The organism is Microtetraspora fusca (genome assembly GCF_001570365.1).
In the GTDB taxonomy this organism is placed as follows: domain Bacteria; phylum Actinomycetota; class Actinomycetes; order Streptosporangiales; family Streptosporangiaceae; genus Microtetraspora; species Microtetraspora fusca.
The window spans coordinates 55,727-97,139 of record NZ_BBYK01000071.1 but is presented as its reverse complement, the minus strand read 5'-3'; the positions used below and the strand labels follow the sequence as shown (position 1 = coordinate 97,139).

Sequence of the window (41,413 nt, the reverse complement as noted above, 5' to 3'; positions counted from 1 at the left end):
GGCCCGGCTTCGGCGCGGCGCCACCCGGACGGGGGCCGGACGCGGCCGGACGCGGGGCCTCGGGCCGAGGAGCGTCGGGCCGCGGAGCCTGCGGGCGCTGCGGCGCCGGACGCGCCGCCTCGGGCGCGGGCTGCGTCGGATGAGGCATCGGAACCGGACGGGGCGCGGGCCGCGGGCCCGGCTTGGGGACCGGCCTGACACCGGCGTCCGGAGACTGGGAAACAGGCGCCGTCGCGCCACCGGCCTGGCCCTCGGCCGGCCTCGGCGCGGGCCGCGGAGGCTGCGCCGGACGGGGAGACGACTTGCCGCCCCTTGAGGAGTCGCCCTTACCGAACGCCTCCGTAAGCTTGCGGACGACCGGTGCCTCTATCGTCGAGGACGCCGATCGCACGAACTCGCCCATCTCGGTGAGCTTGGCCATCACGACCTTGCTCTCTACTCCGAACTCCTTGGCGAGCTCGTATACCCGGACCTTCGCCACTGCACTCCCTACTCGGCCCGGGAGGCTGGCTGGCCGCCGGACCGTCGCTACCTAGACGTACTCATCGCCGCGTGCTCATCAGGCGCTCATAGCAATCTGACTCCGCCCATCAACTCGGCGTCCCTTACATGACAGTTCGTCCGACCCCATGCCTACCGTGGGATCGGCAATTGGTAACCATTCACCCGGTCAGCGCCGGGCGTCAAGCCCCGCGAGGTAGTCACGCAGACGCGTCACATCGAGCGTTCTCCCGGTGCGGAAGGCACGAGAGAACGCCCGGCGACGCATCGCGAGCTCCAGACAACTCGGCGCGGGATGCAGCGACGCACCTCGCCCAGGAAGCCGTCCTCGCACGTCGGGGACGATGACGTCCTCGACCACGACCAGGCGGAGCAGCTCGGACTTGACCGTGCGAACCCGGCAGCCCACGCATGTTCTCAGCGGGGCCGCCTGGCCACCATGCTCCAGCTTACCTTGCCGACGCATCAGCGGGATCGGCCGGTGCCTCCTGGGTGTCCGGCCGGATGTCGATGCGCCACCCGGTGAGCCGGTTGGCGAGGCGGGCGTTCTGCCCCTCCTTGCCGATCGCCAGCGAGAGCTGGTAGTCGGGCACGATCACCCGGGCGACGCGCGCCTCCGCGTCGACCACCTCGACACGGGAAACACGCGCGGGCGACAGGGCATTCCCCACGAACTCCGCCGGGTCCTCCGACCAGTCGATGATGTCGATCTTCTCGCCGTGCAGCTCGGTCATCACGTTGCGCACGCGCGAACCCATCGGGCCGATGCAGGCGCCCTTGGCGTTCACGCCGCCCTTGCGGGAGCGTACGGCGATCTTCGTGCGGTGGCCGGCCTCGCGGGCGATGGCGGCGATGTCCACCGTGCCGTCGGCGATCTCGGGCACCTCAAGGGCGAAGAGCTTCTTCACCAGGTTGGGGTGCGTCCGCGACAGCGTCACCGACGGCCCCTTCGGCCCCTTCTTCACCTGCACCACGTAGCAGCGGATCCGCTCGCCGTGGGTGTACTCCTCGCCGGGGACCTGCTCGGCGTGGGGCAGGATCGCCTCGATCTTCCCCAGGTCGACCAGGACGACCCGCGGATCCTTGCCCTGCTGGATGATCCCGGCGACGAGCTCGCCCTCACGGCTGGCGAACTCACCGAAGTTGATCTCGTCCTCAGCGTCGCGCAGCTGCTGCAGGATCACCTGCTTGGCCGTGGTCGCGGCGATGCGGCTGAAGTTGCCGGGGGTGTCGTCGTACTCCCTCAGCACCTCACCGCCCTCGCCCAGCTCCGCCGCCCAGATGGTCACGTGACCGGTGGCGCGGTCAAGCTCGGCCCTGGCCTTCTGCGCCGCGCCCTCGGTGCGGAAGTAGGCGATCAGAAGCGCGTCCTCGATCGCCTTGACGACGAGGTCGAAGGAGATGTCCTTTTCCCGCTCCAGGCTGCGCAGGACGCTCATGTCAATGTCCACAAGGCTCCCCCTTAGCCCTCGTCCTCGATGTCGCCATCGAGATCTTCACCGTGGTCGTCGTCCGCCCGGTTGAACTCCACCTGGACCCGCCCCTTGGCCAGGTCCACAAGATCGATGCGGCGCGTGCCGTCCAGCTCCACGCCGGACTCGTCGACGCCGGTCACCCGTCCCTCGACGGAGGAGCCGTCTCGCAGGTCGGCCTTGACCAGCCGACCGCGGGCCCGCCGCCAGTGGCGCGGCTCCGTGAGCGGCCGGTCGACTCCCGGCGAGGTGACCTCCAGCACGTACGGGCTGCCGCCCAGCACGTCGGTCTCGTCAAGCTCCTTGGAGACGGCCTGGCTGACCTCCGCCACGTCGTCGAGGCTCACGCCGCCGTCGCGATCCACCACCACGCGGACCAGCCGCCGCTTGCCCGCCGGAGTGATCGTCACGTCCTCCAGATCGAGCCCCTCGGCGGTGATCAACGGGCCGAGCAGCTCCAAAAGGCGGCCGCGTCGAGCATCCTCGCCCATGCCGACCTCCCTGATTCAAATGGCGTACCTCGCCGAATGTGCCAACAGCCTATCGACACCACGGGGCGGAAAGAGCGCGACGCCTGGCCCCGACTACGGTGCCTCCCCCCTTACGATGCTGTGTCGTGGATGGAGGATCGACGCTGACGAGGCGCTCACTGCTAGGCGCCGCGGCGGCCGGGATGCTCGTCTCGGGCTGCTCGTCGTCCCCCGCCGTGAAACCCCGCGTGCCGGGGCCTCCCGATCCCGAGACGCTGCTGCTCAGGTCGCTGATCGCGGACAAGGAGGAGACCGTCGCCCTGTACCGCAGGGCCGCGCTCTCCCTGACGAAGCTGGCCGCCGAGCTGCAGCCGTTCGAGCAGCGCCATCTGGCCCATCTGGCCGCGTTGCGCCGCATGCTCCCGCAGGGCGCGGAGGCGTCCGCCCCCGCGTCCGCGGATCCGTCCGGTGCGGCACCGTCCGGGTCGCCGTCACCGTCGGCGTCCGCCGTCTCGCTGGCCGGCCTGCGCGGCGCGGAACGACGCGCGGCGGCCGCGCGACCCGGGCAGATGGAGGCGGCCTCCCCTGTCCTGTCCCAGCTCATCGCCAGCATCGGCGCCTGCGAGGCCGTGCACGTGGTCGCCCTCGGGAGGCTGCGATGACCGACCGGCTCGACAAGGTGCTCTCCGCCGAGCACGCCGCCGTGTACGCCTATGGAGTGATCGGCGGCAAGACCGGCGGAGCGCTGCGCACGAAGGCGACGGCCGGGTTCGACGCCCACCGGGCGCGCCGCGACCGGCTGCGCGCGTTGATCCTGCGGCGGGGCGGCACGCCGCCGGAGGCGGACCCCGCCTACCCGCTCCCGTTCGACGTGAAGGACAAGGACGACGCCGTACGGCTCGCGGTGCTGATCGAGGAGCGGGTCGTCGCCGCCTATCTGGAGCTCGCCGCCGACGGGGACGCCTCGCTGCGCCGGCTCGCCGCCCAGGCGATGCAGGAGGGCGCCACCCGCGCGTACGACTGGCAGCCCGCGGTGGTCGCGTTCCCCGGGATGCCGGCGGAGCGCACCACCGGGTCGCCGCCGGTCAAGACCGAGCCGACACCGGTGCCCGCGGCCTCCCCATGAGTACGCCCGGTCCGGCCGTGCCGGACCGGGCGATGCCTCGGGTACGTCAGGCCCGGCAGGCCGCGAGCACGCGCTCCACGGCCTCGGCGAGCGGGATCTCCTCCTTGGCGCCGGTGGCGCGGTCGCGCAGCTCCACGACGCCCTGAGCCAGGCCACGGCCCACGATCAGCACGGTCGGCATGCCGAGCAGCTCGGAGTCCTTGAACTTCACGCCGGGTGAGACGCCGGGGCGGTCGTCCACCAGGACGCGCAGGCCGCGCGCTTCGAGCTCCTCGGCGATCTGGGTCGCCACCTCGATCTGGTTCTCCTTGCCGGTGCCGACGATGTGGACGTCGGCGGGCGCGATCTCGCGCGGCCACGCCACGCCGAGGGCGTCGTGCCGCTGCTCGACCAGCACGGCGACGGCGCGCGAGACGCCCACGCCGTACGAGCCCATGGTGACGCGGATCGGCTTGCCGTCGGGGCCGAGGGCGTCGAGCCCGACGGCGTCGGCGTACTTGCGGCCGAGCTGGAAGATGTGGCCGATCTCGATGCCGCGGTCGATGGACAGCGGGTGCGCGCAGCGGGGGCAGGAGTCGCCGGCCCGGACCTCCGCCGCCTCGATGGTGCCGTCCGCCTGGAAGTCGCGGCCGGCGACGACGTGGGCGGCGTGCTTGCCGGGCTCGTTCGCGCCGGTGACCCAGGCGGAGCCGGCGACGACGCGCGGATCGACGAGGTAGGTGATGCCCAGCGACGCGAGCACCTGCGGGCCGATGTAGCCGCGGACGAGCCCGGGGTGCCGGGCGAAGTCCTCGGCCTCGAAGATCTCGGGGACGCCGGGGGCGAGGGCCGCCTCCAGACGCTTGAAGTCGACCTCGCGGTCGCCGGGCACGCCGACGATGAGGACCTCGGCTTTGTCGGAGCCGGGGGTGCGGACCTTCACCACGATGTTCTTGAGGGTGTCCGCGGCGGTGATCCCGAGCCCGTGGTGCTCGTTGACGTACTCGACCAGCGACTCGATGGTCGGGGTGTCGGGCGTGTCGAGGACGCGGAGGGCGGGCTGCTCGGCCGTCACGGCGGGCGGCGCGGGCGTGGTGACCGCCTCGGCGTTCGCGGCGTATCCGCAGTTGTGGCAGGCGACGAAGGTGTCCTCGCCGGTGGGGCAGGGCGCGAGGAACTCCTCGGAGGCCGAGCCGCCCATGGCGCCGGACATGGCGAAGCAGATGCGGTAGTCGATGCCGAGCCGGTCGAAGATGCGGATGTAGGCCTCGCGGTGCTGCTCGTACGAGTGCTTGAGGCCGTCGTCGTCGAGGTCGAAGGAGTAGGAGTCCTTCATGACGAACTCGCGTCCGCGCAGGATGCCCGCCCTGGGCCGGGCCTCGTCGCGGTACTTCGTCTGGATCTGGTAGAGGGTGACCGGATAGTCCTTATAGGAGGAGTACTCCCCCTTCACCATGTCGGTGAACATCTCCTCGTGGGTGGGACCCAGGAGGTAGTCGGAGCCCTTGCGGTCCTTCAGGCGGAAGAGCGTGTCGCCGTACTCGGTCCAGCGGCCGGTCGCCTCGTAGTAGTCGCGGGGCAGCAGCGCGGGGAAGAGCACCTCCTGCGCGCCGATCCGGTTCATCTCCTCGCGCACCACGCGGGTGACGTTCTCCAGGACGATCTTGCCGAGCGGCAGCCAGGAGTAGATGCCGGGGGCCACCCGCCGGACGTAGCCGGCGCGGACGAGCAGCTTGTGGCTCGGCACTTCCGCGTCCGCCGGATCCTCACGCAGGGTGCGCAGGAACAGGGTCGACATACGCAGCAGCACGGCTACTCCTCGCTCGGTGATGGGAGATCTCATGAGAGAGACGATGTGCTAAGGCTATCGACTCCCAGCCGCGAAGCGCCCGCCGTTATCCCCAGGCTCCGCCGTGATCTCCACCGTCGATCTTCGTCCGGATCCGGAACATGGCTAGAACGCGGCGGTCAGCGTGTAGACCACGACGAGCCCGAAGGCGACCCCAGAGGCGCGCAGCCGGCTCGGCAGGGTGGGGCGCAGGCACAGGGCGCAGGCCAGGCCGAGCACGAGCGCCGCGCCCGCGGCCCACTGCCACACCGGGAGCACCGCGCCCTTCAGCAGGTTCAGGTAGCCGTCCACGTCGTCGACCAGGAAGAGCACGGCGAGGCCGCCGGCGGCGACGTCGCCCCACATGTCGCTCAGCCGGGTGAGGGAGGCGAGCACGCCGCTCAGGACCATGAGGAACAGCAGGCGGTTGAGGGAGTCGGCCACGCCGCCGTCGAGAGGGGACTGCCCGCCGATGACGGCCACGCAGACGATGCGCGAGATCAGCGCGCCGAACGCGGTGAGGGTGCAGTTGACCAGCGCCCAGCCGAACCCGAGCGACAGGCGTCCGGCCAGGATCACGACGGCGACCACGAGGTAGGGGTCCGCGGCGGCCGACACCTGCGCGGGGGCGAACCTGACGGAGACCGCGGCGAGCGCCCCGGCGACCACGCCCATGGCGAGTCCGAGCAGCATGTCGCGCTGGATGCGGTGCTCCCACCGCTCCAGATCAGCGAAGTCACCCGGCAGGTCGCCCGCCGCGCGACGCCGGAACTCGTCCAAGGCCACAGCCACTCGATCCCCCGAAAACCATACGAAAGTGGCAACAAGCAGTATATATATCCCTCAAAACGGGACAAAATCCCCATAGGGAAGGTAATGGGTGGCAAGCAAACGCTTGTTATGCTGCCCGCGTGACCTCTTCTGATGAACTGCGCGAGCTGCGAGCCGCCGTACGATCCTTCCTCGACGCCCACCCCGGCGCGGCGGACCAGACCACGTGGCGCCGCTTCGCCGGAGAACTCGGGGTCGCCGGGCTGGCCGTCCCCGAGGAGTACGGCGGCGCCGGCTGCGGACTCGCCGAGGCGGCCGTCGTCTGCGAGGAGATCGGCCGGGCGCTGTCGCCGCTCCCCTATCTCTCCACCGCCGTTTTGGCCGTCGCCGCGATCGGCGAGTCGGGAGACGACGACGCCAAGGAGCGCCTGCTACCCGGCATCGCCGACGGGAGCGTGACCGCAACCGTCATCTTCCCCGACGAGGCGGAACTGTCCGTGGAGGGGGGACTCCTGAGCGGCGTCGCGCCGTACGCGCTGGACGGCGAGGTGGTGCTGGCCTACGTCGGCGACGCCCTGGTCGAGGCGGCGCCCTCCGCGCGCCGGCCGCTCGTCACCATGGACCAGAGCCGGCCGCTGGCCGAGCTGACCTTCGACGGCGTTCCGGTCCGGCGGATCGGGGACGCGGGCGCCCGCGACCGGGTGCGCGACATGGGCGTCGCGGCGCTCGCGGCCGAGCAGGTCGGCGGCGCGGCCCACTGCCTGGAGTCGGCCGTGGAGTACGCCAAGCAGCGGCACCAGTTCGGCCGCCCGATCGGCTCGTTCCAGGCGATCAAGCACAAGCTGGCCGACGTGCTGCTCCAGGTGGAGTCGGCCCGCTCGGCGGCCTACCAGGCCTGCGCGGCTCCCGCCGACGAACTGGCCGTCTACGCCGCGATCGCCGGGTCGTACTGCACCGAGGCGTACCTCTCGGCGGCCGGTGAGAGCATCCAGGTCCACGGCGGCATCGGCGTCACCTGGGAGCACGACGCACATCGCTACTTCAAGCGCGCGACCTCCGACGCCCAGCTCTTCGGGCCGCCACAGGCACACCGGGCGCGGCTGGCCCGGTCCGTCCTCTGATCACGCTCTGATCGGCGGGGTCCGTGGCGGTCAGCCGCCGAGCAGTTCCTCCCAGTGCCTGCGGGAGCCGCCGCGCCCTGCCGGCTCCCCGTCGTCGACGGCGCTGATCGAGGCGGCCATCCGCCACAGGCCCGGGGTGGTGCGCAGGCGTTCCAGCCCGAGCGGATCGACCGCGTGCAGCAGGAAGCCGATGCCCATGACGTCGATGTTCGCCTCCGTGCGCGTGCCCGGGCCGGACGGCGCGGCCAGGCCCGCGTCAGGCACCGCCTCTCGGAGCCGCCCGACGACCAGGTCGGCCACCTCCGAGGCGTACGGACCGTCGCCCCACTCGATGTGCCAGCTCTCGTCCGCCGCCTGCCACCAGGTCAGGTCGCGGCAGGCGTCGCGCATCTCCGCGTCTCCGGACAGCGCGGCGAGCACCCGGCCGAGCGCCTCGTAGCGCCGCGCTTCCGACAGCGGCCCGTCCTCCGGACGCGCGTCGGGCAGCCTCCTACGGAATCCCCTCATGTCTGGGAGCGTGCCATCCGACCGCTGGTGCGTCCCGGGGTTTCTCCGCCTTTTGCCCACGAGGATCAACTTTGATCGTCACAGCAACCCCACGCAACCCCTCATTCACGACATATCCCCGTAGTGCGCGGCGGTGCCGTACGGCGAGGCGAGGCGGGGGAAAGACATACCCTGGCGGTGGCGCGGCCCACCTGGCCCTACGGGGCCCGCGTGGTAAAGAATCACGTAAAGGACGCCTGCCCTGGAGGCCATGGTGACGTTGCGCGTGGCGATCGTGGGATCGGGTCCGGCCGGGATCTACACCGCCGAGGCCCTGTCCAAGCAGTCCGGCGAGCCCATCGAGATCGACGTGCTCGAACGGCTGCCCACCCCCTACGGACTCGTCCGGTACGGCGTGGCCCCCGACCACACGTCCATCAAGTCGATCGCGGGCTACCTGCGACGGGTCCTCGAAACGCCCGGCATCCGCTTCCTCGGCGGCCTCGAGTTGGGCGCGGACGTCTCCGCCGACGACCTGCTGGCCTGCTACGACGCGGTCGTCTACTGCACGGGGGCGATGGTGGACCGGCACCTCGGCGTCCCGGGCGAGGACCTGCCGGGCAGCGTGGCGGCCACCGACTTCGTCAACTGGTACTGCGGCCACCCGGACGTCCCCTCCGACGCGTTCACGCTCGACGCCGAGGAGATCGCGGTGATCGGCGTCGGCAACGTCGCCGTGGACGTGGTCCGCATCCTCGCCAAGACCGCCGACGAGCTGCGCGGCACCGACGTGCCCGAGGAGGTGCTCGACCGGCTCGCCGCCTCCCGCGTCCGCAGGATCCACATGATCGGCCGCCGGGGCCCCGAGCATGCCAAGTTCACCCTGAAGGAACTGCGCGAGCTGGGCGAGCTGGCCAACGCCGACATCCGCACTCTCCCGCACGAGGTCGAGGCCGCCGACGTCGAGGGGCTCTCCCGGCAGATCAGGGGGAACGTCGAGGTGCTGCGGTCCTGGTCGACGCGGATCCCGGCGGGCCGGCCGCGCGCGCTGGACGTGCGCTTCTGGCTGCGCCCTGTCGAGATCCTCGGCACCGCCCGGGTCGAGGGCCTCCGGCTGGAGCGGACCCGCCTGGTGGAGGGCCGGGTCACCGGCACCGGCGAGTTCGAGACCATCCCGGCGGACATGGTGCTCCGGTCGGTGGGCTACCGCAGCGTGGCGCTGCCCGGCGTGCCGTTCGACGCCGGGACCATGACCGTGCCCAACGTCGCGGGCAAGGTCACGGGAACCGATCGCCAGTACGTCTCCGGATGGCTCAAGCGGGGCCCGACCGGCGTGATCGGCACCAACAAGTCCGACGCCGCCGAGACCGCGCGCACCCTGCTCGCGGAAGCCGTCCCCGGCGCCGCGATCGCCAAGCTGGATGACCTGCTGAGCGCGCGCGGGATCACACCGGTGACGTACGACGACTGGCTCGCGATCGAGACGGCCGAGACCGAGCTGGCCCGCACGCTGGGCCGGGGCGAGCGGGTCAAGCTGGTCGGCCGCCCCGCCATGCTGGCCGCCTGCGGCCGCGTTCCCCGGGACACGGCGGGCGCCTCCTCCTGACCTCGCCCCATGCGCTTTGCGAGGATCGATGTATGAAGACGACCCTGCCCGAACCGGCCGGCCTCATCGAGGGCTTCGAGGAGACCTACCGCGAGCAGTCGGCCCGGTTCTCGGGGGCGGGACCGGCCTGGCAGCCGGTGCACACGGTGTATGTCCCCGCCGACCAGGTCACCGCGACCACCGTGGACGAATGGGGACGCGCGGCCACCGAGCTGCTCCACGAGCATCTCTTCTCCCCCGGGGAGCTGCCGGCGCTGTGCGGTCTCGACCCTGACCTGGCCGCGCCCGTACACGATCGGGTCCGCAGGAAGCTGCGGAGCGAGCCGGTCGAGGACCTGCGGATCGACTTCGAGGACGGGTACGGCCGGCGCCCCGACGCCGAGGAGGACCGGCACGTCGAAAGCGCCGCCGAGGCCGTGGCGGTGATGGCGCGGGCGGGCACGCTGCCGCGCCGGTGGGGCCTGCGGGTGAAGTCGTTCGCCGACGGCGACCCCGTACGCAGTGTCAGGACGCTCGACGGCTTCGTCACGGAGGTGCTCAGGCGGGCGGGCGCGCTGCCGCCGGGGTTCACGGTCACGTTCCCGAAAGTGCTGATGGAGGGCTACCTCGGGCAGTTCGCGCACTGCCTGGAGGCGCTGGAGGGCGCGGCGGGCCTCCCGGAGTGCGCCCTACGGTTCGAGATCCAGGTCGAGGCCCCGCAGACCGTGGCCTTCCTGCTGCGCTCCGCCGACCTGGTGCCGTCGCTCGGGGGACGGCTGGCCGCCGCGCATTTCGGGGTGTTCGACTACACCGCGGCCTGCGGGCTGCCGCCGCACGAGCAGCGGCTCGACCATCCCGTGTGCGACCACGCCAGGGAGATCATGCGTATCGCGTTCGCGGGGACCGAGGTGGAGCTGGCCGACGGCTCGCTGGCCGCCTCCCCCGCGTCGAACTCGGCGAAGGACGTCCACGCCCTGTGGGCGCGGCACGCCCGGTTGGTGGCGCACTCGCTGTCGAACGGCTTCTACCAGGGCTGGGACATGCACCCCTCGCATCTGGTCAGCCGCTACGCCACCGTGTACGCGTTCCATCTCGCGCACTACGAGGAGTACAGCGCGCGGGTGGATGCCTGGGAGCAGCGGCGTGAGGCGGGCGGCGGCGTCATGGACGAGCCCGCCACGATCAGGACGATGACGGCGGCCCTGGCACGCGCCGACCACGCCCTGTCGGATCCCGCCCAGGCTAGGGGTGCCCCTTGAGGCGATGACCTCCGGGCGTAGCTCGGGACTCGTCCCTCGCGATCAAGCGTGATCGAGGATGTGGCGCCAGGCGCGTACGCGGGAGGGGTCCACGGGGTGGGCCCACGACTCGCGCGCGGGACTGCCGACGTGGAAGGCGCGCACACCCCACTGGCGCAGCACGGGGACGTGCTCCTCCTTGAGCCCGCCCCCGGCCATGACGATCTCGCCGTCCCCGGCGTCGGTGCGCTCGCGCAGCACCGGGAGCCCCTCGCCGACCCCCTTCGGGGAGCCGGACGTGAGGACGGTGGCCAGGTTCGGCAGCAGCCGTACGGCACGCCAGGCGGCCCGGACGTCGGCGGCGTTGTCGACGGCACGGTGGAAGGTCCACGGGAGCGGTGCCACCGCGTGGATGAGCGCCTCGGTCGCCTCCAGATCGACCGTGCCCTCCTCGGTGAGGAATCCGAAGACGAAGCCGCCCGCGCCCGCCTTGGCCAGCTCGCGGGCCTCCTCGCGAAGGCCGTCGAGCTCCTCGGCGGTGGCCGTGAAGCCCGCGTTGCCGCGGAGCATCACCATCTGGGGCAGCGAGCACGCCTCGGCGATGGCGGCGACCACGTCCGCCGAGGGGGTGAGCCCACCGGAGGCCATGTCGGACACGACCTCCAGCCGGTCGGCTCCTCCCTCCTCGGCGGCCACGGCGTCACGCACGTCCAGCGCGATCACTTCCAGCAGCGGTGCGGTCATGTACCGAACAGTAGCCGGTCCGTTTGACACGCTGTACGGCATCCGCCCCGTTCAGCTGAGATCGCTACCTTGTGCGGGCGGATGTCACAGTGGCTCCCGCCGGGCGCTCGAAGAGCGCGCCCGACGCCCGATGGGCCAGGTCCACCGTCCTGACGTGCCGGAACCCCAGCTCGGCGTAGTAGCGCTGCAGCCGGAGGTTGTCCTTGGAGCAGTCCAGCCGCAGCCAGCGTCTCCCGTCGGCCGCCGCGCGCAGCCCGGCCCAGTCGAGGAGCGCCTCGCCCAGCCCCTTTCCGGCGTACGCGCGGCTCACCGCGAGCTTGTGGACGTAGCGTGCGGTGTCGGGACGGTCGTCGCGCCCCCAGAACTCGGGGTCGGCGTGGCCGTCGAGCGCGACGGTCGCGGCCGTGCCCCTGCCGTCGTCGAGGACGAACATCGCGCCGACCTCGATGAGCGGTTCGATCCGGGAGGCGGGGAAGCCGTCGGCCGGCCACTGCCGCACGCCCTGGGAGTCGAGCCAGCGCGCGGCGTCGGCGAGCAGGGACAGCACGGCGGGCAGGTCGTCGGGGACGGCCCGGCGGAGGGTGAACTTCCCGGGGAGGAGGATGCGGGACGACATGATCGATTCCTTTCTGTGGTGCTGCAAACACGGAAAGTCACCGATGGAGGGCGTGCGCCTCCGCGCCGCCTCGGCGGGCGTCTAGGGGGAGCGGCCTTCCAGCGGCGTTCGCCCGCCGGATGGCGGCCTTCTCCAGCTCATGGAGGGGGCAGGCCGTGACTGATGCGACGGCGAGCGGGCCCCGCGGTCGCCCGCGGGGAGGAACATGGGGGAACGCCCCGTCAGGCGACGGGGGATCCGTGGCGCGTCATCGGGCTTCCAGCTCGTATCTGATGAGGTGCTTGTCAGCGGGAAGCACCGAAACCGCGACGCGTACGGGAACGTCCTCGGGGTCGTATCCGACCCGGACGTAGACGACGACAGGGGTACCCGGCTCGATCTGGAGACGGGACGACTCGTCGGGGGTGGGCATCCGGGCGGAGATGTCGTCGACGACGCGGACCTGCGTGTGCCCGAGCTCTTCGAGCACCCGGTTGGCGCCCCGCCTGATGTCGCCGGGCCGGGCGATCTCCGAGTCGGCGACGATGGCGTACGGGAAGTAGGAGTCGTTCGTGTTGTACGGCTGGCCGTCCACGAAGCGGAGGCGGCGGCGCACGACGGCGAGGGCCCGGTCGGCGAGGGCGAGCCGGGTCGCCACGTCCTCCGGCGGCTCGACGATGGCCACCTCGATGTCCTGCCCGGCCTGGCGGCCCTCGGAGGTGACGGCGTGCACGAACGCGTCGATGCGGGGCTCGCCCGTGTTCAGGGACAGCAACTCCTGCTGGGGGCGGATGAGGAGCGGGCGGCGCTCGCGGACGAAGGTGCCGCGGCGGCGCATCCTGAGGATCAGGCCTTCGTTCTCGAGCTCACCGAGCGCCAGCCGCACGGTGTTCCGGCTGACCCGGTGCGCCTCCATGAGCTCGGCCTCGGTGGGGATCTGGTCGCCTGGCCCGAGCGCCCCCAGGTAGATGGCCTTCCGTAGCTCGGCGGCCACCTGCTGGTAGAGCGACGATCGTGCCATTTTCCCTCAATCTACCCTTTTGTTCCAACAAATTTAGACGATCTCTGTCTTTGTGCAAACAACCACTTGACCTGAGCGGGCGGACCGCGCATCATCCAAACGTTGGTACAAATCCATCGAATGGGAGCGGGGGCGCCGCGAACGGCTCCCCACACCTACCAGAGCAACGGAAGCGGGATGTCGGTGCCGTCGGTATTTACCGAACTGACCGCCTGGCACGCGTACGGGGCCTTCACCGGGAATGTCGGTGAAGTCGTCGGGACGCGTCGGGCGCGCGACGCCGGCGCCGCACCGCTGACCATGCGCCATCGGACGGGATCGGCCGGTCCCGGCGAGGACGACCGGCCACCACGGGACTCCGTGCGATAAACGATGGCCACGACCCCAACCCTCGCCGGGGTCGTGACCATCTCGCCCGGAGCGTGACGTGTCCTGGCGGGCCCCCCACGCCCGCCAGGACGCGTCACGTCACTTCGTCCGCCGCCCGCAGTGAGCCTCAGACGGCCGAAGAGCCATGAGAGCGGAGCGGAACCAGCCGCGTCATCGATCACACCGTCAGCACGCCCGGCGTGCTGACCGGCGGGGACCGGCCGCTCGCCGAGGAGATCGGCGCCGCCTCGTCCTGCCAGCCGCTCCTTCCCCTGCTGACCGGCGGCCGGAGAAATCCCCCATAAGGGACATTGGGAATGGCGCGGGCTGGAATCGGCTTGAAATTCAGCGGAGGCCTGGCCGCGTACGAGCGCGTGTCGATGGGCGCGCCGCCCTGACTCACCGGCTCGCTGGGCCACCTCCACGTCCGAACGGCACGGCCCTCCCAGGGCCGGGCCACGTCCGATACGTCGAGGTCAGAGCGGGTCGCCGCGATGTCCGCGGGGGTCGCCGTCACGTCCAACCAAGCGCTCGCTAAGGTGAGCGCAGGACAGGGGCGGGACCGAGAGAGGAAGCGCCAGGATGAGCACCGACGCGGCCCGGGTGATCACGCCGGACCCCGCACGTCCCACCTCGCGCGGCCCCGGTCCCGGCCCCGGTCCCGGCCACCCCGTCGGCGAGCACGCCCCGCCCTCGGCCGCCGGGCACCGCGTTCGGCCGGACGCCCGCCCGGGTGGACGGCACGGTCGTGACGGGCAGCACGTCTCCCCCTCCGACAGCAAGCACTTCCGAAACGTCCTCGGCCGGTTCGCCACCGGAGTCGTCGCCGTCACCGCGATCGACGAGGCGACCGGCGAGCCGTGCGGCCTCGCGGCCAACTCCTTCGCCTCGGTCAGCCTGGACCCACCGCTGGTGGCGTTCTGCGTGGCGCACACCAGCACGAGCTGGCCCCGGGTGAAGGCGACCGGCCGGCTGTGCGTGAACGTGCTCGCCGAAACCCAGCGGGAGGTCTGCGACCGGCTCGCGGCCAGGGGTGGGGACAAGTTCGCCGGCCTGTCCTGGAGCCTCTCACCCGCGGGCGGTCCCGTCTTCGACGGCACGCTCGCCTGGCTCGACTGCACGATCGAGACCGAGCACCCGGCCGGGGATCACGTCATCGTGGTGGCCCGCGTCCATGGACTCGACAAGCACGAGGACGGCAATCCGCTCGTCTTCTTCCGCGGAGATTACGGACGGTTCCACGCATGACGCTAGACAGCTTCCGACACGAGGTCCGGGAGTGGCTCGAGGCCAACCTGACCGGTGAGTTCGCCGACGCGCGGGGCCTCGGCGGGCCGGGCCGCGAGCACGAGGGCCACGAGCTGCGGGTCGCCTGGGAGCGCCACCTCGGCGCGGCCGGCTGGACCTGCCTCGGCTGGCCCGGCGAGTACGGCGGGCGCGACGCGTCGCTCGACGAGCAGGTCGTCTTCTACGAGGAGTACGCGCGGGCGAACGCCCCGGCGCGGGTCGGCCACATCGGCGAGGGCCTGATCGGCCCGACCATCCTCGACTTCGGCACGCCGGAGCAGAAGAAGCGGTTCCTGCCGCCCATCCAGCGGGGCGAGGAGCTGTGGTGCCAGGGCTACTCCGAGCCGGACGCCGGTTCCGACCTCGCGAACGTCCAGACCAAGGCCGTACTCGACGGGGACGAGTGGGTCATCACCGGGCAGAAGGTGTGGACCTCGCTCGCCCACGTCGCCGACTGGTGCTTCGTCGTGTGCCGCACCGAGCCGGGCTCGCAGAGGCACAAGGGCCTGTCGTACCTGCTGGTCCCGATGGACCAGCCGGGGGTCGAGATCCGGCCCATCACGCAGATGACCGGCACCGGCGAGTTCAACGAGGTCTTCTTCGACGGCGCCCGTACGGCGGCCGCGAACATCCTGGGCGAGCCCGGCGACGGGTGGCGGGTGGCGATGGCCACGCTCGGGTACGAGCGCGGCGCGTCCACGCTCGGCCAGCAGATCGGCTTCCACCGGGAGCTGGCCGCGGTGATCGAGGCCGCGCGCAGGTCCGGCGCGATCGACGACCCGGTGCTGCGCGACCGGCTCACGCAGTCCTGGCTGGAGCTGGAGATCATGCGCCTCAACGCCCTGCGCACGATGACCTCCCTCAGCGCGGGCGAGCCGGGTCCCGAGGTGTCGATCGCGAAGCTCTACTGGTCGGAGTGGCACCGCAGGCTGGGCGAGCTGGCGCAGGCCGTACAGGGACGGGCCGGGCTGGTCGCCGACGGCGAGCCCTACGACCTGAACGACCTGCAGCGGCTGTACCTCTTCAGCCGGGCCGACACCATCTACGCCGGGTCGAGCGAGATCCAGCGCAACATCATCGCCGAGCGCACGCTCGGCCTGCCCCGCGGCTAGGACCTGGGTCGCGGACCTCAGCGTCCGGATCTCGCGGCGCCTCGGCGAGCTGGTCGACCAGCTCGCCGAGATCGCGATCGGCGGGCACGGCACAGCCGCCGTCCCAGTTGTTCGCCGCGGCCGGCCGGGTGCCGGACCGGTCAGCTAGCCGCGGAGCATCGCGGCCAGGGCGCGGGCGAACAGGCCGGGGGCGTCCAGCTCGTAGCGGAGGAAGAGGTACGGCTCGGTGAGTTCGAGCTCGATCAGCACGGGCTCGCCGTCCGGCATCCGGACGAGGTCGACGCGCGCGTAGAGCAGAGGCTCGGACACCTTGCTCAGCACCAGCTCGGCGAGCTCGAACTGGTCGACGTCCGGGTCGCGCAGCGTCGCCCTGTTGTTCAGGTCGAGCTCCTCGCCGCCCCCGGCCAGCATCGGATGCCGCCGTACGGCGTGGCTGAACTCGCCCCCGAAGTAGAGCAGCGACAGCTCGCCCTCGTGCTCGACGCTCTCCAGGTAGGGCTGAACCATGACGGTCCGCCCCTCGGCGGCGAGCCGGGCGGCGTGCGCCTCGGCCACGGCCCGGTCGGCGGTCCGGATCGTGTCCCGCGCGCCCGCCGAGATCGCCGGCTTGACGACGTACTCCTCCCACTTGGGGATGCCCTCGTGGCTCCAGTGGGTGGGGACGGTCGGCACGCCGAGGTCGCGCAGGTAGGTCTTGTCGGTGTTCCATTCGAGCACCGACGCGGGGTTCAGCAGCCGGGTCAGCCCGCCGACCCGGTGCGCCCAGGCGACGAACTCGTCCCTCCGCTCGATGTAGTCCCACGCGGAGCGGACCACCGCGGCGTCGAAGGACGCCCAGTCCGCCTCCGGATCGTCCCATCGCACCGGCGTACCCTGGACACCCTCCCCCAGCCAGGCGGCGAGCGCGGTCTCCCGCTCGTCGTCGTGCCCCAGCGGGTCGGCGAAGGTGACGTAGGCGACCTTCATCGTGCTCCCATCCTGTCGTGTCAGTACCGAAAAAATCGTACGGACATGTCTCGACGGATGCGACACGCGGGGGACGTCAGGCGAAGCCGTGCACGGGCATGGGGACGGGGGCGTGGGCGAGCAGCCCGGCCACGGCGGCGCCCACATCGGCGCGGTCCCACTTGTCCCGGCCCGCGCCGGGGCCCGGCCGCCAACCGGTCGCCAGGGAGATCGCGCCCTCTCCCACCTCGAACACCCGGCCGGTGACGTGCCGCGACCCGGCCGACCCGAGCCAGGCGGTCAGGGCCGCCGCGTCGTTCTCGGCCGCCTCGACGGTCCCGGCCACCCGGTCACGGCTCGCGCCCGGCGCGACGGCGTTGACGGTGACGCCGTACGGCCCCAGCTCGGCGGCGGCCACCTGGGTGAGCGCGGCTATGCCGGCGGTGGCGACCGCGTAGTTGCCCTGGCCCGCGCTGCCGTACAGGCCCGCGCCGGACGAGGTGGTGATCACGCGGGCGTCCGCGGGGTGCCCGGCCGCGGCCCGTTCCCGCCAGTGCTCGGAGGCGTGCCGCAGCGGCAGGAAGCAGCCCTTGAGGTGGGACCGCATCACGTCGTCCCAGTCGCCCTCGGTCATGGACACCAGCGCGCTGTCGCGGGTGAATCCGGCGGCGCAGACCAGCACGTCCAGGCTCCCGAACGCGCACAGCGCGGTCTTGACCAGGCGCGCCGCCCCGTCCCACTCCGCGACGTCGTCGCAGCTCGGCACGGCCTGACCGCCCCGGGCGCGGATCTCCTCGACCACCTCGCGGGCCGGGCCGCCCCCCTGGGCGGCGGCGTGCGGGCCCGTGCCCGGATCGTTGACGACGACCTTCGCGCCCTGGCGTGCGAACTCCAGGGCTTGCGCGCGCCCGATGCCGCGTCCGGCCCCTATCACGACGACGACCCGGCCCTCGCAGATCCCCATTTATCGACCCTTTCCACCGTGATCCCCGACAGTGTTCTGGAGCGCGGATGATCTGTCCAGGGCCGGAAGACCTCTGTCTGAGAAACGGTGTGACGAGGGGAAAGGAGGCCGGTCAGGCGCGGCCGGTCAGCACCTCGGCGACGGCCTGACCGCAGACGCGCGCCGCGCCGTGGGTGGCGATGTGCACCGCCCCCAGGTCCGTACGGCCCGGCAGCCCCATCTCGACCACCACGCCGTCCGGACGGGCGGCGAGCAGGTGGGTCAGCGTGTCCATCTGCCAGGGGTGGCGGTGGGCGTCCCGCACGACGACGACCAGCGGCCGCCCGGCCGCCTTGCCGAGCGCCTCGGGGGGCACCCCGTCGGCCACGTCCTCCTCGCGGAGCCGGGTGGCGGTGGTGCCCGGCAGGATCCGCCCGAGCGGCTCCGCGGTGCCCCAGGGCATGTTCCGGTCGATGGCGAGGTTGGTCTCGGGGGCCAGCTCGACCACGTGCGGTGCTTCCGTGAGCGGCAGCACGTCGGGAGCACCCGCGCGCCGGGTGATCCGGATGGCGCGGCGCGCCGCCACCAGCCCGATCTCCGCCGGGGCCCCCGCGCCGTTCCCGCCGGAGGAGTGGCCGCCCGCGCCGTTCCCGGCGGCCGGGGCCGAGGCGTGCCAGTCCGCCAGCTGCCGGACCCGCCGGGCGGCGTCGGCGAGCCGTTCCTCGGGCAGCCGTCCCTCGACGACCGCGGTCACGATGGCGCGGCGGATGTGCTCCAGCGTCTCCTCGTCGGAGTTCTCCCCGCCCACGCACACCGCGTCCGCGCCCGCCGCCACGGCCATGGCGCTCGCGCCGCCCAGCCCGTACGCGCCGGACACGGCGGCCATCTCGATCCCGTCAGTGACGATCAGGCCGTCGAAGCCGAGCTCGTCCCTGAGCAGGCCGGTCAGGATGCGGGGGCTGAGGGTGGCGGGCAGTTCGTCGTCGTAGGCGGCGACGAGAAGGTGCCCGGTCATGATCGAGCGGACGCCCTGCTCGATCGCGACCCGGAACGGCCACAGCTCCACTTCCGCGAGCTCCTCCGGGGAGACGGCGACGCGGGGGACGCCGTGGTGGGAGTCGACCGCGGTGTCCCCGTGCCCCGGGAAGTGCTTGGCGCAGGCCGCGACCCCGGCGGACTGGAGACCGCGGATCCAGGCGGCCGTGTGGCGGGCGACCAGCTCGGGGTCCGCCCCGAACGCCCGCAGTCCGATGACCGGATTGTCGGGGTTGGAGTTGACGTCCGCCGCGGGCGCGAAATCGAGGTTCACGCCCGCGGCGGCGAGATCGTGCCCCACGTCGCGGGCGACCTGCTCGGTCAGCTCCTCGTCGTCGACGACGCCGAGCGCGTAGTTGCCGGGACGGGAGCTGCCGGTGCGGGCCTCCAGCCGGGTGACCTCGCCCGCCTCCTCGTCGATGCCGACGAGGAGCCGCGGGTTCTCCGCCCGCAGCGCCGCGGTCAGGTCGGCGAGCTGGTCGGGGCTCTCGACGTTGCGCGAGAACAGCACGACCCCGGCCAGGCCGTCGGCCAGCCGCCGGCGCAGCCAGTCGGGCGGCGCGGTCCCGGGGAAGCCGGGCAGGATGACAGTGTCGGCGAGGCGCAGCAGATCACGCATGCCCCGCAATCTAATAGGAAAGTTTCCTATTCGCTAGGCCACCTCATCTCCTATTTGGCGCAGCCTGCCGTCCGCGATCTCGTACCGCGCCACCGTGGACACCCGGGCGTCCGGCCGGTCCGCGTGATCCACCGCGCGGAACTCGGCGCGGAAGCCGTCCATGTCGGCCGTACAGGTGAGGTAACCCCCGCGGATCCTCCGCCGCCGAGGCGGCGCCCGGCCACATCGCGGCGGCGAGCGGTCTGGATCACGCGGGCGAGCTTCTCGTCCTCCGCGATCTCCCAGCGCACGGCGGCCGTCCGGCTGGGCATGCCGCCGGGACGTACGGGATCAAGGGGGGGCAGGGGCGAGACGGGTCCACAGGATGACCCCGTCGGGAAGCGGCTCCCCAGATGCCACTCCCAAGGTAAACGGATACCCCAATTTCACCACAGAGAGGATCTTGCACAATATGTGACCTTGACGATGCCAAGATGCGGAAGTGGGTGTAGCAGCAAGCGCTTGGTAGAGCGTCTGAACGGCGATGAGCAGGTGACTCTCCACCGATATAGGGCGACCAAGCCATTGCTCGGACCTTCATAATGGGTGGTGTGAACCAGCGAAAGAACTCCGGCGGCGCCACCGCCGCCCCAGTGAGGCGCCAGGGCACGGCGAAACGGGCGGCCACCGCGGGCTCGGCCTCCGAGCGGCGCGACCACCTCGTCAAGCTCGCGGCGGAGCTCTTCGCGCGCAAGGGCTTCCAGGCGACCACCGTCCGGCAGATCGCCGACGAGGCGGGGATCCTCTCCGGAAGCCTCTACCACCACTTCGACTCCAAGGAGACGATCGTCGACGAGGTGCTGCGCACCTTCCTCGAAGATCTCACCGCACGCTACCGCGCGGTTTTGGAGACCGCGGGCGACGCCCGCACCGCGCTGACCGAGATGGTGCGCATCGGTTTCGGCACGCTGGAGCCGCACCGAGCGGCCATCACGGTGATGCAGAACGACTGGAACTACCTCCGCTCACTCCCCGGCGACCGCTTCGGCTACCTGGTCAAGGCCGAGGACGAGGTCGAGCGGATGTGGGTCGAGCAGATCAAGCGCGGCCAGGCCGAGGGCCTCTTCCGCGCCGACCTCGACCCCAAGCTCACCTACCGCATGATCCGCGACACGATCTGGGTCGCGGTGCGCTGGTTCCGCCCCGGCGGGCGGCTCAACACCACAGCGCTGGCCGAGCACTACATCACGGTGCTGTTCGACGGCCTCGCCACCGGTGACCGCACCAGCCACGGCGCATGATGCTCCTCAAGGCCGTACGGCACGCCCTCGCCGAGGCGGCCGACCCGGCGAAGGCCGCGGCGATGCAGGCGTACATGAAGTCGGACATGCCGTTCCTCGGGGTGCAGGCCGTCCCCCGGCGCACCGCGCTGAAGCGGGTCTTCGCCGAGCACCGCCTGGGATCGGCCCCCGAGTGGCGCCGGGCCGTACTCGCGCTGTGGCGCGAGGCCGAATACCGCGAGGAGCGGTACGCCGCGATCGAGCTGTCCGCGCACCGCTTCTACCGTTCCTGGCAGACGCTCTACACGATCCCGATGTACGAGGAGATGATCGTCACCGGCGCCTGGTGGGATCTGGTGGACGACATCGCCGTCAACCGGATCGGCACGCTGCTGCGGCTCTACCCGGAGAGCATGCGCCCGCTCATGCTGGAGTGGGCGCACGTTCCCAATCTCTGGAAGAGGCGCACCGCCATCCTCTGCCAGAACTCCTTCAAGGAGCGGACCGACCCGGCGCTGCTGTACGCGTGCATCGAGCCGAGCCTGTCGGACATCGACTTCTTCGCCCGGAAGGCCATCGGCTGGGCCCTGCGCGAGTACGCGAAGACCAACCCGGACGAGGTCGTCCGCTACGTCGACCACCACGGCATCTCCGGCCTGAGCCGCCGCGAGGCCCTCCGCAACCTTCCCGTCGGATAGGGAGCCATCCGGCGGTCCGCTATCCCCTGGTGAGCGTCTTCAGCATGGACAGGATCATCGAAACGCCGTCGGCGTAGCCGGCGTCCGGACCTTCCTGCCAGTACGCAGCCAGGACCTCGGCCGACAGCGGATAACGGGTCGCGTCGATCTCCGGCGGCCTGGAGTAGAGGTTCTCGTCGTCGTAGGCCGCACCCTGCCGCGCCTGCTCCTCGATCGCGTAGCTCACGGTGAAGTGGTAGAGCACCTGGAACCCCTGCGCGGCCTGCTGGCGCGTGAGCCCTTCGGCGCAGAGCGTACGGAGGACCAGCTCGGTCACGCGGAACAGCGCCGGATGGGTGAGGTTGGTCCCCGCGAACACGCGCGCTCCGCCCCGGTAGCGCAACATGGCGCGGCGCATCCGGTCCCCGACCGCGAGTCTCAGCCAGTCGTCCCAGGACTCCCCCCGGGCGGGCGCCTCCAGTCCGTCCACCGCGTCGAGGAACATGACCTCGGCCATGGCGTCCAGCAACTGCTGCTTGTTTCGTACGTGCCAGTAGAGGGCGCTGACACGCACCTCCAGTTCCTTGGCGACCAGCCGCATGGACAGCCCGTCCAGGCCGACCTCGTTGAGCAGCCGCAGCGCGGTGCGCGCGATCACCTCCGGGCCGATCTTCGTCTCCCCTGGCTGAGCCAGGACGCCGAGGGCGTGGACGTCGAGGTACGCGACACTCGGGGATCCGTCGAGAGGATCAGGGCGCGCTACGCGGTGGGCTGCGACGGCGGGCGCAGCACCGTTCGCGAGTTGCTCGGCATCGGTTTCCCGGGCACCGATGCGACCCTCACCGCGATCCTCGGCGACGTCGTGCTGGCCGACCCGCCGGAACGGCTCCCCCTCATGGAGCGCCGGGAGAGCGGCTCGTTCTGGGTGCTGGAGTTCGAGCCGGGATGGCACCGGGTGATCACCTACGACTACTCTCGCGTCCCTGACCGGAGCAGGCCGTGCACCCTGGACGATCTGCGCGCCTCCATGCTCAGAATCGCCGGCACCGACTTCCGGATGCACAGCCCACGCTGGATCTCCTCGTTCGGCGACGCCGCCCGGCAGGCGGAGAGTTATCGCCGGGGTCGCGTACTGCTGGCCGGTGATGCGGCGCACATCCATTTCCCGGCCGGTGGCCAGGGACTCAACACCGGCATGCAGGATGCGGCCAACCTCGGCTGGAAGCTCGCCGCCGTGGTCCGCGGCGAGGCGTCCCCGTCGCTGCTGGACACGTACGAGAGCGAACGGCACCCGGTGGCGGCACGCGTGCTGCAGAACACGCGGGCGCAGACGGCCCTCGCCGCCCCCGGCCCGCGGACCGAGGCCCTCCGCGAGATCTTCGGCGCGCTGGTACACCTGGAGCCGGTCACCCACACCCTCGCCGCCATGATCACCGCGCTGGATGTCCGCTACGACATGGGCTCCGGCGACCATCCGCTGCTCGGGCTGCGCATGCCCGACGCCGACCTCGTCAACGACCGCGTGTACGACCTGCTGCACGCCGCCCGGCCCGTGCTCCTCGACCTGGGGGCCGACTCCGACCTGCCGAGCATCGCCGAAGGTCTGGCCGGCGGCATCGATGTCGTCCGCACCCGATGCGGAAACCCCCGGTGGACGCTTCCGGTGCTCGGCGAGATCGACGCCCCGCGAGCGGTCCTCATCCGCCCGGACGGCCACGTCGCCTGGGTCATGGACCAGGAACAGACCCGCCCGGACGGCCTCCGCGCGGCGCTGGAGCGATGGTGCGGCATCTCCTGCTGAGGCGGAGGCGGCAAACCCGTGTATCGACCGTGACGCTTCCGAACGGTGTCACAGGCTGCCGATCCCCTGCTCAAGATGGCGGCATCGCGGACGAGGACCGACCACTTCTCACTTTCGCAAAGCGGTGCCCGCCCTCAGCCGGTTGCGACGCCTGCACCTCTACTGCTCGCACCCGAGTCCGGTACGGACATATCTGTAAATGACACCCTTCTCCGAAATGAGTGCTGATCTATCGTGGCAAGACAGGGCTTGCAGCGGAGAGGGACCAGTCGATGTCCACGGGAACGGGACCACTGTCTCCGGACTTCAGCGGGATCGATCCCGACCAGATGCACAACCTCGTCTCGGCCCTGGAGCATGGAAGAGATGTGATCGGCGAGCAATCCGAGAGGATCCGCCAACTCCTCGTCGCGGCCGACCTCTCGACGGCCGGTCTGCAACCGATCAGACAGATCCAGGGCTGGATCGAGGACGAGCTGCCAGCGCTGCGCCGCCGCAACACCGCCATCCTGGCGAGCGAGACCCTGGCCTGGATGCCCGGCGCGGGAATCCATGCCTACAGCGAGCGGGATGTCCGAAGTTCCGAGGAGTCCCGGGAGAAGGGCGCCGCCCTGGGGAAGCGCGCCGCCGAACTCGGCGCTCCGGGCTGGTGGACCGGCCCCGAGGATCGCCTGCGTGCCGCTCAGTTGATCGAGGAGTTGGATGCCGGCAAGAACGACCCCGACTTCACCGCCGCTTTCTTCGATGCCCTGGGTACGAAAGGCGCCCTGGAACTCCCCTCAGTAATTCGGGAGAATCAGTCACTGATCGATCCACCAGGTACGGTCACTCCCCTGCGCTCCGACGAATGGATGCTTCGTACGCTCAGCGAGGCATTCGGCACCGCCGTCACCGGAGGCTCAGCCGTTCCGGGGTTCGCGAAGATCCGGGACAAGGTCCAGAAGCCCGCCGAGGACGAACGACTGGGGGCCAGCCTGCTGCTCGGCTCCGGGAAGTTTCCTACCGAGTGGCTGCTCGGCCTGGTCGCGGCATGGGGAGGACTGGCCGATCCGCAAAAAGTCAGCACAACGGTCATCCAGGCCCTGGGTAACAATCCCGCCGCCGCGAGAATCGCGATCCAGAAAGCCATCGGGCCGTACACCAAGGACCAGACCAAGCTTAAGGAGTTCATCAAGCAGCTCGATGAGAACGCCGATGAAAACTATTCGTCACTCGACAGGACAAAGGCCGACGTGTTCGGGCGACTGCTCGCCGCCGCCTCGGGCGCGTACGACGAGCCGGACGGCAAGCACAGCAAGGAGTCCGCCGCGTTCGCCTACACCGTGATGACGATGCTGCCGGACCTGAAGATCGGCGACGCGGCGCGGGTGCATCTGGCGGAGATCGCGGGCGCATACACGACTGAGATCGCCGAGGGGGCGAACATCAGCGACGCGAACATGACGAAGCCGAGCGCTCTCACCCCCACCACGTCGGCGCTCGGCCTCACCTCGGCCTTCCGGCTCAGCCCGAAGGACACCTACCGCTTCCTCAAGACCTTCGCCGACTCGGCCGAGCACCTCGCCCCGTTCGACGATGCGATGGGCCGCTTCTCCCAGCGCCTCATCGCCGAGGCGGCCTCCGAGGTCAAGCGGACCGGGAACGTGAAACCGCTGGACGACGTACTGAAGGTGCTGGGCAACGTCCGGGGCTTCGAGATGGGCGCCGCGGAGAAGGTCCAGGGTGACCTGGACAAGATCGACGAGGAAAACGAGAAGGTCCGGAGCTTCCTCGTCAGCACAACCCTCGGCGTGACCGGCCTGTTCATCCCGACTATGGGCGGTCAGGTCTTCTGGCTGACGCTGAGCACCGGACTCGCCGCCGTCGACACGTTCGGCCCGGACAGCGACAAGCGGACCGACGGTCTGCGTAAGGAAGCCACGATCGCGACGCTTGGCCGCCAGCACACGCTTGCGCTGGCCCTCATGGCGAACGGTTTCAGCCCGAAGGTCACGCCCGCCGAATATCAGGCGGCGCGCCCGCCCGGTGTCGCCATCGCCGACGGCAACGGCAACCTCAGGCCCTTCACCGAACTGATCAAGCAGGGCAACGCCGGACTCGAAGCGTTCGAGAGATGGGCCACCGTCAACGGCATGGGCAGTGGCGATCAGTTCTCTGTTGGCGGTCTGTCCGCCATCCTGGCCGACTCGTTCGAGAGCCGCGGCGCCAGGGGCAAGGAACGTGCCATGGCGTACGACATGTGACGAGTACCAGTCGTGGCCGTCACAGCCACGAGAGCCGCCAGGTCAGGCGTGTCCGTGTCGCCGGCTCACGAGGTCGGGAGACACTCGGTCTCGCCCCGGATCTTGTATTGCCCCTTGACCGACGACTCCAGGAAGAGCACTGTTCGATACTCCTCGCTGGTGACCGAGAAGGACACGCCACCGTGGTCTTCGGCGATTCTGTAGGGCGCGACCCGGGTCAGCGCGCCATTCAGGATGTCATTAAGCGTGCCGGGCTCGCGGTCCGGGGCGGCGTCCCGGGCGGTGGCGGCGAAGGTGCGCTTGGCCTTGCCCTCACCGCAGGGGATGTCCCGTCCGCCCGGATCGGTGATTTGAACATCCAGAACGTGGGCCTCCTTCATCAGCTCGGTGATGTGGCGCTTGAGCGTCTCACCCGCCTGGGCGGCGGTCGGGCCCTTGTCGCCGCAGCCGGACACCGCCAGCAGTGTCACCGCGCAAGCCGTGACGCCGAGCCGTACGAGACGAGCCATGAAGTCCTCCAGAAGGCTGGCCGACTTGCGCTAGATCCCATAATGTCCAATTGATCGGCTCGGTGTACCCCCATCGGCAGAGGGACGTATGAGTCAGTCCGCGAACGAAGCGGTGCCCAACCCGCAGCGCCAAGCCCTGGAGCGAACCCTGGCCGAGGTCAGGATGCGGGTCTCCATCCTTGAAGCCGCGCTCGACCCTGTCCACCGCCAGTTCACCGGTCAGCCCACGTGGGTCGGCCCGGCGGCACGGCGGTTCGCCGACGACCTCAGCGCTCGCCGCGTACGCCTTCGCCAGGCGGCCCAGGCCATCGTCACCACTCTGGAAGAGGAGATCCGCGCCCTCCCGGCCTACGCCCCGCCGCCTTCCCCGGGCTACCGCTGATCTCCTTCGGACCCGCCCGGACGGCCTGCGCGCGGCGCTGGAGCGATGATGCGGCATCTCCTACTGAGACGAGGCGGCGAACCGTGTGCCCGCCGTGGCGCTTCCGAATGGTGTTCGCGCCTGCCGGCGGTCTCGTGACTCTCACGGGATCTGCCGGACGGCTCCCTTGTCGGCGGATTGGGCGATCATGGCGTAGGCGCGTAGAGCTGTGGAGACGGGTCGGCGACGTGCGGGTGGTTCGGGTCGACGGCCGGCGAGGACGGCGTCGGGCACGTCGAGGGTGAGGGTGCGTGCGGGGATGTCGATCGTGATCAGGTCTCCGTCGCGGACGAGGGCGATCGGCCCGTCGGCGGCTGCTTCCGGGGAGATGTGTCCGATGGCCAGTCCGGAGCTGCCGCCGGAGAAGCGGCCGTCGGTGATGATGGCGCAGGTGTCGGCGAGGCCGCGGCCTTTGAGGTAGGCGGTGGGGTGCAGCATCTCCTGCATGCCGGGGCCGCCGCGTGGTCCTTCGTAGCGGATGACCAGGGCGTCGCCGGGGGCGAGGCGGCCGGACAGGATGGCTTCGACGGCCTCCTCCTGAGACTCGACGACAAGGGCGGGGCCGGAGAAGACGTGCAGGTGTGCGGGGACTCCGGCGGTTTTGACGACGGCTCCGTCGGGGGCGAGGTTGCCGCGGAGGACGGCCAGGCCTGCGTCGGGTGAGTAGGCGTGGGCGACGTCGCGGATGGCTCCCTGTGCCGGGTCCAGATCGAGGGAGTCCCACCGCTGGGATTGGGAGAAGGCGGTGGCGGAGCGGACCCCGCCGGGTGCGGCGTGGAACAGCTCCACGGCCTCGGGTGCCGGTTCGGCCGACCGGACGTCCCAGGTTGAGAGCCATGCGGTCAGCGAGGGGGCGTGGATGGTGTGCACGTCCTCGTTGAGCAGGCGGGCGCGGTGGAGTTCGCCGAGGATGGCGGGGATTCCGCCGGCGCGGTGGATGTCCTCGACCAGGAGCGGGCCGTTGGGCGCGACCTTGCACAGGTAGGGGATCTGGCGGGAGCGGGCTTCGATGTCGGCGAGGGTGTAGTCGAGGTCGGCCTCGTGGGCGGCGGCCAGCAGGTGCAGGATGGTGTTGGTGGAGCCGCCCATGGCCAGGTCGAGCGCCATCGCGTTATCGAAGGCGGCCCGGGATGCGATGGTTCGGGGCAGTACGGAGTGGTCGTCGTCGCGGTAGTACCGCCTGGTCAGCTCGACGGCCGTGCGGCCCGCCTGTTCGTAGAGCGTGCGGCGCGCGGTGTGGGTGGCCAGGGTGGTGCCGTTGCCGGGCAGGGCCAGGCCGAGCGCCTCCAGCAGGCAGTTCATCGAGTTGGCGGTGAACATTCCGGCGCAGGAACCGCAGGTGGGGCAGGCGTTCTCCTCGATCCGGGCGAGGTCGTCGTCGGAGACGGTGTCGTTGACGGCCTCGGCCATCGTGGTGATCAGGTCCAGCCTCCGGGGCCGTCCGTCGGCGAGGGTGGTGCGGCCGCCTTCCATTGGACCGCCGGAGACGAAGACGGTGGGGATGTTCAGCCGCAGCGCCGCCATCAGCATGCCGGGTGTGATCTTGTCGCAGTTGGACACGCACACCAGCGCGTCGGCGCAGTGTCCGTTGACCATGTACTCGATCGAGTCGGCGATCAGGTCCCGGGAGGGCAGCGAGTAGAGCATCCCGCCGTGGCCCATGGCGATGCCGTCGTCGATGGCGATGGTGTTGAACTCGCGGGCGATCCCGCCGGCCTGGTTGATCGCGGCGGAGATGATCCGGCCGACCGGCTGGAGGTGGGTATGGCCGGGGACGAACTCGGTGAAGCTGTTGGCGACGGCGATCAGCGGCTTGACGCCGATGTCCGCCGAGGGAACTCCGGAGGCGCGCATCAGCGCTCGGGCTCCGGCCATGTTCCGCCCATGGGTGACCGTTCGTGATCTCAGTTGCGGCATGCGGTCCATAGTGGTGGTACGCGCAGCGGCGGCGAAGACGGGCGTACTACTAGTAGTACTACCACCAGTAGCTATCCTGACCCGCATGAACGAGTTGGGCACCTTCCTTAGAGCACGCCGCGGGAGGCTCGGCCCGACCCAGGTGGGGCTGCCCCCGGCCACAGGGCGCCGCAAGCCCGGGTTGCGGCGGGAGGAGGTCGCGACCCTCGCGGGGATCAGCGTCACCTGGTACACCTGGCTGGAACAGGGCCGCGACATCCAGCCATCGCGCCAGGTCCTGGACGCCCTCGCGCGCACGCTGCGGCTGTCGTCCGCCGAACACTCCTACATCCTGGGCCTGGCCGGATACACCGCCCTGCCACCGGCCGCCGACACCGCGGCCGACGCCCCCGCGCACGTGCAGCGACTACTGGACGTGCTGGTGTCCTCGCCCGCGTATGCCGTCGCGCCGGACTGGAGGATCACAGCCTGGAACGCCGCCTACGAGGACCTCTATCCGAACGTCGCGACCGTACCTGCGGCCGAAAGGAACCTGCTCTGGCTGGTGTTCACCGACCCTTACGTCCGCGATCTGCTGCCTGACTGGGAGACCACCAGCCGCCGGTTCCTGGCCGAGTTCCGCGCCGAGGCCGGGCCACGGCTCGCCGACCTGGCCCAGTCACCTGTGATCACCCGCCTGCTGCAGATCAGCCCCGACTTCCGCGACGGCTGGGGAGCCCACCGCATCGAGGGCTTCACCTCCCGGCTGCGTACCTTCCGCCACCCGCGAGCCGGTGTGCTCCATTTCGAACATCACCGGCTCGCCCCAGCCGACCAGCCCAACCTGCATCTGGTGATCTACACCCCCGCCACCGAGCCTGGAGGGCGGACGGTCTGAAGGCGGCGGGATGACCGCTCGGCTCGCCCGACCCCAGACGCTTTCGCTTAGGTAAGCCTTACCTTGAAAAGAGGCGGAGTCCGACCTAGAGTACAACTCCTCAGAGGACCTGAGGACTTGGAGGAACATCGTGGTGAACCCCACGGACATGACCTTGCTGGAGCAGGCGGCGGCGGTCCGCGAGCGGCGGATCTCGCCCGTCGAGCTGGTGGACCGTCACCTGGAGCGGATCGAGCGGTACGACGGCGGGTTGGCGGCTTACGCGACCGTGGACGAGGCGGGTGCCAGACGGGCGGCCAAGGAGGCCGAGCAGAAGGTGATGGCCGGAGCCGACCTGCCGCCGCTGCACGGAGTCCCCGTCTCGGTCAAGGACACCTGGCCGGTGGCGGGGCTGCGGTTCTCGGCGGGCTCGCGCGCCTTCGTCGACCGCGTCGCGCCCGTGGACGCCGCCGTGGTGACCGCGCTGCGCGAGGCCGGGACGGTGATCCTCGGCACGACCAACGCGGCCGAGTTCGGCTGCTCGTCCTACACCGAGACGTTCTACGGTGCGGCCCGCAGCCCCTACGACCCCGCCCGGGGCGCGGGCGGTTCCAGCGGAGGCGCGGCGGCGTCGGTCGCGGCGGGGCTGGCGGCCGGGGCGCTGGGCAGCGACGGCGGCGGCTCGGTGCGGATACCGGCGGCGTCCTGCGGGATCGTCGGCATCAAGCCGAGCCGGGGTCGCGTGACCCCGGCCCCCGGGACCGATGCCCTGGGCCTCGGCACGGCGGGGCCGCTGGCCCGGACGGTCGCCGACGCGGCGGCGCTGCTGGACGTGATGAGCGGCAGCCTGCCCGGCGACGCCGGCACGCTGCCTCCCGCGCCGGACGGTTGCTTCCGCGCGAGCGCGGACCGCGATCCGGGACGCCTGCGTATCGGCGTCCTCCCCCCGGCCGGCGGCACCGCCGAACCGTGCCGGACGGCCGCCGGCGCGACCGCCGACCTGCTCTCCGACCTCGGCCACGACGTCAGCGATGCCCCGCACGCGGGCCCCGACGACTACCGGGACTTCTTCACCGTCCTGTGGACCACGCTGGCCGCCGCCGTCCCCGTCCCCGAGGACAAGGAGGGCGAACTGCTCGACCTCACCCGCTGGCTACGCGAGGAAGGGAGGCGGTACAGCGCGTCCGACCTGGCGACCGCGCTGGCCCGTATGCAGGTCAAGGCCCGCGAGCTGGGACGGCGGTTCGCCGAGTTCGACGTCCTTCTCAGCCCGACGCTCACCGGCGTCCCCCCGGAGGTCGGCGCGCTGGTGGACTCCCGCGACCCGGCCAGGACGTACGCGAACATGCTCGCCCTCGTCCCGCACACCCCACTGTTCAACATCACCGGCCAGCCCTCGGTCAGCCTGCCGCTGCACTGGACGGCGGACGGACTCCCGATCGGGATCATGCTGACCGGACGCGTCCACCACGAGGCCGCGCTGATCTCGCTGGCCGCGCAGATGGAGCGCGCGCTGCCCTGGCACGACCGGCGTCCGCGCCTGGCGGCGGAGGTCCGGTGAAGAAGGCACAGCTCGGCTTCCTGACCGGAACCCACGTCGTCAACGACATGTACCAGGGCTCGGTGCCCGCCCTGCTGCCGTTCCTGATGTCCGACCGCGGCTACAGCTACGCGGCCGTGTCGGGGATCGCGCTGGCGGCCACCGGACTGTCCAGCGTCGTCCAGCCGGTCTTCGGCGCGGTGACCGACCGCATGCACCGCAGCGGCTGGCTGATCCCGGCCGGATTCGTCACCGCGGCCCTGGGCATCACCGGCGCGGGGCTCGCGGGCAACTACCTGGTGACCTGGCTGTGCGTGGCGCTGGCGGGGATCGGCATCGCCGCCTACCACCCGCCCGCCACCAACCACGCCCGCGCGGCGGGCGGCGACTCGCAGAAGGCGATGAGCCTGTTCTCGGTCGGCGGCACGATCGGCGCCTCGCTGGCCCCCGCCCTGGTGACCCTGGTGGTCGGCTCGCTCGGTCTCGGGGGGATCTGGCTGCTCGCCGTCCCGGCGGCGGTCATGGCGGTGCTGTGGACGGCGCGCGTCCCCTGGATGCGGCGGCGCGGCCATGCCCCGGCCCTGCCGCTCGTCCCGCGCGCCGGGGAGACGCGCGGACGGGACGACTGGCGCGCCTTCGGCGTCCTGGTCGCCGCCACGGTCTGCTGGTCCATCCCGTATGTGACCGTGACCTCGATGCTCTCCCTGCACGTCCGGCAGAACCTGCACGCCTCGTCGGCGGCGGGCGCGGCGGCGCTGACCTCCCTCACCCTCGCCGGCGCGCTCGGCACGCTGCTCGGCGGATGGCTCGGCGACCGGCGGGGGCGGCTCTTTCCCGTCCGCGCCGGCTACCTGCTGGCCATCCCCGCGCTGGCGGCAATCGCATTCGCGCCGACCTTCGCTGTCGCCGAGGCCGCGACCGTGGCGTGCGGGCTGGCGATGTTCCTGCCTTTCGCGCCGCAGGTGACCCTCGCCCAGGACTACCTCCCCAACCGGCCGGGGACCGCCAGCGGCCTGACGCTCGGGCTGGCCATGTCGGTGGGCGGGCTGACCTCCCCGTTGCCCGGTTGGATCGCCGACGCTTACGGCCTGCGCGCCGTCCTCGCCGTCGTGCTGGCGGTGCTGGCGGTCGGGGCGGTGTTCGGCCTGCGACTGCGCGAACGGGCACCGCTGCCGCCCGAGCCCGCCCCGGTGGCGGTCCTGAGCCGAGAGCTCTGAGGAGCTGTTACCTTGCGGTCATGAGCGTTCGGGCCGTTCACCATACGTCGCTGGTCGAGAAGGCCGTCGCCGAGCTGCGCAGGCTGATCGGCGACGGGGAATGGCCGGTCGGCACCAAGCTGCCGGGCGAGGTGGAGCTGAGCCGGCTCCTCGGGGTCGGCCGGTCCACCTCGCGCGAGGCGGTCCGCGCGCTCATCGCCGACGGGCAACTGCGCGCCCAGCACGGTTCGGGCACCTACGTCGTATCGGCCACCCCGGTCTCGGAGTTCGACCGGACGCTGCGGCGCGGCCGCGTGGCGGACGTCTACGAGGTGCGGGTGGCCCTGGAGGTCGAGGCCGGACGGCTGGCGGCGCTCAGGCGCACTCCCGACGATATAGCGGCGCTGCGGGCCGCCCTGGCCGCCCGTGACGCCGCCTCGACCGGGCCGGAGCTGGCCGAGGCGGACGTCGAGCTGCATCGGCTTGTGGTGCGAGCGGCGCACAATCCGGTGCTGGACGAGGTGTTCACGACCTTCCTCGGCGCGCTCCGGGCGACCGCCGCCTCGGTGATCGCCGACGACCGGCGCTCCCCCGACCAGGACGACCGCACCGCCAACGCCCACCGCGCCCTGGTCCAGGCGATCGTGGACGGCGACCCAGACGCCGCCGTGGCCGCGACCCGCCAGAACCTCGACCCCACCCTCGCGATCCTGCGCTGAACGGTCCCCGATCCTCAAGCCCTGGCGAACTGTCCGGGCGTTGCCCGCCGCGGCGCCGTCCAGATGAACGCGGTCCACGGCGATCACGTGCCGCTGCCGGAGCGCGATCCGTACACCGATCTCTACGGCTTCGTCGAGCAGGAGCTCGGGATCGCTTCGTACTGAGAAATGGGCCGACTCGCTCTCCGGGACATCACCCGAAGAGCGAGTCGACCCGCGCTCATGTCCGGCCCTGCGAAACCTAGGCGGGGCGGAAGGAGTCCCTCGCCTGGGGGGCGGCGTGCTTGATCATGAGGTGCCGGGTGACGGAGTACTCCTGGACCGCTTCCTGGCTCATGTCCTTGCCGAAGCCGCTGCCCTTGACGCCGCCGTGCGGCGCCTCGGAGGCGATCGGCAGGTGGTCGTTGATCCAGGTGACGCCGACGTCCAGGCGGTGGGAGACGCGCAGCGCCCGGGACACGTCCGTCGACCAGATCGACGAGGCCAGGCCGTACTGCGTGTCGTTGGCGAGGCGGACCGCCTCGTCCTCGGAGTCGAACGGCACCGCGACCAGCACGGGCCCGAAGATCTCGCCCTGGACGATCTCGCTGGACTGGTCGGCGTCCGCGACGAGGGTGGGCGCGTAGTAGAAGCCCGGGCCGTCCAGCGGCGTACCGCCGCAGACCACGCGGCCGGAGGCGCGCGTGACGAATCCGTGCACCCGGTCGCGGTGGGCCTGCGAGATCAGCGGGCCGATGTCGGAGCCCTCGTCCCACGGGTCGCCGGGCCGCACCCGGGAGAGCGCGTCGCGCAGCGCCTCGACGCCCTCGGCGTACCGCGAGCGCTCGATGTAGACGCGGGTGGCGGCGGTGCAGTCCTGCCCGGTGTTGTACGTGGCGCCCATGGCGACACCGAACGCCATGTCCTCAAGGGAGGCGTCGGCGAACACCAGCGCGGGCGCCTTGCCGCCGAGCTCGAGGTGGACGCGCTTGAGACCGTCCACCGCGCCCTGCATGACGGCCCGGCCGGTCGCCGTGGAGCCGGTGACGCTGACCATGTCCACGCCGGGGTCGGTGACCAGGGCCTGCCCGACTTCGGCGTCTCCGGTCACCACCTGCAGCAGCCCCTCGGGGGCGCCCGCCTTGGCGAACAGTTCGGCCAGCCGGAGCGTGCTGCGCGGCGTCTGCGGCGCGGGCTTGATGACGACCGCGTTGCCGGCGGCGAGGGCCGGACCGATCTTCCAGATCCCCATGATGAAGGGGAAGTTCCACGGCGCGATCGAGCCGACGACGCCGACCGGCCGCCTGATCAGCACAGAGGTGTAGCCGGCGCTGAGCACGCCCGCGCCGGTCCCGTCGAGCGAGCGTCCGGCCCCCGCGAAGAACCGCAGGTTGTCCACGCCGAACGGCAGCTCGCCGTCACGGAACACCGGGGCCGGCTTTCCGGTCTCCTCGACCTCCAGCCGGGTCAGCTCCTCAGCGTCCTGCTCCACCAGGTCGGCGAAGCGCAGCAGCACCCGCGCCCGCTCGGCCGGGGTGCTCTCCCGCCACTCCTCGAAGGCCGCACGCGCGGCTCGTACGGCCGCCGCCACGCCGTCGGGCGACGTGTCCGGCACGTCCTCGATGGGCCGGCCGTTCGCGGGATTGATCAGGGTAGCCATGCCATCCTCTTTCATCGGTCACGATGAACCTGCCGACATTCGCCACAAATACGGCAAATGTCGCAAATCGCCTTAGTTATACGTTCACCGTGGATATCAACTGTCGAACCCGACGCCGAAGCGGTCGAGCAGGCTCAGCCACGGCCCGCGACGGCCCGCGTTCTCGTCCGCCCGGGCCAGCGCCCGCCGGGTGATCTCGACCACCGGCCAGCGCAGCGGCTCCGGCGGGAACGGGACCGGCAGGCGGCGCACCATCCGCAGCCCGGTCCGCCGCGTCGAGCGGCGGGCCAGCAGGTCGAGGCCGACCAGCGCGCCGAACCGGGAGGCGCCGACACCCAGGCCCGTGTAGCCCAGCGCGTACGCCACCCTGCCGCCCATGGCGGTGCCGAAGAACGGGGTGAACCTGCTGGTCGAGTCGATCGCGCCGCCCCACTTGTGGGTGAACCGCACCCCGTCGAGCTGCGGGAACGTCTCGAAGAAGTGCCGCGCGAGCAGCTCGTGAGTGGCGTCGCGCTGCTCGGCCCCCGCGCCGCCGAAGTTGTAGATGGCGTCGTAGCCGCCCCACAGGACCCGGCCGTCGGCCGTCAGGCGGTAGTAGTGGAACTGGTTGCCCGCGTCGGTGAGGCCCTGCCCCTCCGCCCAGCGCAGCGACGCGCGCTGCGACTCCGACAGCGGCTCGGTGACCAGCACGTAGTCCCAGACCGGCAGCACGAAGTTGCTCAACCTGCGCAGCGGCGGCGGGAACGCGTTGGTGGCCAGCAGCACCTGCGCCGCGTCGATCACACCGGAGCCGGTGGTGACGCGGACCTTGGCTCCGGAACGTTCCAGACCCGTGACCGCCGTCTTCTCGTAGACCCGGACGCCGAGCCGCTCGGCGACCCTGACCAGGCCCCAGGCCAGCTTGGCCGGGTCCAGGATGCCGCCGGTGCCGCGCAGCCGCAGCCCGCCGAGGTACGTCGGCGAGTCCACGTCGGCGCGCATCTCGTCACGGTTGAGGAAGACCGCGTCCTCACCGTGCTCGTGGTGCAGCCGCTGGGCCTCCTTGAGCTCGGCGACGTGGTGCGCGGCGACCGCGACCGTCGTCTTGCCCACCAGGCGCAGATCGGCGTCGATGTCGTGGGCCTCGACGAACGCGGCGATGGCCGCGAGGTTCTCCCGGCCGAGCGCGAGCAGCGTGCGCATCTCGTCGGGCCACAGCTTCAGGCCCTGGCTGAGCCCATGGGTGAGCGAGTCGGAGATGAACCCGCCGTTGCGCCCGGTCCCGCCGTACGCGATCGAATGCGCCTCGACCAGGACCACGTCACAGGCGGGGTTCTCCTCCTTCGCCAGAACGGCGGCCCAGAGGCCGGTGAAACCACCGCCGACGATGAGCAGGTCGGCGGTGGTACGTCCGTCAAGCGGGTGATACGCCGGCGCCCCGGGCCTGTCGGTCCAGAAGACCCGGGGAGCGGCGTCCTTCAGTGCTTTCACTTGGCAGCGATCTTCTCAATTACGTCGGCGGCGACGCGCAGGCCGTCCCTGCGCCGGATCTCCGCGCCGTGGGCGGCCAGCCGCTCGCGCAGCTCGGTGTCGCCCAGCAGGCGGTCGAGGGCGCCGGTCAGCTCCTCGTCGGTGAACTTGTAGGTGTCGAGGCGGACGCCGTAGCCCTTCTCGTGCACCCGCTGGGCGTTGTCGTACTGGTCCCAGAACAGCGGCAGCAGGATCATCGGCTTGCCGAAGTGCAGCGCCTCGGTGGTGGTGTTGTTGCCGCCGTGGGTGATGACGAGGTCCACCTGCGGGATGATCGCCGCCTGCGGCACGAACTCGGCGCCCCACATGTTCGGGGCCAGCTCGATCTCCTCGTGCAGCGGGCCCTTGGAGACGATGAACCGGTACGGCGTCGTGGCCAGTACCGAGATCACGCGGCGCATGAGCTCGACGTCGGCGGAGCCCAGCGAGCCGAGCGAGAAGTAGACCCAGGGGCCGTCACCCGGGACCTCGGGAAAGGTGAACTCGTCGTCCGTCTCGCGCACCGACGAGTCGAGCCGGGTCCACGTCGGGCCGAGGGGACGCTCGTCGGTATAGTCCACGATCTCCGGATACACGTACAGGTTCGCGTCGCCCTCGTGGATGAACTCCAGGTCGGGCAGCGGCGGAGCGCCCTGCTCGACGACCCACTCGTTGAACGCGGTGTAGATCTCGCGGTGGGTCCGGTCGTACTCGGCGCGGAAGGCGTCCCACTCGCTCCTGTCGTCGGCGGGCAGGCCGGAGAAGGCCGGAGCGATGTCGGCGCCCTTCACCTCGAGGGGGTTGCAGGAGACGATGCGCACGAACGGCTTGCCGGCCGTGAGCAGCGCGGGGAAGGAGATGACGTTGTCCTCGACGATCACGTCCGGCTGGACGCGCTCGATGATGGCCTTGAGCTGCGGCTCGCAGTACTTCGCGCCGTCGATCAGGGCGTCCCAGATCGGCTTGGTGACCGTCTCCTGCTGCTCGAAGGTGCTCTTCCGGTACTCCGGCGCGGTGTCACGGATGAAGTCCTTCCAGAACTGCCCCGCGTCCTGCTCCTCCTCGGCCGGCGGCGCGAGGTCGACCAGGTCCTCCTCGAAGCCGAGGGCCTCCAGCTTGCCCTTCCACGACGCCTCCGCAGCGAAAACCACGCGGTGACCGCGCTTGCGCAGGACGTCTCCGATCCCGATGCAGTTGTTCGTCGGCCCGTACGCGCTCTCGGGCATGAAGAGGATAGTCAGCTGCTTGTCTGTCATCTCCGGACTCCCTGACTTGTTGAACCGTGATTCAAATAGGTATCTAGCGCGCCGTCAATAGCTGGGACATTATGGGTAGGCCAGTTGTTGTCGTGCGTTCAAATCGGATGGGATGGAATGGCCCAGCGCAAGAGCAGAGCGGACCGGCGGATGGACCTCATCGATGCCGCCCGCCGGGCGATGATCCAACACGGCGCGGAGGGTGTCCACCTCAACCAGATAGCCGAGGAGGCCGGGCTCACCTCCGGCGCCGTGCTGTACCACTATCCCGACCTGAGGGACCTGCTGATCGAGGCCCACCACGCCGGGATGGAACGCTTCTACGAGCAGCGGATCAAGAAGATCAGCGGCATCGCCGACCCCGCCCAGAAACTCATCACCACGATCAGGTCCGGCCTGCCCGAGGGGCCCGAGGACGCCGGCGTGCGCCTGCTCTGCGAGCTGGGCGGCGCCGCCGGTCGCAACCGGGTGTACGGCACGCTGCTGACGACGCTGTTCGACCGGCAGGTGTCGATGTACCAGACGATCCTCGAAACCGGGGCCGCCCAGGGCATCTTCACGCTCGCCCAGTCCTCCGAGACGATCAGCCGCACGCTCGTCGCCCTCGAGGACGCCTACGGCTACCGCATCATCGCCAGGCATCACTCGATCGGCCCGAACGAAGCCGTGGAGCTCATCCTCGACTACGCCCGCCTCGCGACAGGACACGAACTCAGGCCGGAATGAGCACGGCGTCGGCGGCGTCCCAGCCGATCGCGACCTCGGTGCCGGGCTCGACCCGCGCCGACCCCTGGGTCGCCGCCAGCACGTGCCCCTCGTGCCCCTCCACGCGCAGCACGATGTGCGACGTGCCGCCGTAGAAGCTCACGTCCACGACCGTGCCGCGCAGCGGGCTCTCGGCCTCGGGCTCGGCGTCCGCCTTGTCCTCGTCACCTGACTCGGCCACGACCTCCTGCTTCTGGACGGGGACGGCCTCGGCCACGGTCTCGGGGGCGGTCTCGGGGGCGTCGCTCGTCTCCGGCGCGGGTTCCCGGGTGGTCTCGGTCTCGGCGGCGACCTCGGCCTCGGGCGCGGTCTCGTCCTTCTCCTCGGTCTTCGCCCTGGCCTTGGCGTCGTTGTCGGCGATGACCTCGGCCACGACCTCCGCGACCACCTTGGCCACGACTCCGGCGACGGCCTTGGAGACCACCTCTGCCATCGCCTCGGCGTCGAGCTCGCCGGACATGGCGTCCTTCACGACGACCCGGAGATCGGTCCCGCCATCGGCCTCGGCCTCGGCGGGGGCCTCCCCCTCGGTCTCCGGCTTCGGCTCGGCCTCGGACACCGCGTCGCCCTGCGGCTCGGCTTCGTCCGAGTCCGCGGCGACGGGCTCGCTGTCGGCCTCGGCGTCCGCTTCGCCCTTGGACTCGTCGGCCTGAACCTCATCGGACGGCTCGGCGGACTCAGCCTCATCGGCGGGCACGACGGGCTCGGGGGCCTTGGGCTCGGCGCCCTCGTCGGTCTTGACCGGGCCTTCCTTCACCTCCGCCTCAGCGGTGGACTCGGCGGCCTCCTCCGACGTCGCCTCGTCCTTGGTCTCGGCGGCGCTCTCAGACGTGGCCTCGGCGTCGGTCTTCGCCTCGGCGGCGTCGGCGGCCTCCTCCGACGTCGCCTCATCCTTGGCCTCGGACTCGTCCTTGGCCTCATCCTTGGCCTCGTCGGTGTTGTCCGCCGTCGCCTCGTCCTTGGACTCGTCGGCGCTCTCGGACGTGGCCTCGGCGTCGGCCTTGGCCTCGACGGCCTCGACGGCTTCCTCCGCCTTGGGGGCGATCTGGGTGAGCCGGACCTTCTCCGGGCGTACGGCGAGGAGCGCGGTGTCGCCGTCCACGCCCTTAGGCGCGGGCAGCAGGCCGATGCCGTCCACGTGGACGCCGCCCTCGGTGACCTTGCCGGAGAAGATGTTGTTGGCGCCGATGAAGCCCGCGACGAACGGCGTGCGCGGCCGGTCGTACAGCTCGATGGGCGCGTCCACCTGCTCGACCTTGCCGCCCTGCATGACCGCGATGCGGTCCGCGAGCGACATGGCCTCCTCCTGGTCGTGGGTGACGACCACGAAGGTGATGCCGACCTCGTGCTGCAGCCGCTTGAGTTCGAGCTGCATCTCGGCGCGCACCTTCTTGTCCAGCGCGGACAGCGGCTCGTCGAGCAGCAGCAGGCGCGGACGCTTGACGATCGCCCGGGCGAGGGCGACGCGCTGACGCTGGCCGCCGGAGAGCTGGTGCGGCTTGCGGCGGGCCTGCGTGGAGAGGCCGACGGTCTCCAGGACCTCGGCGACGCGCTCCCGGATCTCCTTCTTCGGCAGCTTCTCCCGTTCCAGGCCGTAGGCGATGTTCCGCTCCACCGTCATGTGCGGGAACAGCGCGTACGACTGGAACATGAGGTTGATCGGGCGGCGGTGCGGGGCAATCTTGAGCAGGTCCTCGCCGTCCAGGCTGACCGCGCCGTCGTCCGGCTGTTCGAATCCGGCGAGGATGCGGAGCAGCGTGGTCTTCCCACAGCCGGAGGGGCCGAGCAGCGCGAAGAACTCGCCCTGCCGGATCTCCAGGCTGACCGAGTCAAGCGCGGTCACATCGCCGAAGCGCCGGCTCACGCCATCGATGGAGATAAGTGTCATGAGAGTGCCTCGGTGAGCTTGGTCATGCGCTGGGCCGCGATCACGACGGTGAAGCTCACCGCGAGCAGCAGGGTGGCCAACGCGTTGATCTCGGGGGTCACGCCGAACCGCACCATGGAGTAGATGACGATCGGCAGGGTCGGTTGGGTGGGCGCGGCGGTGAAGAACGCGATCACGAACTCGTCGATGGAGAGCGTGAACGCCAGCAGGGCGCCCGCCAGGATGCCCGGCGCCAGGGTCGGCAGCGTGATCCGCATGAACGTCGTCACCGGGGTCGCGCCGAGGTCGCGGGACGCCTCCTCCATCGAGGTGTCGGCATGGTTGAGCCTGGCCCGTACGACGGCCGTCACGAAGGCCATGCCGAACACGGTGTGCGCGATCAGCACCGAGTGCAGTCCGAGCGTCATCTTGACCGCCGCGTAGAAGATGAGGAGGCCGATCGCGAGGACCAGGTCGGGCAGGATCGCGGGCATCGTCGAGAGCGCGTCGAGCAGCCGCGACTTGTTGTAGCGTGCCAGGCCGACCGCGAGCAGCGTGCCCAGCACCGTCGAGAGGACCGTCGCGCCGAACGCCACGATCAGGGTGTTGATGAGGCCTTCGCGGATCTTCTCGTTCCCGAAGAGCTGGCCGTACCAGCGCAGCGAGAACCCGCCCCACGCGTACGGCGACTTGTTCCGGTTGAACGACATGAGCACGACGACGCCGATCGGCACGTACAGGAAGACGTATGTCAGCCAGAAGGGGAGGCGCAGCCAGCCGTTCCCCTGCTTGCGGTTCCTACGCATCGCGGCCCACCCTCCGGCTGGCCCAGGCCTGGGCGAAGAGCAGAAGCACCAGGACGCCGATCACGGACAGGGCCAGCACCGAGCCGAACGGCCAGTCACGGGCCTTGAGGAACTGGTCGCGGATCAGGTTCCCCACCATGATCCGGCGACCGCCGCCGAGCAGCTCGGGGATCACGAAGTTGCCCAGGCTCGGGACGAAGACGAAGACGCAGCCGGTCAGCACGCCGGGCAGCGAGAGGGGCAGGGTGACCGACCAGAAGGTCCTGATGGGGCGGGCGCCGAGGTTCGACGACGCCTCGCGGAGCTGCGGGTCCAGCCGCTCGATGGCCGAGTACAGGGGCAGGATCATCAGCGGCAGGTACGCGTAGAGCAGGCCGGCGACGATGGCGCCGTCCGAATAGAGGAGCTCGAGCTTGCCGAGACCAAGCGCGTCGAGTCCCGAGTTGACCAGACCTTCCGAGTTCAGCAGCACGATCCACGCGTACGTGCGGATCAGGAAGTTGGTCCAGAACGGCAGCACGACGGCGACCAGCGCGATGACCTTCCACTTGGCCGGCAGCCGGGCGATCATGTACGCGGTCGGGTACGCGAGCAGCAGGGCGAGGAGCGTGGTGATCGTCGCCAGCTTCACCGACCCGATGACCACGTCCAGGTAGAGCGGGTCGATCAGCCGGGTGAAGTTCTCCCCCGTCGCCTCATAGACGACCCCGCCGAACCTGCCGCGGCGGAACACCGTGTAGCTGAGCACGAGGGCGAGCGGGACCGCCAGGAAGACGATCAGAAAACCGAAGCCCGGCCCCATGGTGGCGAGCCGACCGACCACCCGTGCTCGTACGGTGGACTTCATGGTGCCATCGCCCCAAAGGCGGGCACGCGAAATGACATGCGAGAGCTTCCTTCCGGTGGGGAGCTTAGAGTGTTGCAGGATAAGTCAACTTAGACAAGACTTTCCCGGGCATTGTGAGCATTGGCGATACAAGCCTTATTGAATCGAGATTCAACAGATGCAGGTCGAAGCACGGCATTGGCCAACCCTTCGCGAGGAACCGGACGGTTCGCTCACGTTGGCCGTAGGAGAAGGCGTCACGGGGGCCGTCGTCCGGGCGCTCGCGGAGGGCGTCACGCCGCCGCACCCCTTCTCCGTCCGCGCCTTCCGCCCGCTGCCCACGCCGCCTCCCGGCGAGCGGGCGATCACGGTGGATCAGAC

Annotated in this window: 42 protein-coding genes (1 of these 42 only partly in view); 18 read left to right on the top strand and 24 right to left on the bottom strand. The window is 70.8% G+C overall.

Annotation, left to right across the window (positions count from 1 at the left end):
• The 4 genes from AWQ68_RS41570 to rimP form a co-directional block, all read right to left on the bottom strand.
• Positions 1 to 481, bottom strand: a 481-nt coding sequence (locus AWQ68_RS41570) for a translation initiation factor IF-2 N-terminal domain-containing protein (protein ID WP_174554177.1), incomplete at its 3' end; no start/stop codon positions are given.
• Between the two features lie 189 nt (positions 482 to 670).
• A complete protein-coding gene (locus AWQ68_RS41565) occupies positions 671 to 910 on the bottom strand; it encodes a YlxR family protein (protein WP_245656370.1) in 240 nt (79 codons plus the stop codon).
• 40 nt (positions 911 to 950) lie between these two features.
• Positions 951 to 1,952: a transcription termination factor NusA gene (nusA, locus tag AWQ68_RS33925; protein ID WP_084464700.1), complete on the bottom strand. Its 1,002-nt coding sequence runs from the start codon at positions 1,950 to 1,952 to the stop codon at positions 951 to 953.
• Between the two features lie 11 nt (positions 1,953 to 1,963).
• Entirely contained in the window at positions 1,964 to 2,464 is a 501-nt protein-coding gene (rimP, locus tag AWQ68_RS33920; RefSeq protein ID WP_066948694.1) for a ribosome maturation factor RimP, read from the bottom strand.
• 125 nt (positions 2,465 to 2,589) lie between these two features.
• On the opposite strand from rimP, the gene AWQ68_RS33915 reads away from it, so the two are divergent.
• Positions 2,590 to 3,105: a hypothetical protein gene (locus AWQ68_RS33915; RefSeq protein WP_066948692.1), complete on the top strand. Its 516-nt coding sequence runs from the start codon at positions 2,590 to 2,592 to the stop codon at positions 3,103 to 3,105.
• Entirely contained in the window at positions 3,102 to 3,569 is a 468-nt protein-coding gene (locus AWQ68_RS33910; protein ID WP_066948689.1) for a ferritin-like domain-containing protein, read from the top strand. The genes AWQ68_RS33915 and AWQ68_RS33910 overlap by 4 nt, the downstream gene beginning before the upstream one ends.
• 46 nt (positions 3,570 to 3,615) lie before the next feature.
• On the opposite strand, the gene AWQ68_RS33905 is transcribed toward AWQ68_RS33910, so the two are convergent.
• On the bottom strand, positions 3,616 to 5,358 hold the full coding sequence (locus AWQ68_RS33905; protein WP_157546119.1) for a proline--tRNA ligase: 1,743 nt from the start codon (positions 5,356 to 5,358) through the stop codon (positions 3,616 to 3,618).
• Positions 5,359 to 5,502: 144 nt separating this feature from the next.
• Positions 5,503 to 6,168, bottom strand: a complete 666-nt coding sequence (locus AWQ68_RS33900; protein WP_157546106.1) for a hypothetical protein — start codon at positions 6,166 to 6,168, stop codon at positions 5,503 to 5,505.
• 119 nt (positions 6,169 to 6,287) lie between these two features.
• Here AWQ68_RS33900 and AWQ68_RS33895 point away from each other — a divergent pair, with 119 nt between their 5' ends.
• Positions 6,288 to 7,268, top strand: a complete 981-nt coding sequence (locus tag AWQ68_RS33895) for an acyl-CoA dehydrogenase family protein (RefSeq protein ID WP_066948685.1) — start codon at positions 6,288 to 6,290, stop codon at positions 7,266 to 7,268.
• Between the two features lie 30 nt (positions 7,269 to 7,298).
• Here the strand turns inward: AWQ68_RS33895 and AWQ68_RS44030 are convergent, their stop codons facing one another.
• Positions 7,299 to 7,775, bottom strand: coding sequence for a hypothetical protein (locus AWQ68_RS44030; protein WP_174554176.1), 477 nt, complete (start codon positions 7,773 to 7,775; stop codon positions 7,299 to 7,301).
• A gap of 250 nt (positions 7,776 to 8,025) precedes the next feature.
• Between AWQ68_RS44030 and AWQ68_RS33885 the strand changes: the two genes are divergently transcribed.
• Positions 8,026 to 9,360, top strand: coding sequence for an FAD-dependent oxidoreductase (locus AWQ68_RS33885; RefSeq protein ID WP_066948682.1), 1,335 nt, complete (start codon positions 8,026 to 8,028; stop codon positions 9,358 to 9,360).
• A gap of 32 nt (positions 9,361 to 9,392) precedes the next feature.
• Positions 9,393 to 10,598 carry a DUF6986 family protein gene (locus tag AWQ68_RS33880; protein ID WP_066948680.1) on the top strand — a complete coding sequence of 402 codons (1,206 nt, stop codon included), beginning with the start codon at positions 9,393 to 9,395 and terminating at the stop codon, positions 10,596 to 10,598.
• Between the two features lie 42 nt (positions 10,599 to 10,640).
• Here the strand turns inward: AWQ68_RS33880 and AWQ68_RS33875 are convergent, their stop codons facing one another.
• The 3 genes from AWQ68_RS33875 to AWQ68_RS33865 form a co-directional block, all read right to left on the bottom strand.
• A complete protein-coding gene (locus AWQ68_RS33875) occupies positions 10,641 to 11,321 on the bottom strand; it encodes a copper homeostasis protein CutC (RefSeq protein WP_066948677.1) in 681 nt (226 codons plus the stop codon).
• Positions 11,322 to 11,385: 64 nt separating this feature from the next.
• Complete coding sequence (locus tag AWQ68_RS33870) at positions 11,386 to 11,937, bottom strand: GNAT family N-acetyltransferase (protein WP_066948674.1); 552 nt, start codon at positions 11,935 to 11,937, stop codon at positions 11,386 to 11,388.
• Between the two features lie 247 nt (positions 11,938 to 12,184).
• Positions 12,185 to 12,937: a GntR family transcriptional regulator gene (locus tag AWQ68_RS33865; protein WP_066948671.1), complete on the bottom strand. Its 753-nt coding sequence runs from the start codon at positions 12,935 to 12,937 to the stop codon at positions 12,185 to 12,187.
• Positions 12,938 to 13,888: 951 nt separating this feature from the next.
• On the opposite strand from AWQ68_RS33865, the gene AWQ68_RS41560 reads away from it, so the two are divergent.
• Both AWQ68_RS41560 and AWQ68_RS33855 read left to right on the top strand, forming a co-directional pair.
• Positions 13,889 to 14,554: a flavin reductase family protein gene (locus AWQ68_RS41560; protein ID WP_084464698.1), complete on the top strand. Its 666-nt coding sequence runs from the start codon at positions 13,889 to 13,891 to the stop codon at positions 14,552 to 14,554.
• Entirely contained in the window at positions 14,551 to 15,705 is a 1,155-nt protein-coding gene (locus AWQ68_RS33855; RefSeq protein ID WP_066948669.1) for an acyl-CoA dehydrogenase family protein, read from the top strand. Before AWQ68_RS41560 ends, AWQ68_RS33855 begins: the two co-directional genes overlap by 4 nt.
• 144 nt (positions 15,706 to 15,849) lie before the next feature.
• Here the strand turns inward: AWQ68_RS33855 and AWQ68_RS33850 are convergent, their stop codons facing one another.
• The 5 genes from AWQ68_RS33850 to AWQ68_RS45410 form a co-directional block, all read right to left on the bottom strand.
• Entirely contained in the window at positions 15,850 to 16,671 is an 822-nt protein-coding gene (locus tag AWQ68_RS33850) for an ATP-grasp domain-containing protein (RefSeq protein ID WP_066948667.1), read from the bottom strand.
• 76 nt (positions 16,672 to 16,747) lie between these two features.
• Positions 16,748 to 17,614 (bottom strand): SDR family NAD(P)-dependent oxidoreductase, encoded by an 867-nt coding sequence (locus AWQ68_RS33845; protein ID WP_066948664.1) that lies wholly within the window; start codon positions 17,612 to 17,614, stop codon positions 16,748 to 16,750.
• Between the two features lie 112 nt (positions 17,615 to 17,726).
• Complete coding sequence (locus tag AWQ68_RS33840; protein ID WP_066948662.1) at positions 17,727 to 19,247, bottom strand: glycoside hydrolase family 3 protein; 1,521 nt, start codon at positions 19,245 to 19,247, stop codon at positions 17,727 to 17,729.
• Positions 19,248 to 19,280: 33 nt separating this feature from the next.
• Complete coding sequence (locus AWQ68_RS45855; protein ID WP_281217825.1) at positions 19,281 to 19,409, bottom strand: hypothetical protein; 129 nt, start codon at positions 19,407 to 19,409, stop codon at positions 19,281 to 19,283.
• A gap of 168 nt (positions 19,410 to 19,577) precedes the next feature.
• Positions 19,578 to 19,646 (bottom strand): hypothetical protein, encoded by a 69-nt coding sequence (locus AWQ68_RS45410; protein ID WP_245656374.1) that lies wholly within the window; start codon positions 19,644 to 19,646, stop codon positions 19,578 to 19,580.
• A gap of 191 nt (positions 19,647 to 19,837) precedes the next feature.
• Between AWQ68_RS45410 and AWQ68_RS33835 the strand changes: the two genes are divergently transcribed.
• Both AWQ68_RS33835 and AWQ68_RS33830 read left to right on the top strand, forming a co-directional pair.
• Positions 19,838 to 20,527: a TetR/AcrR family transcriptional regulator gene (locus AWQ68_RS33835; RefSeq protein WP_245656368.1), complete on the top strand. Its 690-nt coding sequence runs from the start codon at positions 19,838 to 19,840 to the stop codon at positions 20,525 to 20,527.
• Positions 20,524 to 21,204, top strand: coding sequence for a DNA alkylation repair protein (locus tag AWQ68_RS33830; protein ID WP_066948656.1), 681 nt, complete (start codon positions 20,524 to 20,526; stop codon positions 21,202 to 21,204). The genes AWQ68_RS33835 and AWQ68_RS33830 overlap by 4 nt, the downstream gene beginning before the upstream one ends.
• Positions 21,205 to 21,223: 19 nt before the next feature.
• Here the strand turns inward: AWQ68_RS33830 and AWQ68_RS33825 are convergent, their stop codons facing one another.
• Positions 21,224 to 21,841 (bottom strand): TetR/AcrR family transcriptional regulator C-terminal domain-containing protein, encoded by a 618-nt coding sequence (locus AWQ68_RS33825; protein ID WP_218007144.1) that lies wholly within the window; start codon positions 21,839 to 21,841, stop codon positions 21,224 to 21,226.
• A 48-nt stretch (positions 21,842 to 21,889) separates the two neighbouring features.
• On the opposite strand from AWQ68_RS33825, the gene AWQ68_RS41555 reads away from it, so the two are divergent.
• The gene (locus tag AWQ68_RS41555) at positions 21,890 to 22,984 is read left to right on the top strand and encodes an FAD-dependent monooxygenase (protein WP_218007143.1); all 1,095 of its coding nucleotides are present in this window, start codon (positions 21,890 to 21,892) and stop codon (positions 22,982 to 22,984) included.
• A gap of 221 nt (positions 22,985 to 23,205) precedes the next feature.
• Positions 23,206 to 25,227: a DUF6571 family protein gene (locus AWQ68_RS33815; RefSeq protein ID WP_218007142.1), complete on the top strand. Its 2,022-nt coding sequence runs from the start codon at positions 23,206 to 23,208 to the stop codon at positions 25,225 to 25,227.
• Between the two features lie 65 nt (positions 25,228 to 25,292).
• Here the strand turns inward: AWQ68_RS33815 and AWQ68_RS33810 are convergent, their stop codons facing one another.
• Positions 25,293 to 25,697 carry a hypothetical protein gene (locus AWQ68_RS33810; RefSeq protein WP_157546103.1) on the bottom strand — a complete coding sequence of 135 codons (405 nt, stop codon included), beginning with the start codon at positions 25,695 to 25,697 and terminating at the stop codon, positions 25,293 to 25,295.
• Between the two features lie 127 nt (positions 25,698 to 25,824).
• Here AWQ68_RS33810 and AWQ68_RS33805 point away from each other — a divergent pair, with 127 nt between their 5' ends.
• Positions 25,825 to 26,118, top strand: coding sequence for a hypothetical protein (locus AWQ68_RS33805; RefSeq protein WP_066948645.1), 294 nt, complete (start codon positions 25,825 to 25,827; stop codon positions 26,116 to 26,118).
• A gap of 141 nt (positions 26,119 to 26,259) precedes the next feature.
• Here the strand turns inward: AWQ68_RS33805 and ilvD are convergent, their stop codons facing one another.
• Positions 26,260 to 28,074 (bottom strand): dihydroxy-acid dehydratase, encoded by a 1,815-nt coding sequence (gene ilvD, locus AWQ68_RS33800; RefSeq protein WP_066948642.1) that lies wholly within the window; start codon positions 28,072 to 28,074, stop codon positions 26,260 to 26,262.
• 85 nt (positions 28,075 to 28,159) lie between these two features.
• Between ilvD and AWQ68_RS33795 the strand changes: the two genes are divergently transcribed.
• From AWQ68_RS33795 to AWQ68_RS33780, 4 genes are all read left to right on the top strand, one after another.
• Complete coding sequence (locus AWQ68_RS33795) at positions 28,160 to 28,951, top strand: helix-turn-helix transcriptional regulator (protein WP_066948639.1); 792 nt, start codon at positions 28,160 to 28,162, stop codon at positions 28,949 to 28,951.
• A 130-nt stretch (positions 28,952 to 29,081) separates the two neighbouring features.
• A complete protein-coding gene (locus tag AWQ68_RS33790) occupies positions 29,082 to 30,491 on the top strand; it encodes an amidase (RefSeq protein ID WP_245656366.1) in 1,410 nt (469 codons plus the stop codon).
• Positions 30,488 to 31,687 carry an MFS transporter gene (locus AWQ68_RS33785; RefSeq protein WP_066948636.1) on the top strand — a complete coding sequence of 400 codons (1,200 nt, stop codon included), beginning with the start codon at positions 30,488 to 30,490 and terminating at the stop codon, positions 31,685 to 31,687. Before AWQ68_RS33790 ends, AWQ68_RS33785 begins: the two co-directional genes overlap by 4 nt.
• 20 nt (positions 31,688 to 31,707) lie before the next feature.
• Positions 31,708 to 32,385 (top strand): FadR/GntR family transcriptional regulator, encoded by a 678-nt coding sequence (locus tag AWQ68_RS33780; RefSeq protein WP_066948634.1) that lies wholly within the window; start codon positions 31,708 to 31,710, stop codon positions 32,383 to 32,385.
• 241 nt (positions 32,386 to 32,626) lie between these two features.
• Here AWQ68_RS33780 and AWQ68_RS33775 read toward each other — a convergent pair whose 3' ends face one another.
• The 3 genes from AWQ68_RS33775 to AWQ68_RS33765 all read right to left on the bottom strand — a co-directional run bounded on the left by AWQ68_RS33775 (position 32,627) and on the right by AWQ68_RS33765 (position 36,768).
• Entirely contained in the window at positions 32,627 to 34,024 is a 1,398-nt protein-coding gene (locus AWQ68_RS33775) for an aminobutyraldehyde dehydrogenase (protein WP_066948631.1), read from the bottom strand.
• Positions 34,025 to 34,120: 96 nt separating this feature from the next.
• Positions 34,121 to 35,494 (bottom strand): NAD(P)/FAD-dependent oxidoreductase, encoded by a 1,374-nt coding sequence (locus AWQ68_RS33770; RefSeq protein ID WP_066948630.1) that lies wholly within the window; start codon positions 35,492 to 35,494, stop codon positions 34,121 to 34,123.
• Complete coding sequence (locus AWQ68_RS33765; RefSeq protein WP_066948627.1) at positions 35,491 to 36,768, bottom strand: glycosyltransferase; 1,278 nt, start codon at positions 36,766 to 36,768, stop codon at positions 35,491 to 35,493. Before AWQ68_RS33765 ends, AWQ68_RS33770 begins: the two co-directional genes overlap by 4 nt.
• A 150-nt stretch (positions 36,769 to 36,918) precedes the next feature.
• Between AWQ68_RS33765 and AWQ68_RS33760 the strand changes: the two genes are divergently transcribed.
• A complete protein-coding gene (locus AWQ68_RS33760) occupies positions 36,919 to 37,494 on the top strand; it encodes a TetR/AcrR family transcriptional regulator (RefSeq protein ID WP_245656364.1) in 576 nt (191 codons plus the stop codon).
• On the opposite strand, the gene potA is transcribed toward AWQ68_RS33760, so the two are convergent.
• From potA to AWQ68_RS33745, 3 genes are read right to left on the bottom strand one after another with little or no spacing between them, the layout of a single operon-like run.
• The gene (gene potA, locus AWQ68_RS45850) at positions 37,481 to 39,421 is read right to left on the bottom strand and encodes a polyamine ABC transporter ATP-binding protein (protein ID WP_084464695.1); all 1,941 of its coding nucleotides are present in this window, start codon (positions 39,419 to 39,421) and stop codon (positions 37,481 to 37,483) included. The two genes, AWQ68_RS33760 and potA, sit on opposite strands and share 14 nt — an antisense overlap.
• Positions 39,418 to 40,206, bottom strand: a complete 789-nt coding sequence (locus tag AWQ68_RS33750; protein WP_066948622.1) for an ABC transporter permease — start codon at positions 40,204 to 40,206, stop codon at positions 39,418 to 39,420. Before AWQ68_RS33750 ends, potA begins: the two co-directional genes overlap by 4 nt.
• On the bottom strand, positions 40,199 to 41,053 hold the full coding sequence (locus AWQ68_RS33745) for an ABC transporter permease (RefSeq protein ID WP_066948619.1): 855 nt from the start codon (positions 41,051 to 41,053) through the stop codon (positions 40,199 to 40,201). Before AWQ68_RS33745 ends, AWQ68_RS33750 begins: the two co-directional genes overlap by 8 nt.
• Before the next feature lie 217 nt (positions 41,054 to 41,270).
• Between AWQ68_RS33745 and AWQ68_RS33740 the strand changes: the two genes are divergently transcribed.
• On the top strand, positions 41,271 to 41,413 hold the 5' end (the start) of the coding sequence (locus AWQ68_RS33740) for a hypothetical protein (protein WP_066948616.1). It continues 937 nt past the right edge of the window; 143 of the gene's 1,080 nt are visible here — the first part of the coding sequence; its start codon is at positions 41,271 to 41,273; its stop codon lies off the right edge, out of view.

Coding starts and splice junctions, on each gene's coding strand:
- AWQ68_RS41560 (WP_084464698.1), top strand. CDS start 13,889: ATGAGCACCGACGCGGCCCGGGTGATCACGCCGGACCCCGCACGTCCC.
- AWQ68_RS33760 (WP_245656364.1), top strand. CDS start 36,919: ATGGACCTCATCGATGCCGCCCGCCGGGCGATGATCCAACACGGCGCG.
- AWQ68_RS33830 (WP_066948656.1), top strand. CDS start 20,524: ATGATGCTCCTCAAGGCCGTACGGCACGCCCTCGCCGAGGCGGCCGAC.
- AWQ68_RS33885 (WP_066948682.1), top strand. CDS start 8,026: ATGGTGACGTTGCGCGTGGCGATCGTGGGATCGGGTCCGGCCGGGATC.
- AWQ68_RS33805 (WP_066948645.1), top strand. CDS start 25,825: ATGAGTCAGTCCGCGAACGAAGCGGTGCCCAACCCGCAGCGCCAAGCC.
- AWQ68_RS33775 (WP_066948631.1), bottom strand. CDS start 34,024: ATGGCTACCCTGATCAATCCCGCGAACGGCCGGCCCATCGAGGACGTG.
- AWQ68_RS33840 (WP_066948662.1), bottom strand. CDS start 19,247: ATGCGTGATCTGCTGCGCCTCGCCGACACTGTCATCCTGCCCGGCTTC.
- AWQ68_RS33910 (WP_066948689.1), top strand. CDS start 3,102: ATGACCGACCGGCTCGACAAGGTGCTCTCCGCCGAGCACGCCGCCGTG.
- AWQ68_RS44030 (WP_174554176.1), bottom strand. CDS start 7,775: ATGAGGGGATTCCGTAGGAGGCTGCCCGACGCGCGTCCGGAGGACGGG.
- AWQ68_RS45855 (WP_281217825.1), bottom strand. CDS start 19,409: ATGGACGGCTTCCGCGCCGAGTTCCGCGCGGTGGATCACGCGGACCGG.
- AWQ68_RS33865 (WP_066948671.1), bottom strand. CDS start 12,937: ATGGCACGATCGTCGCTCTACCAGCAGGTGGCCGCCGAGCTACGGAAG.
- AWQ68_RS33795 (WP_066948639.1), top strand. CDS start 28,160: ATGAACGAGTTGGGCACCTTCCTTAGAGCACGCCGCGGGAGGCTCGGC.
- AWQ68_RS33870 (WP_066948674.1), bottom strand. CDS start 11,937: ATGTCGTCCCGCATCCTCCTCCCCGGGAAGTTCACCCTCCGCCGGGCC.
- ilvD (WP_066948642.1), bottom strand. CDS start 28,074: ATGCCGCAACTGAGATCACGAACGGTCACCCATGGGCGGAACATGGCC.
- AWQ68_RS33780 (WP_066948634.1), top strand. CDS start 31,708: ATGAGCGTTCGGGCCGTTCACCATACGTCGCTGGTCGAGAAGGCCGTC.
- AWQ68_RS33850 (WP_066948667.1), bottom strand. CDS start 16,671: ATGAAGGTCGCCTACGTCACCTTCGCCGACCCGCTGGGGCACGACGAC.
- AWQ68_RS33750 (WP_066948622.1), bottom strand. CDS start 40,206: ATGCGTAGGAACCGCAAGCAGGGGAACGGCTGGCTGCGCCTCCCCTTC.
- AWQ68_RS33765 (WP_066948627.1), bottom strand. CDS start 36,768: ATGACAGACAAGCAGCTGACTATCCTCTTCATGCCCGAGAGCGCGTAC.
- AWQ68_RS33845 (WP_066948664.1), bottom strand. CDS start 17,614: ATGGGGATCTGCGAGGGCCGGGTCGTCGTCGTGATAGGGGCCGGACGC.
- AWQ68_RS33875 (WP_066948677.1), bottom strand. CDS start 11,321: ATGACCGCACCGCTGCTGGAAGTGATCGCGCTGGACGTGCGTGACGCC.
- AWQ68_RS33855 (WP_066948669.1), top strand. CDS start 14,551: ATGACGCTAGACAGCTTCCGACACGAGGTCCGGGAGTGGCTCGAGGCC.
- AWQ68_RS33880 (WP_066948680.1), top strand. CDS start 9,393: ATGAAGACGACCCTGCCCGAACCGGCCGGCCTCATCGAGGGCTTCGAG.
- rimP (WP_066948694.1), bottom strand. CDS start 2,464: ATGGGCGAGGATGCTCGACGCGGCCGCCTTTTGGAGCTGCTCGGCCCG.
- AWQ68_RS33745 (WP_066948619.1), bottom strand. CDS start 41,053: ATGAAGTCCACCGTACGAGCACGGGTGGTCGGTCGGCTCGCCACCATG.
- potA (WP_084464695.1), bottom strand. CDS start 39,421: ATGACACTTATCTCCATCGATGGCGTGAGCCGGCGCTTCGGCGATGTG.